Genomic DNA, 41,234 nt, shown 5'->3' on the forward strand with positions numbered 1-41,234 from the left:
TGCACACATCATTTCATTCCGTGGAAAGGCTGCAATTTATGAGATTGCCGGACGATTGCCTTCCGACTTCGGGTCGATGAAAATCACTTTGTTCATCATAACTCCACGAAACATAAAGAAACACAGATTCAAACCTGATCTTTTCGATCCGGAAGATGTGGAAAAATGCCTGGAATCCGTTGCAGCAAGCGACACAACGGTAAGTATTGCAGAAGTTGAAACAGATATTGCTGAGCTCACACTGTTGTTGGAAAAATACCGCGAACAGCATTTTGAAATTGATGATAATGCCAAGCAAGCATCAATGGACAAAAGAGCACTTTCTCCTCTGGCAGAAAAAGCTGCAATGAAATTTCTGAAAAGCGAAAACCTGCTGAACAAAATCAATCTTTTGCTTGAAACTACTGGCATCATTGGTGAAGCAAAACTTCGTATTGCACTATTCATTATTGCGTCAAGCTATAAAATACCCTACCCGCTGCATGGAATTGTGCAGGGTGACAGCGGAAGCGGAAAGTCGCACCTGATCAACGCCATCATGCATTGCATTCCTCCAGAAGATGTGATTAATGTTACCCGGATCACCAGCAAATCTCTATACTACTTTCAGGGAACAATGCTGATGAACAAGCTTTTTGTCATCCAGGATTTTGACGGATTGAACAGAGATTCAAGATTTGCGCTGCGCGAATTGCAGAGCGCCGGTTTTGTGAGTTCATCACTTACCCTGAAAAATAGTTTCGGAGAAACTGCCTCGCAATTTAGAAAAGTCAAAGCTCATTTTGCAAGTTTATCGGCAACGACATTGACGGAAATTTTCTATGACAATGAAAGCCGTTCTATTGTACTCGGGATTGATGAAAGCGCTGAACAAACCGAAGAGATAATCCGTTATCAGAACCGCAAACGAAGTGGTGAAACGGATGTGAAAAAACAGGACTGCGCCATTCATTTATTGCGAAACTGCATACGTGTTCTGAAATCTTTTGAAGTTATAAATCCATGGGCAGAGTCTGTTTCTCTTCCCTTGAATTTGCCACACAAAAGAAGACTGAACCAGCAGTTTCAGGACTTTATTGCACAAATTACAATATTGCATCAGTTTCAGCGCAGAAAGGACAAGTGTGGCCGACTTATTTCAACAGTTGAAGATTTGCGTAACGCCATTGAATTGTTTATCCCTGCAATAGTATTGAAAGCAGACGACCTTGACAGCAGCACCCGTCAGTTTTTTGAACGTCTAAAGAAGTGGGTAATAGCACAGAAAAGTGGCAATGAAACAACATTTTCTGAAAATGATATCCGCCTTTCTCTTTGCATGAGTAAAACAAATATCAACAGATATTTCAGGGTTTTAAAAAAAGTCGATTACATAAAAGCAATGAGTGGTTGTGCTAACAGAGGGTACAAATACATGATCAGCTATTGGGATAATCGTAAAAAAATGATATCTGAACTTCAAAAACATTTTTCAGCAAAAACACATCCCAAAATGGGAAAAATCAGCCATTAATGGGACGCCAGGTTCCGCATCAGGACAGGCGCTTACCGCTGGCGTTCCAAATTTAACATTATGCACACAAAAATCACATTCTTATGAACTCAAAAATCAGAAATGTATCAAACATGAGCATCTTCGAAAACTATGTCTCATTTATCAAAGCCAGAAATTACAGAAACAATCTTAATTACATCACTCCCGTCAAAGAGTTTCTAAACTGGCTGGAAAAACGCGGTTTGAGGTCTGTAAAAGAAATCACCGCGACTGACATCAACCTTTATTCAGAATGGCTCCACACCAGGCCTTGCTGGCGGGGAGAAGGCACGCTCAGCGACAACAGTATCAAAAACCATCTTCTTGCGCTGCATCTGTTTTTTGAAATGCTGCTTGACACGAAGGTTGTAAGCGCCGCATACGTTTTACCTGCTTTCAGCAAAAGGAAAACAATACCAAGAGAAATCCTGAGCATAGCAGAGATTCTTGAACTGAAACGCTGCTGCGAAAATCAGCTGGAAACCAGCATTATCAACATTGCCTATGGCTGTGGTCTGCGACGTACTGAAATGGTCATGCTTAATGTTCATGATGTTTTGTTGTCAAAAGGATACCTTGTTGTCAGATCCGGCAAAAATGACAAACGGCGTGAAATTCCGCTCACAGAAAAGATTTCTGCAGAAATTAAAAACTACATTTTTACCTTTCGTCAACAAAGGGTCGTGTTTTCTGTGCCACTCGAAAACGCTTTCTTTTTAAACTCAAATGGACAACGGATTTCCGGTGGTTCCCTTAATAATATGCTGAAAACAATCTGCAGTAGATGTGGTAACAAAAACATCACTGCGAAAAACATCACTTTGCATTGTTTGCGTCACAGCATTGCTACTCATTTGCAGGAAGCCGGAGCCGGGATGGAATTTGTCCGCGACTTTTTAGGCCATACCGAAATTGACACAACGCAATTGTACATGATTCGCAGAAGAAAACAATTTAAAACTGCATAACCATGAAAAAACAAACTCTTGAACAATACGTCCGCGCAGCGCACACAAAGCAGACTGCTGATAATTACCTGTACGTAATCATCAATTTTTTATCCATCCATCCTGATGCGCGAAAATTTCAGTACATGGATCTGGTGCAGTATTTCGATCAACTCACAATCAGATATCCAAAAGTGGCCACCCGGATAAGGATGCTTGCTGCAATAAAAAAGTACTACGATTTTTTATTGCACACAGGGCGCCGGATCGATCACCCATGCAGAAAACTAACGATCAAACGCAAGAAAACCGCCATTCAGACTCAGGATTTATTTTCAATGAACGAGCTGCAACTTCTATACACCAGACCCAATCGCTACAAAAACCTTGATGTTCGGGACAGGGTCCTGTTTTCATTTCTTCTGCAACAGGCGCTCAGCAGTCATGAACTTGCAGAACTCAACATTACCAATATCGATCTGGACAAGGGAGAAGTTCATATCAAAGCATCACCGAAAATTTCTGGGCGAATTTTGCCACTCGATGTTTCACAAATTGCCTTGCTTATCAGATATCTGAATGAAACCAGACCGGCCATGATTAAAGCGAAAACCAGCAAGCTCATCATTTCTAAGGCTGGTAGCGGAATGAGTGTTGACAACATCCATGCTGTTTTTGAGCCTCTCAGAATGTTGTTCCCGGGTAGAACTATGAACCCTGAACGAATCCGAATGTCGGTAATATCGTATTGGCTCAATGATCGGAAAATGCCGGTTGAACAGGTCATGGAGCTAAGTGGCCTGAAGTGGGCTTCGAGTGTAATGCAATACAAGAAAATAGATATTGCAGAACAATCGAAACTCATCAATCGGTTTCACCCTTTGCGATGATGGTGCTTCTGCTGGAATAAAGGTTCAGCAGAGCTGAACTCTTTAACAAAATTATCTCTATCTTAGCCATGTAAAACTTCTGCATGGCTAAGAATTCTGTTTGCAACTTATTGGCATCAGACACGGCGACATTTTCTACAAGCCGCTCCCAAAGCGGCCTGCAGAGGCGCGGGTATCACCGTTTCGGATTCAATGGCAAAGAGAATGACAATGAGGTGAAAGGAACTGGAAATCAGCAGGATTATGGAATGAGAATTTATGACCCGAGGCTGGGAAGATTCTTGAGTGCGGACCCGTTGATTGTGCAAGGACAAGAATATCCTTGGTATTCGCCATATCAGTTTGCTGGGAATAAGCCGATTTACGCATTAGATTTAGATGGGCTTGAAGAACTACCATATATTCTTCATGTTGCATCAGAAGGGCCTTCTTTAGCCCCGTTTACATATGCATTGGATTGGCTAAGTGATGTGTCCCTACCCCCTTTTTCAGACAATGCTAAAGTAGACTATTTTCTTTAATTATAGAGTCTTCAAGCTTTTTTCCCGGGGCGCGCCCCGGGAAAAAAGCTTGGGAGCCGATTTCAGCCCATTCTTTTGGGGTTTTATTTTTTAGCGATTCATGCGGACGGCGCTCATTAAATTCCTCGATCCACTCTTCAGTAAGCAATCTCACTTCATCTAAATCGAAAAACAAATAGGCGTCAAGTATATCGGTGCGATACGACCCGTTTAAACGCTCAATTAATGAGTTTTGCGTAGGCTTCCCGGGTTGGGTGTGTACTTGTTCTATTCCATTCGTTTTACACCAGATTTCAAATTCTTTTGAAATAAATTCAGGTCCGTTATCCATCCGTATTCTTTTTGGTTTTCCTCTCCAGGAAGCAATTTCATCAAGTATTCTAATCACGCGCACAGATGGCAATGATGTTGAAATTTCAACAGCCAGTACTTCTCGACTGTAATCGTCAATAACATTGAATGTTCTGAATTTTCTTCCACTTGCAAGGCTATCGCTCATAAAATCAATGCTCCAGCATTCGTTGATCCGTGTTAGTTCAGTCATGGGTTGTTTTATTCGTTGGGGTAAACGGCGCTTGCCTTTCCGGCGTTTGTTGTAGCGAAGCAATGTGTAAACCCGGTACACTTTCTTATGATTCCATGCTTTTCCGGCGCGGCGCAAATACGCGAACGTTTTTGGAAATCCATGTGTCGGATGTCGTTCAATATGGTTTTGCAATGCTTCTATCACTTCACTGTCATTGCGCCGGCTTTTATAGTAATGCCGCGCTCTTGACAGTCCCGTGGCTTTATAGGCCCTGTGAACACTCACGTGTAATCCGGAGCAAACTTCTTCAATCAACTCTTTTTGTTCGCAGGGCCTGAAGCTTTTTTTGACAGCACTTCCTTTACAATCTGGTAATCCAGGCTCAGATCAGCAAACATCTTTTTCAGTCTGGCATTCTCTGCTTCCAGCTCTTTCAGACGCTTCAGTTCCGACACTTCCATGCCGCCATATTTGCTCTTCCATTTGAAAAAAGTTGCTTTACTGATACCATATTCCCGACACAAATCGAGAACTGTTCGGCCGCTCTCATACTCTTTCAGTATTGCGGCAATCTGCGTTTCTGTGAATCTTGACTTTTTCATTTTTTGACAGTTTAAAATTAATCATTCTTTTCTTTCGAAAAGTCTACTTATAAACTGTCTGAATTTTGGGGAGACTTACAGATGGGATGGGGCTTGGGCAATTTGGAAGGTCATGCATGGAAAATGCGGATAATTATGCACGATATAATGACCCCACATATGATCCAGGTTATTATGAAAACGTCCCCGACCAGCTAAAGGATGCTCGCTTTGAAGCAATTGATTGGCAAACAAAAGCCGATGCAATAGAGGGTGTTGCTGAATTTGGCCAAACTATGATGATATTAGAAGGAGTTGCTTTAGAAGGGGCAATGTCAACATTTAGTACTGGAGCCAAGACGGTTACCTCAATAACAGAAAAGTCGATTCTTAAAACTTCAAATGCAACTTCAACAGCTGGGAAATACTCACATATTGATGATGCATATGCAAATACTAGGGGGCCAGGCAAAAATTTTTCAGCATCTCAAAAACATAAAATCCTTTCGGAAAATAAAGCATTAAACAATGGTGTGTTAAGGAGTGATCAAAGTGGTGCAATTGCTTCAGATCCAGTAAAATCAGTTCGAGGTGTTAAAGCTAATATGAATCAAGCTGAGGTTGATCATGTTATTCCCAAATCTAAAGGAGGAACAAATGAATATGGCAACGCCCAAATTCTACTTAAAAAAGAAAATTTGCAGAAAGGAAACCGATGAATAAAAAGAATTTTCAAGAGCCTCTTGACACAGCAGTAATTACAACAAAATATATAGTTTTTGGTAATTCGCCAATATTATATGTTTTTCATGACGAAGACGGTGTATGGCAATTTCATGGTCCTGAAGAAAATATTAATGAAGATGACGCTGCCATTATTCGTTTGGATGAAATGATTAAAATTGATGACTCTATACTCTCTGTTTCAGATCTTCCTGTTGGATGGCAAGCAATGAGAAAAGATATCTATTCTGATTGGCGTATAGTATCACCATACTGAGCTAAAAGAATCAAGGCAATCTTTTGTCCCACTCGCATATTTCCCAAGCTCGCCTAAGAATGTTTTATGTGTGGTTTGCTTTTCGAACTATCTCTCTTTCTCGAATTCACAAAGTATTATGCAATCGCGCGCACTCGACAATAATTTCAACAAATTTGGGTCATAAATGGGACGCCACATTCCGCACCCACACAACTCAACCCCCCTGGCGTCCCAAATTTAACATTTTGCACATTTTCGGAAAATTTTCTATCTTTACTTGACGTTGGATTTTCATGGCCGAAACATCTTTCCATACAACATATTCAAACAATCGTTATTTGTTCGCGCGAGCGGTGAATGGCTCCCAGAGCGGCCTGCAGAGGCGCGGGTATCACCGTTTCGGATTTGATGGAGGGTCATCATCAACTTTAATTCAAGATGGGAATAACGAACTTGTATCTCCATCTTGGTATAAGGATAATACCATTTCTGTTGGAGTAACATTTAGTAGCGGAGAATAAAATGAAAAAGAAAAAAATAGTTATTGGGCTTTTAATACTGCTGATAGCATCATCTAGTCTTATAAACGAAGACTTTGCGAAGTTTATGTTATCAGGACAAAGCGGGTCTTATAATGTGATTCTCGTTAGACATAGTTTTTTAACTGTGCTTTCTATATCGATAATTGCTATGGTGTTTAATCTGATTTCAGAAAGAAGAATGCTGTATAAATACTTGCTGGGAACATCTATTTTATTATTAGTCATTTCGCTTAAAACTTTTGCTATCGTAAAAAACAGTAATAATACAACTGTAGTTTCTGGATTTTCAATCTTTCCAATATATAATTGCGAGGTTATTAATACAGGTGATTGTAAGATGGGGTTTTGTTTTTTTCTAAAGGATGAAGTTAAAAAAGCTATTGAGGACTAATACTTAGGGTAGTGTTCCAAATTGCACTTGGCCTTGCATCACCCAAGAAAAATCCTAAAAGCTCATTCAATACTCAACGCCCCGCCCACCAGCGGGGTTTTGTTATAATACTCTTGGAAAGTTGGGAAATTTTTGAATTTTTGATGGTTGGGAAATTGGGAGGAAATGGGTGCTTGGTTGGTTTTCGGGGCTAACCAGTTGCGGCCGCATTCATATAGTATTATGAAAACGAATGCCCACCCGGACACAATTTCAAAACAAATAGATCATTCCGCAAACGTCACTTTCGTCAGCTCCGCAGTTTTTCCCATCCCTGAATAAAACGGTACAATGAGTTCATTCGAAGAAATTGCAGTGCAGCCGTTCAGCAGTCCGGTCACATTACAATTGGTGAAATCTGATAATACATATTTTTTAATTGAACCATCAAATCCAACTTTTACTATGGACAACTTGTTGTTTTCAGGCACCATGTTTTCTTTATTCAGGCTGACATTAAGTAATTCATTTCCCGTATAATTACTTTTATTGTCAATGAAAATAAAACAGATACTTTCATTATTTACAAAAGAGCAAAAGCCGGAGATATTCTTATCTAAGGTTGTTTTCGTCAATTTCGGGATCACATGGCTCCAAATAATTTTCCCCTGTTCATCAAATAATCCGATGATAATATTTCGTGTGGTATACACATCTTTAGGTTGGCTGTACTCACCGACATCATTTGGCGAAAAAATCCTCCTTTCTTCCGCAATGACAAGAGTCCTGTTATCACTGAGCTGAACAAGCGGATGAACATTACATTGATCAAAAACATCTGATAATTGGGGTTCCCCTTTGACTTTCTGCGACATCTTATTTTCATTTGCCAGGTCAACGCCAAACATTTCGAAATTAAATATCAGCGTACTGTTTGTTTTTGTGTCTATTTTCCAATAGAAGAATCCATGCGAGTTTTTTCCGTCGTTGGATAGTACACCAGCGACTATCATTTTACCATCATTGGTGAAATCAGCATTGAAATCAACAACATCAAATTGGGGCCCGTTTGCTGGTGCGCCTTTTGGATAGGCTCTTTCCAAAAAACCATACAGGCCTCTGTCTTCTTTAAGTTTCATTTCAACTGTTTTGCCGGTTTCGGGATTTGTCTTGCTGAAATATAAACCATATGTTCCATCAGTAACTTTTTCTACATCAAGGCCCCCACGGATGTAAAACTGATATATGTTTCCGCTGTTGTCGATATAGCAATGCTTAAATAAAATGAAACAGAACTTCCTGGATAATACTGAAACGGCACCTGAAAACAACCTGTTTAGATCCTTATCAAATATCAAAAAAGAATATCCTGCTTTATTCATATCCTTCTCTGTAATAATCAGTATTTTTGATTTATCAGGGCTTGTAGAAATATCCACATACTCTGGGAACTCTCCAAGCCGCAATGGAGGACAAAAACAAAAAGGAGAGATGTTAGGAACTGTAATCAAATCACCACTTGGTTCAAGTGAAGAATTAAATATATTAATGTAAAGGGGATTGGATTTCTTATCCTTGTTTGTGCTGAAAACCAACAATTTCCCATTAATAAAGGTTGAATAGTGATACGATCTGCCTTCAATGGTTGTTTCAGCAATTTTTTTCATTTTATTGTTGAAAAGTGTAATTCCAAAGCTATTCTTGCCATTGGAGAAAACAACAAAATTTCCGTCACTGGTGGCACAGAACCCCGATATTTTATCCTCTTTCTCAATATTGTCACCTCTTTCAATCCTGGCAAAATCGCATTGATTCTGACCAATGCCGCACAAAGAAAAGACAACAAATGCAATGACAAAAAGCTGTTTCATATATATTTCATTTAGCGCAAATTTATTAATATTTTCAACATTTTCCCGAGTGACTGTTTTTTTTAATTGTTTATACTGTTTTTTGATTTAGCCGTTGCGGTGCACCATCCACAACAAATCCTAAATGTCAATCCCAATATTGGTAAACAACAGATTTTCAATAGATCACACCAAAGCCGGCGACAGCGCCTCCACATTGTCAAAAATTATGCATTTCTGAGCACAGAATTATAGTTTTCAGCACTCATCAAATTTCTTTCACCCCTCTCCACCAAATTCCCAACCCCCGAAAATTTTGAAATCTCAAAGAGTAAACACATCATAGAGTCGTTTTGAATATTGCTAAAAATATTGTGCTAAAAGAAAAACGAGCTATCATCATTAATAAAATCATCACCATAATAATACTCATACAAATTTTCCCCACAAAAAGGACAATATGCCATATTAATAAAAACAAATTTGTTTTCAATCATATTAGTGACAAATAAATATCTATAAACTCGATTTCTGAAAGAAAGTTCGTTTACTTGAATTTTAACAATCCTTATAAATGGGAAATGTCTTATCACTGAGCCGCTTTCTGATTTAGTTGCAACCGTAGAATAATAGCTCTCGAATTTTTCGCAGCAAAATGTTTTCATTGACCAAGCATTATGTTTTTAATGTTTTGATTTGTTATTTTCAACTCAAATCCTGAAGCGTTGTTTGTTGAGTTAAGACCTTGAAATGTTTCAATAATTCCTTCATTCTTTAACAAATTGTAACCACTTCTCGACACGGTAAATGATTTAACATTGCTTGAATATGAACTGGCGTAAACTTTACTTTCAGTTAAAAACAAAGCACCATTCCCACCCTCAGTACTTTTCATCCCTCGAAACAATGTTATTGCATCGTCAGGCTTTGGAGCCATTATTTCAACCATTTCTGAAGCAGAAAATTCTCTACCTGAAATCCCTTTTGCAAAAGCTTTAGGTGCACTTGTCGCTTTTGATAGTCCCTTTCCTAAATTTTTGATTCCAGAAGTAATATAAACAACCCCTAAGGCAATTTGAGTCATTTCTGAATAATGCTGCAAACAATTTTGAACTGAAAGGCCTAAATAAGCAACATCGGCATTTTCCCAACTATTAACAGTTTCTAATACTTTCATCGGGTCATCGCTAATTGCATTAAGTGAGTGACTTTGCCAATATTCAGGAATATTATGAAAATGTCCATCAGAGCCATATACATATGAACCACCCCCAAACACTTTATTTGAATTAACTGTTATGCCAAGAGGTTTAATTGTTGCATCAATTTCATCAATAGAAACAAGTGAAAAACTTGAGGTTTTTTTGTCAAATGCTAATGCATAGTAAAAATACTCCAACCCATCCAAATCAATACCGTCAATTGGCCTGTTGCTGGCAAACTGATAAGGGGTCAACTCTGGATAATTAGATGTTATCGGGTCAACCGATAAAAATCTTCCCAGCCTCGGGTCATAAATCCTCATCCCATAATCCTGCTGGTTTCCAGTCCCTTTCACCTCATTGTCATTCTCTTTGCCATTGAATCCGAAACGGTGACACTCGCGCCTCTGCAGGCCGCTTTGGAAGCCATTCTCCGCGCGAGTCAACAAATATGGATTGTCTGAATATGTTGTATGGAAAGATATTTCGCCCATTAAAAATTAACGTTGAGTAAAGATAGAATATTTTTACAAAGTGTGTAAAATGTTAAATTTGGGTCGCCAGGGGGTTTGGCTTTTGTGGGTGCGGATTGTAGCGTCCCATTTGGTGCTGTTTATTTGTGGGACGCTATGACTTTTTTGAGATTGAATGACCAGCGTGGAGGGGTTGTTAATAATGGAAATTATTAAGGGCTTTAATGAATACTGCAGGTCAAGGAAGACTCAAATCCAGATTTTTCTATTATCAATATTTCCAATTTGTTTAACTTCAGCAATTATTTCCTCAATTTGGCCTTTAGTCCATCCATTTTTTGGATTCAGTTTGACTTTCAATCTATTATTCTGATATAACCTAATTGACTCTGATGCTCCAAAAAACAATCCGTCTTTTCTAACTCGATATGTAAACGAACCAAATTTAAAAATGATTCTCTTTTTTATTAAATAGAGAAATCTGAAAGTAATAAGTAACTCCTTGTGTTCATAATCAAATTTAAGATAGCTAACGGGTGTAGAATTCACTTGAATTTTGTAAATATAATAACCCAATATTGCTAAAATCCAAAGGAGCCAATTGCTTTTAAAACTAACGCCTCTTCCCATTAATTCATCAACTTTTAATAAATGTAAGAAGACAATAAATGATGCAAATAATGCAGCTTGTATTATTACTCTAATCCACAACGGAAGATTAAATCGTCTTTTAGGGGAATACTCTTTCATTATGAAATATTTTTCGTCTTCGAATTCGTAATTAAAAATCAATTTTACCATTTACAATATGCAAACGGTGTCAAAGTTATCCACCAGACGCCTTCCTGATCAATGCATTATAAACACTTTTTGTGACCGAATTTGCATGCTCTAACTCACCTGATAACCGAGATGGAGTACTCGATTGTGATGAGGATGAGGAAGATTCAGCCTCCATAGATTGTGTTCCTTCTATCAGATCTTCACCCACATCGAAATAGGATTTAAAAGTACTCGCCTGATTTACAATATCTACAACAGTATTAACACTGCCAACTTTTCTTCCAAGCAAAAGCCCGGTAACATCATCAGCTGTCTTTGACTCTGAAATTTCTCCAACAGGAGTGGAATACTGTGGATCTTCAGATGCATCGCCACCTTCGACCAAATTTGCAAGTTGTCTGAATCCTTGAACAGTGGTGTAGGAGCCAGTGACAAAAATAGCTCCTCCAATAACGGGTCCAGCCCCCGTTGGACATGTGACTACTCCAAAAGCAATACCTCCCAAAGCGGTAGAAATACCACTGGCGATCTTCCATACACCTCCAGCCCCTCGTTGCACATTTTCAGGGACATGAACATCTTCATATCCGCCAGATATTCCAGCTCCATAAATTGAACCTGTATATTCATCGTTTATTATTACAGAAGTCATTTCCAGCCCATCCAAATCAATTGCATCAATCGGTCTGTTACTAGCAAACTGATATGGCGACAATTCAGGATATTTTTGCTCTTGCACAATCAACGGGTCAGCACTCAAGAATCTGCCAAGTCGTGGGTCATAAATTCTCATCCCATAATCCTGCTGATTTCCAGTCCCTTTCACCTCATTGTCGTTCTCTTTGCCATTGAATCCGAAACGGTGACACCCGCGCCTCTGTAGGCCTCTTTGGGAGCCATTCTTCACGCGAGTAAACAAATATTGATTGTCTGAATATGTTGTATGAAAAGATATTTCGGCCATGGAAAATTAACGATGAGTAAAGATAGAAAATTATTCGAAAGCGTGCATAATGTTAAAAATGGGTCACAAGGGGGTTTGACCTTTGTTGGAGCGGGATGTGGCGTCCCATTTGTGACTCAAATTTATTGAAATTGGTGTTGGGTGCGCGTTTGCATAATTGTTTGTGAACGCGGACGCGGCGCGAGCAGCTCAGAAAACCAACCAAGCAAAAAAGCCACTCTTTTGAGCGGCTTTTTCAATATTGGGATTTTTATAAAAGATCTTTCTGGAATTTGAAATAGTGTTATCATTTCAATCAGTTGGAACATTCCGGAATTTCCTTGGACGATAATATGTAAAACTGACTGCCAAATTTAAACGTTTTTAAAACAGTCGGCTTTTCAGCAAACAGATTGTGCCTTACTATGAGGTATTTGAGCTTTTTCATTTTTACCAAGTTCCATGGGAGATCAGACAATTCATTCCCACTTAAATCCAATGATTCTATGGTTTGGCTACTGGTAATATCTCCAGGAATGGTTTTCATATGACATTTCCACATGTTCAAATTTCTCAAACTTTTAAATGCTGCAAAACTAAAATTGTATTTCGTGTTTTCAGGAATATTAGTAAATGAAAGATTAATTAGGTTTCTGAAATCATTGATTCCACTTTCAATAGATTCCAATTCAGAACAGCCAACAATACTTATTCTGGTAACTGATGTTATCAATTGATGTTTTTCAAATAAAGACTTGCCTGAACTTATACCAATTATTAATGTGTGTAAATTTCTGTATTTTGAAAAATCCACATCAACAGAATCTGCATTAATATTTTCCAAACAAAGACGCTCAATATTCCTTAGAGCATATAATTGACTATAATATTCTGGAACCTCCTTCATATCAATTGTTAAATTCCTTATGGCTGAAATGAATTTTGGATATTTTTTTACATCAATCATTGAGAACACACCATATGGTACAACAATTCTCTTTCTGCTCACTGTGTAAATTTCAACCTTGTTTCGTTGCCAATTTTCATAATATATTTTAGAAACAGGATTGCTTTCCTTTATATCATTCTGTTGCTTGTTGCAGGCAATTGCAACGAGAAATACTAATGCAGTAATTTTATAAATAGATTTCATGTAATATTGATTTACTTAAAACATTGGGACGTTTGCTCGTCTATTTAAAGCACGATCTCTCTTTTCAGTTTGAAGCCGTTTATCATATTCATCTTTTTTTATTACATACTGTGACCATTGTTTATCAACTGATTCTTCAAAAACTTGAGTTTTTTTCCCAACATGCTCTGGTGACGACGAACCTGGTTGATATACATTATATCCATTGTCAGTATAAGGAGCATCCACGTCGTCACTTGCATAGCTGCATGCGCCATTTATTTCAGCAGCATCTCCCTCTGCAGCAGCCGGGCCAACAGCTTTCAGGCCAACTCGAACAGCAAAAGCTTGTGCTAAACCATACTTGTTAAACGGACCTGGATCACTTGCTACATCATTACCAGTATTGCATGCTCCAATATTAACCACCGCATTCGGAGAGAATGCAGTTCGATCAAACTGTTCTGCATCAGATTCATTTAGATGAACGCCTCCTCCAAGTAGTAAATCACTTGGGCAGGCATGCGTGAGAAAAACCAAATCTGTAACTTGCTCTTTATAAGCAACATCATTACAAGTTGTCGTTGTTGTAGGTCTGCAATTAGCATATTCAACAATATCCTGCTCGTTATAATAATAGACAACCTTTACTCCCATCTTTAAAAGTTTATCAGTATATGCTTGTCCTCGTTTTAAATCATCAGCATCATTTCCATTGAGCATCACGGTCGTATTCTCACCATTCCTTTTTAATTTTCTTGCATAGAATACAGCTCTGCCATAGAAGTTGTTCTCACGAGCCATCCCAGTTCCATCAGTACTGGCAGGACCCTGAGCTCCAACTACAATAATATTCTCCCTCCCATCCGGATCAATCACCGCAATAGGATCACAATATCCAAAATGATAGGGTGAATATCCCGGATATTTCACCGCTAACGGATCGCAAGCCATCCATCTCCCAAGCCGGCTATCATACAACCGCGCACCAAAATCATAGGCACTTCCGCTGGATTCAAAAAGCTCATCAACTTTCTCTTTGCCATTGAATCCGAAACGGTAACACCCGCGCCTCTGCAGACCGCTTTGGGAGCCATTCTCCGCGCGTGCCAACAAATATGGATTGTCTGGATATGTTGTATAGAAAGATATTTCGGGCATGAAAAATTAACGTTGAGTAAAGATAGAAAATTATTTTTTGGTGCGAGATTTTCGCAGACCTGCTCTGCGCGCGCATTTGCGTAATGCTTTGTGAACGCGGGCGCGGCGGGTGTAGCTCCGAAAACCGGCCAGCCAAAAAAGCCACTCGGTTGAGCGGCTTTTTACCAATATTGGGATATGTATCAAAGATTTATCATGGATGGTGCAGTGTGACCAACAATCTTATTTTCTTATTTTAATCTCTACAATCGGATTACTGTATTTTTCCAATTCTATTAATTGGTTGGCGATTTTTTCATTCCATTCGGTCTGTTTCTCTTTGTTAAGATAGTGATTGGTTTGCTCATCATATAATTTGTGATATTCAATTAAATTTTTTCTGATATTAACACATGCTTTTTCGATTTTTTTTGAAAAATTATTTTTTGAAAAAGCACTCAATATAATTTGTTTCCTAAATTTTCTAGCAAATATTTCAGTAATATCAAAATGTCCTTGTTCATGTTTTAACCCGTCGTCATCATCATAACCTTTTCTGAACCAAGATCTTTTTGGGTAAAATACAGCATTAATTTCAATCAAAAACGGATCTGTTTTATTTATAAAATCTATTAATATTGATGTTGTGGCTCTCGCTCCCTCATTGTAAGAAGAGTTTGGTTTACTTTGAAAATCATCCCATAATAATGGGCGGTCTTTGTTCCAAACAATGTAATTTTCAGCAGTTACAAATCCCGCCGTTATTAGAAATATTGCTGCTGTCAGCAAACATTTCACAAATCTTATTTTATTCATCGTCAGTTCCCTCACTCCCCGTATTTCTTGTTGCCGAAGTAGTTGAATTTGATGGGATACTCTGCCGTATATAAAGTGTCTCCCCAGGCTGCAAATTAAAATCTGCCGATATTGAGCCAGCCCCATTTACCGTGGTAGTGCCAAGCGGTGTCTCATTTTCGGTTCCATCGGTAACACCAATTTCAACAGTTATCTCTTTCGGATTTCCTTCTTCATCAACACCAGGATCAAATGTGACGGTTAGAGTACCATCGGGAAAGGTCGGAGTAGCCTCGGTTCTATCGAACCAGTCTTGGTCTTCGCCTCTCGTATTACGATCTAACGGGTTGCTGTTGTCAGGAATACTATAATCTTCATCATTATTATCTTCGTTTTCCTTTGGAAAACTTACAGGAGGAATATATGGTGTTGAGAAATTTGAATTTGATTTAGAATCGTTTGTTGTCCTGACTGTGTTTCGATAGTATTTTCCTCTGCAATCTATGCCAAATAATCTGTCAAAAGCGGTAATACCAGAAAAATCATTTGTTAATCTTGGTTTGTTTCTTCGTTTTGCAAAATTATTCTTGTGGCTTTCTAATCCTTCCAAATCAATACACCGAATCACATCATTCTCCGCAAACGCATAAGTGCTATTCCATGGATATTCTGGTGCTAGCGGGTCAACAGAAAGGAATCGCCCAAGGCGAGAATCGTATATTCTGTATTTAAATTCGATGCTGTTTCCTGTCCCTTTTATTTCGTTATCAGCCTCCTGACCATTGAATCCGAAACGGTGACACCTGCGCCTCCGCAGGCCGCTTTGGGAGCCATTCTCCGCGCGTGTCAACAAATATGGATTGTCTGAATATGTTGTATGGAAAGATATTTCGGCCATGAAAAATTAACGTTGAGTAAAGATAGAAAATTATTTTCAAGTGCATTAAATGTTAAAAATGGGACGCCAGGGGGTTTGAGTAGTGTGGGAGCGGGATCTAGCGTCCCATGAATGAATTCAATTGGTGTGGAACGCTATATTTTTGAGAACTTTCGAAATGACTCAAAAAAGCCACTCGGTTGAGTGGCTTTTGGCAATATTGGAATATTGTTATGAAACTATCTTAGATAGTGTTAGTTTGCAATACTGTTCTTCCTTTTCTGCATTTCTTTTTCAAAATGTTTCCTTTCGTTGAACAAACCCGAGTATCTCAGTATTATCTGTAGCTTCTGTTTTTTTACATTGGGAGTTGTATTAGGCCCAGAAATAGTTAGCATTCCAAAAACACCTCTTTTTTCAAGGACGGAAATTACATTTGGTAAAGTAATAAATGCGTTGAACGATAAATAGTAATACTTCAAATCAGGCAGTAGCCCGAATTCATCAGGGATTGAATCGATGCAATTAAACGACAGATCAACATCCTTCAGCTTTTTGCATTTTCCCAGACCTTTTGGGAATTCAGTTAGAAAGCAATCACAAATAGCAACTGTATCTAATAATTCAAACCTGGAAAAATCACATTCAAAATTGACTCCGGGACAATCATTAATGTATAAATGATTCAATCTGTGAAATCCTTCAAAACCAGCGCAAAGCGTGTTTATTGAGCACCTAGAAATTGACACACTCTTAACTGAAGTATTATTGAAATAGTTGGCAAATAATGAATCGCAAAATGATACTCCAATGTAAAGACTTTGTAGCTTAAGCAGCCTGTTGAGATCAATCGAATACTTTCTGGAATTGATATAGTAAATTTCAAGATCCTTAAGGTTTTTAAAATTGTATAAAAAGTCTTCGAAAACACTATCCGTTTCATTAACAACAATTCTTTCAACCTTGCCGGCAAGTTCAGCATTTGCTGAAAGCTTGCGCGCCATTGGGATGCTCAGCTTTTGTGGGTTCCCATTGAAAAATGAACTGTCAGGTGTTGTATCATATACAACAATACAATCATCTGACAGCAATTCATTGTTTCTTTCCATGGCTATTTTGAAGCCTGAAAATTCTTCCGAACAACCACTAATTGAAATTAGTATCACTAATAATATATATCTAAGCTGTTTCATTTCGTTTAAAATGATGGTACGTGCTGGTCCTTTTTTGGTTTCTTCTCACCTTTATTTCCATAATCACGATCCTTTGCAGGTTGTGCAGGTTTAATTTTTTCCGGTTCCCATCTGAATTTATATTGTTTGTTTGGAGACATTTCGAAAGTAGAAGATGGAGTGGATGTTCCATTGGGATGAAAGGTTCTCCCATCTTCTAAATACACTCCTGTGTCTGTTTCACCTGCATAAATGCCAGATCCAATGGGTCCTATGACGTCAATGCCAAATAAATTCGCAAGTCCCCTTAATAAATCTTCTTGCGCTGTATGACATGCACCGGAATGAATTTTTGCATCACTTGTAAAGGCGTTTTTATTAACTTTTTCAAAATCTGAATAACCCATTCCGAATTTTCCTTCCTTAAGAAGAAACTTAACGAGATTTCCGTGACATAGAAACATCAGATCCGTAATCTTCTCAAATATTGTTTTATAATTCGGCTGATCACCGCGACTTCTATTCAAATAATCAATGATTTCTTGGTTACTATTGTAATAAATAATATTTGCACCCGCATCTGTAAGGCTTTTAATATATTCAGATGCTCCAACTACTTCTTCTTCGTTGGGACTTCCATAAATAAAGACGGTTAAGACTTCACCTTCAGTAGCCATTTTGTTTGCATAATGCACTGCCTTTCTGTAAAAATTATATCTTCTTTTCATCCACTTATCTGGAGGGCCCTGATATCCAATAACAATAATATTTTCCATTCCATTTGGATCCATTACAATTATAGGATCACAATATCCAAAATGATAAGGCGAATAACCCGGGTATTTTGCCGCCAACGGATCGCAGGCCATCCATCTCCCAAGCCGGCTATCATACAACCGCGCACCAAAATCATAGGCACTTCCGCTGGATTCGAAAAGCTCATCAACTTTCTCTTTGCCATTGAATCCGAAACGGTAACACCTGCGCCTCTGTAGACCGCTCTGAGAGCCATTCACCGCTCGCGCGAACAAATAACGATTGTTTGAATATGTTGTGTGAAAAGATGTTTCGGGCATGGAAAATTAACGTTAAGTAAAGATAGAAAATTATTTTCCGTCACCGTTTTTATTTTGGTTGTGGAAATTCCAGGTCGAATCTCCATTCCAGCGAATTGATCTTTTTGGTCAGCTCTTCTAAATCAGAAATAATTTCACCGAAAGCTGGCGGATTTTCTTCATAAATCATCTGTTCAATCATGCCATTGTAGTCTGCTTTCCATGCTTCCATCAACTCTACGGGAGGTATCGGATTTATTGTCTGTGGCTGATGCAAATTGTAGTTCACTTCGCCCACTCTTGTAAAATGGTATCGGTGATATACAATGGTTTCATACAAAGCCCTGTCAGCAAGCGCTTTTTCAGCAAAACTTGTTTTGGATAATTTCACCACATCGTACAAATGGCGACTGAGCCGGTTAACTCTTCTTTTTTCAGCTGGCCGGTGAAATTCTTCATGTAAAAGAAAAATTTTCTCAAGAAAAGTTCTTTCCGGATTAACGGTTGGAATAATGGCTGGTGGCTGTATGAAACCAGCATCAGGAAATACTTCGTCAAGATGAGACCGAATGCTGCGCATTGAGAAAGGTTCACGTAAAGAACGACAACTGATCTCTATCTGAACTGCAGGCTGCAGGTAGCCGGGCGCGTCAATCACATTTGGATAATAAATGGAGATTTTACGATCCAGGTCGCTTTGCTTTTCCTTTACCAGTTCCAGCCGCACGTTGTCATATCCTTTGCTGGCAAACTCATCAATCAGTTCCGGATAAAAAACATTATCAACGTACAAGCCTGTTTCTTTGCGGAGTTTGCCACGTTCATTTTTACTAAGCTCTCCATCAAAGCCGAGAAAAGCCCGATCCAGAGCCAAATCAACGTCCTCGGAAAAACGGTCAATAATTTTCCAGCCCTTGCTAAGCGAGGTGCCGCCTTTAAATACGAGGTGTGCCGACACATCAATCCCGAAAACAACAGACAATGTTTGCACCACCCACCAGTCCTTTTCCGCAGCAAACGCTGACAGGCCAATCCTTTCTGCTGTTTCAATATAAGCCCTTCTCTTTGTTTCGTCAGGGACTGTTATCCAGGGATTCATGATTTTGATTTTTTTATTGCCTTTCGCATTATTATCCGTATCCATTCAGGAGCCAACCTTATATCATGTTCAAGTCTATAGGGATCTTCTTTTTTCAAATGCTTCAGAATGACTTTAATCTCAGTTTCTGTGACATTGTCCTTCCCGATATCTTTCAGAGCCTGAATAACCACACTGCTGATTTTCCCAATTGCAGCAAGATTTCTGGGCGTTGTCTTTTTAAAAATAATTTTTCGCTTGCCAATGGAAATTCGTCTCGCTGCGCCATCAGTAAGATAAACAACATTTATTGGGACCTGCGTGGAAAGGCCCAATGCATTCAATGCAGCAGCTCCAGTAATAATGATACGGCTTTTGTCTCTGCGGCTGATGGCTTCGGCAATGGCTTCGGTGCCCGGCCTAACCGTTCCGAGAACAGAATCGCTTTCCAACCGCGCGTATATGCCACGTGCCACGCGCGAAACACTCCCCCGACTGACTAATCGCTCCAGTGCTTTGGCAACAGCTTTAGCGCTCCCGAAAGACAGAAAATCTTCGGTAAAATAAAGCGTACCCCTCTTCGCTTTTTTAAATTTTGCAAGTATCATGTCATCAGCACTTAACATGGCGTTTGATTATTAAACATGTCGCAAATATAGTAAATAATTGCGACATTATTACCGCAGTACAAAGTTGAAAGATTTCATTTTAATAATTCAGATTTTTTGCATGAACTGAATTCAAATACAACATATGAATCTCACTCTACTTTACAGCAATCTGAATTTTTTGAGAGACGCCCACCTTGAGTAAAGATAGAATATTTTCTCAAAGTGTGCATAATGTTAAAAACGGGTCGCCAGGGGGGTTGGGTAGTGGTGGTGCGGAATGTGGCGTCCCAGAAATGAGTGTTTTTGGTGCAAATTGGTGCTAAATGCGAGTTTGCATAATTCTTTGTGAATGCGGGCGCCACTGGGTAGCCATGAAAACCAATCAGGCATAAAGCCGGCGCAGTGGCCGGCTTTGCGATATAATGTTGAAAATCTGTGTTTTACCAATATTGGGATGGACATTTAGGATTTGTCATGGATGGTGCAGCGCTGTGGCCGGCTTTGATGAGATTTATTGAATTTCAGTGTTTTACCAATATTAGGATGTGTATCAAAGATTTATCTTGGATGGTGCTGGGATGACGAAAAGCGAGTGTGCCATGCGATAAATCGGATACGACTACGAATAGAATACTAGTTATTCATCCATCACAATCCAATATTTATCTGGCAGTATAGGCTTGGTTATAAATTTGTTCTTATGCAAAGTTATGAACTTTAATCTTTTCATTTTCGTGATACTATCAGGAAGATATTGTAAATTATTATTGGTCAAAATCAAATGAGTAATTGTATTATTGCTCAATAAATCCCCTGGAAAACTATCTAAATTACAACCTAATAATTCTAGATACTCCAGACTGTCTAAATCCGCAAAACTGAAATTATAGACTGTTCTGTATGGTAAATTCTTAAAGTGCAATGTAGTTAAATTACAAAAGCCATTTATGCCTTTATCGATTGATTTAAGAGTTGGACACCCGACAATATCAACAATTTTCACAGACGGAACAACAAACTCATCATCAAATAAATTTGAGCCATTTTCCATTGAATAAAACAATTCGTACAACTTATTGAATTGAGCAAAATCGATTATAATTGAATCAGTATTAATTTTTTCAATTGTAAGAGTTGTTACGTTTTTGAAATTGTAGAACCTATCATCGAATTTATTAATGCCTTGCAAATTGATGCCTAATATCTCGACAGAATCCGCAAATGAGCTGACAGCAACCTTGTCTAAAACAAAATTATATGGCAAATGCACTCTTTGCAATGATTTAAATGCAATTTCCACGGTTTTCGTTCTCCAAATTTCCCATTTATTTTCAAGAATGGTTGAAGATATTGCGATGTCAGGATTCTGATCCGTTGAGCAAGACGAAAATACAGCTAACATGCCGACAACCAAAATTATATTCATTTTTTTCAAAACATTGGGACATTAGTATCAATTGCTTTGTTTCCAGTAGTTTCATCTTTTGCAAACTTTGCCCGTTCCAATTTCCATTTTTTTATTGCTTCATCCACTGATTCTCTAAAAACAACAGAACGTTCTTCTATTGATTCAGTAGGCTTTGGATTGTTTGGAGAGTAAACATTTGTCCCATTATTGGTGTATGGCCCCTCAATATCTCCAGCATAACTGCAAGATCCACTTGGCCCAACGGCTTCAATTCCTACACTAACAGCAAATGCTTGAGCTATACCACCCTTTAGGCCAGTATAACAAGAGCCTAAGTTTACTACAGCATTTGGAGAAAAGGACTCTCTGAGAAAGTTAGCAACGTCATCACTAGCAATGGATAAACCACCTCCAAGTAATAACTCGTTGGAATTTGAATGATTTAAAAACACTAAATCAGTTACATCTTCCGTATATTCTTTTCCTGATTCATCCATTTTTGATCGATTATTAACATAGTTGAAAATGTCCTGTTCGCTTGAATAATAAACAATTTTAACTCCGCTTTCCCTCAATTTAAAGATATACCTTTCCCCTCTTATACGGTCAGCTATATCGTTTCTATTAATCAACACTGTAGTCTGTTCTCCTGAACTACTTAACTTTTTTGCGTGATGGACTGCTCTTCCATAGAAATTATTTTCCCGGGTCATGTATTCATCTGGACCTCCCTGAACACCCACAACAATCACATTTTCTCTTCCATCTGGGTCAATTACTGCGATCGGGTCGCAATATCCAAAATGATAAGGCGAGTATCCCGGATATTTCACGGCCATCGGATCGCAAGCCATCCATCTCCCAAGCCGGCTATCATACAACCGCGCACCAAAATCATAGGCACTTCCGCTGGATTCGAAAAGCTCATCAACTTTCTCTTTGCCATTGAATCCGAAACGGTAGTTGTCCGAATTCGAATTTCTTCCCGGCATGGCGGAGCCAAAGGGATAGTAATCGGTGCTTGAAATTACATCGGCAATATAGTGGTCGAGATTGCTGCCATAAGGCACTGCAATGCGGCGGTCGGAAATGGTGGTCTGAACATTGCCTAAGTGATTCGAAATCTCGTATTGTTTGTGGGCGAGAGTTTGAGAATAGGCATTCACACAATGTTCTGTGCAAGCCATTACAACCGTTGCTATACCCCATGATATACCAGTAAACAGCCCTGAGCTGCCATCAATGGTTGCCGTAAAGTTGCGTGTTTTTTCGGCGGCAGCCACATCGTTGAGCACTCCAAGTCGGCTGCTACCATAGAGGTAGGTTTCCTGCAAGTCGTAGTTGGCTCGGTAGCTGCTGCCTCCCAGCGGTGTATAGGTTTGCTCGTAGGTGGCCATGGTTTGGCCTTGTGCATCGAGGCTGTACCAAGTGTATGTCCAAGCCGGTTGCGTGCTCAAAACACCGCCCGTGCGTGGTTTCACTATTTTGCAAATACGGTTACCCATAGGATCATAAACGAACTCGAGGTCCGATTTAGTACTTCCGCTGGTACGCGTCACCTTCTTCACCTTGCCATACACGTTCCATTCAATGGAGTTTATTTGTTCAGCTTTATCCTGAATCAAATTTCCAACTTCGTCGTACATAAAGTTCCAAGTGGCATCGTCGGTCTCGTCGAAGGTGCCCTGATTTGGGTCGTCGATATCGGTGGTGTAGTTAGATGTATAAAGGGGATTGTCGTTATACCCCAGCAATATGTTGTTCATGCGCCGGTCGTTGTAGCCACTTAGCCCATTGGTAGTATATCCGTAGCTCAGATTGTCCATGTTAAAATTTCCAACCTCTCCGTTTCGGAGCAAAGATAAAATATTTCCGTTAAAATCATAGGTATATAAAGAATGATATGCCTGACTTTCTCCTGACCCGCTTCCCCATTCATTATAATCCAGAATATCCGGATCGTTATACATTGTTGCTTCTTTCAGACGATTAAGCTTGTCGTATCTAAAAACATATCCTTGCAAATCCATCATCTGCTCCTGAGTGTTGTACAAACCTGTATTCCATGCTGCAATATTACCATTATACAAGTCGTAAACAGCTGTATAATAATCGGAACCATTATCAATGGTTGGTTCAAATTCGGGATTGCGCCCACTGTAGGTGCTGTTGCAAATAACTACATCGGCTGGGTCTTGTTTATAATAGGTAAGTGCAAAACCAAAAGCATCTTCGCCAAAACAGGCATCGAGGTTATTGGTACTGCCCGATATTCGTCCGTTGCCATCGAGCCCTGGGTCGCGATTGGGTTTCAGGGTCACAGAGTTGATGGCTTTGAGCCAACCATTGATGGTATAAACATAGTCGAGTCCTTGCACATGGTATTGGCCCAACTCCAAACGGGCCATGGTGCCCATGCTGTTGTAGAGTTGTTTTGCATCCTGCGTCCACACAAAACCATCGCGACTGGTGAAAACGGCCCGCAGGCGATTATTCACATCGTAACTATAGCGGTGAATGAATTGGTCGAACTTTCCGCTCTGATATACCAGTTGTTTCACATTGCCCGAGAGCAAATCGTAGGTGTAATCGGTGCGGGTAATCTGCATCCACAAAGGATCGAGTTCGGGAATATCGCACAACACCGTTTTGGCGTTTCCATGCACGTCGTAGCTATAGTGTATGGCACTCTCGTAGGTACCGTCGTTGTTCTCATCTTTAGTGACACTACACACGCGGTTGCGAATATTTTCCTGCCCGCTGGTGCCAAACTGAACGCCAATGCCGCTGAGGCTTTCATCGTACCAGGTCCGCATCACCTGGCTCAGACTGCCTGTTGAAATGGTGCTGTACCATGTTGTATAATAATCATCGGTTGTTGCATCATTATCCTTGTACACCATGAACGATCGTGTCTCATCATACGGATCCGTTTCCTGACCGATCACAGAGGGATCGTCGTACAAGCTGGCCTCTCCGGTTTCTTTGATTCGACCAAAGTCGTCGTAAACGGTGTAAGAATATCGACGGTAATCGTTGATGCCGGTTTGCTGTTTTTTGTTTTGCGACACAATAATGCGCCCCTTATCGTCGTAAAAATATTTGGTGGTGGAGCCAAGTTCGTAGGAATTGGCTGCGAGTTTTTTCATCCCATCAGGGATGGTTTGTTCGGTCACCAGCTGATAGCTGTTATATTCGTAGCTGGTTACCATGCTGTGGTCGGGATACACAGATGGGTAAGACGTCGGATTGTTGCGGTGATTCTGAACCTGAGGAAGGTCGAGCACTGCAATCGGATGCACGCCTTCGGGCGGCACAGTGCGTACCAGATTACCGGCCTGGTCATAATAATACAGCGTGTACAAAAACTCATTGCTTTGGTAGTACACTGCAAAATGTTCACGGCCTTCAATATTGTTGAGGGCCATCTCGTTGTATGCTGCGATGGTGAGCGGAAGTTGCTGATTGAGCAACTGATTGTAGAGCAGCTGCTCCTGAAAATCGGCTTCAATCTGATTCTGATTTTCGCAATCGGTTATCAATTCTTCCAATGTGGGCTCTTCGGGATCGAAATCGATACACGATAAATACGTTGGAAAACCATAGCTCTGAAGGGTAGTCCACGACGGGTTGCTGCTGCTGCATTCGCTCACCCAGCGGCTTACATCGGCATCACTGAAAGTTGTGCCAAACAAATCGTTCAGTTCGCTGGCCACTGTGGCCGGATCGTTACCGTTGTCTTCGTAAAAGTTGGTAAATATATCGCAACTACAGGTAGCTTGGTTGCTCGAATACAAATGAACTGGAACTTCGCAACCAGCATCGTAGCAATTTGTAACCACATCTTCGAAGGTGTACCAGTCTTTTGGGTTGTTGGGCCCTACCGCATAGGTGCCTTCGTCATCGCCCCAGAAGCCATTGGCTTCGCCGCAACTGTTTTCGCAGATTTCAATCAACCAGCCTTGTACTTCTTGAGTGGTATAGCTACCACTCAGTGTGCAGTTGGAGAGTTCGAATATCCACCCAGCTGCTGCATCTTCGCAGTTGGTGTTGCACACAGTGCTTTCTGACATATACGTCGAAATATTCGACATGAATCCATACATCAATTCGCTTCCATTCTTTGCAGGACAAGCATCGCCAAGCGCTTCAAAGATGAAGTTGGTACCATAGCGAACAGACATACCTGCATATGTTGTTGGGCTTGTAACAACACCATAATTATCGGTTTCGAGTAAGCTGTTGCTACATTTTTCCTTACCGTTAAAATACAGCATGTATTCCCTAAAAAACTGATATACAGAACGAAAATAAGCAAACTTACTCATCTTACCCGTGCCAGTACCTATCAACCCATTGGCTCCGTGCAATGTTTGAAAAAAATCTTCAGTAGATTGGGCAACTCCAGTCCCACCTCCAGTAATATCGTCCGGATCTTCTATTACATACCATATACTGTAAAAAACGTCGTAATTGGGTTCATAAAAGAATTTAGTCAGATAGGTTGCCATAGTCTCCAGATATGAATGGCCTTCGCAGAAATCTTCTTTACACTCAATAAGAGGATCAATTTCTCCAGTAATTAGTGTATTATCAATACAAACATAAGCGACATTATCCGAACTCACCCCACTGGAGTTGCAATCGGGATTTATTGTTGCTGGATTAAAATATCCCTCCAAAATAGCAGTTGCATCGTCATTACAATTTACCATGTCCAAATAATACTGATCCGAAGGAGCCATTCCATTATCACCACCACTGCCACATGTGTACAAGCAATGTTGTTCGTACTGACAATACTCTGGATGAAATGGCAACAGTAATTCATCCCAGAATGCACCGTAGGTCTGGCTGTTCCAGCTTGCTTCTTCGTCGTCCCACGCCTCGCGAACTTCGTCCCAGGTGGTAAAGCTGTATCCACCGCCAGAGGCGTTGATTACATCGTCGAGTATATCGGTACTGCTTTGTGCATCGATATATTCCATCATATAGTCAATATATCTATTCTCATAGCCAGTTGTTTCATTGTAATAATACTGGCTTATCATAAGTCCACCGTTACCATCCGAAACCAAGTGTGCAGGCAAGTTATCAAAATACTGTCCGCCAGGACTCATATCGTGCTGCATCAGCCTGCGGGTAAACTCACATGGGCTCTCACTCATAATGGGTTGTTCGCCACACGACTCTTCCACACAATTTACCATAAGCAACCATGCTGCAGAAGCCGATATCACTACGCCTTCTTCATCAATATAAATGGTATCCCCTTGGGCATCCAAACCCAACACGTATTTCATGCGGCATACATTTTCACATTCGAACAAACAGGGCGATGGCATCAACTCTGGCACTTCTACACAGGTTTGAAGATTGGCAAAATTCGCTTCTATCCATTCAACTGGGCTATCGCTCAGGGTTACTCTCTTCACGATGGTGTATTCGCCTGGACCTGGAGGGGTGAAATCAAAATAAATGATACTCACATCGCTTTCGTCGTTAAATTCGTAGTGGGTGCCAGCAACGATTGGTCCATTTGCATCAACCTCGTCGCCATACTCGTCGAATGCATAAATGCTCACGTTGTATTTGGCTGTAATATTATTGGGCATGCATTCTACTGCCCCGCTTGTGCCTGTTAACGCATAGGCAAAATGAAACACCTGTGCCGACGAAGTCGCAAACACCTGATAGGTTGTTACACTCGCATTGTCCTGTACTTCGTTGAGCAGCATCAGGTCGTTGTTCACAGTGCTGCTTCCTGGCGCATTGTCTACAGACAGAAGGTCATCGGCGTTACCCCCGTCTATAGATGTGGCTATCACCCGACCATGAAGGTCGCTGATGCTGTAGCTTATCTGACCATTGCCATCGACCATTACCTGCTTATGATAGTTCTCGGCTATACCTACTTCGTTGCCAAAGAGCATATCAATCTGGTTCTGGTCGGCATTGCAACTGTAAACCATCACACCATGATTGCTGCCAGCTTTAAAATCGGAGCCAGCCAAAAAACTTCCGCGAACACGACCTGTTCCATCGCTACGATAAATCGTGCGACGATATGGATAGCCATCGGCATTGGGCAACCACGCCTCGAGTCCTTGCTGGTTGATATTCTGGTCGGAATAAAAATTGCCACTACCATCGCTGGTACTCATGACATTGGGTTGGTATAATTTCAAATCGCCATCAATGTCATCCTTGTCAAATCCACCATTGAAATCATCATAAAATATGAGTCCTACATTGGGGGTCGATGATGGCAAAATCTCAGCAGCAACTCGCCCTTGATAGTCATAAATGGCCTCGCCAACTATAGCTTTTTTCTCTTTGCCATTAATAAAGCCTATGCTTTGGCGTACATGACCCAATCCATCTACGTATTGTATCTGCTCCTGATAATTACCTTGCTCGGTATAGCTCACGCTGTATTGCCAGTTCTTTTCTTCCTCCAGTCCACTAAAATAGTATTTATGCGCCGTCGGGATGTCTTCAATGTATGCACTTCCGCCTGCATCGTAGCTCCAAAGGGTTTGCTCAAGGCTCCCTACATAGGAACTATAGTAATAATAGCCTTTCCCGCGTACACGGTAAACTATCGCTCCACTGCTATAACCCATCGGTATGCGAAACCAGTTGTTGGTCGTATTAATGCGATATGCGTTGCTGAAATCTACTTCGTACTTATCGGGTGCTATATTGGTAATATCTGGAATATCAACAAAAACCCATTCAACATCATAACTCTCGGCTCCATAAACAAATGGCCACGATATGGACAAACTTCCGGGCTGCTGAAAGGTGGTTGCACATACTCCTACTGTTGGGGTACTGAAGATGTCTATCTTATAATACCGATTGGTGCTTAGCTCTACATCCAACAACAAATCGCTCGGTGCACTGCTTATACTGCCTGTATAACTAATGTTGGTAATGGTCAATTCGGCTTTGTAGCCTCCATCGGCATAGTTCTTTACTATCTCGGTTTGGTATTCTCCACTCGGGTCATACTCAACCATCAACTGCTGGTTGGTGTAGTCGTAGTAGCTACCACTGGCAGAATATAACCGAAGGGTGTAGGTAACCGTACAACTCCACGATGTTGAATAATAGTTCAATGTATTGCTCTGATCGTAATAAAAACGCACGTTTACCTTGCTACTGTTGTTTACAAAATAATCCTGATAAGTGCTCGGATTGGCTACCATGTATTCATAGTGCTGATCTTCTACTTGTATTTTTGCACCATTTATCAATGTGGTGCCCCGCAAACCGTCTAAAAGGGTTTGGGTGGAGGAAAACGCCGAAACCGAAATGCTTGTAAACGCAATTACCATCAACAACCGAAAGCCTTTAATATTCATAAGAGTCGCTTTAATGTAATTGAACAACTTTATAGTCTGAAAAATCACCAACACCATCATAAGTTCCTTGAGATTTCTTCACATAAGATTTCAAATCGAACCACGATTTACTTATCGATTCATTAATGAGTGTTTTTGTAAACTCAACAACAACTTTTCGAAAAACCACCCCCTCATAATCGCTGTAAAAATATTCAACCCGCAAAAGTTGATTCGTCTCATTCTCAACAGACATTTCAATACGCTCAATACCAAGTCGCTTTACCGCGCCTGTTTCAATAATGCTCATTCCATCTTTCGATGACACCAATTTATAATTCATTTCTTCGTCGGAAAAAGAAGACCACGGAGTGTCAAAATCAGGAATTTGCTCCTTTTGCATTCGAATCGATTTGGCAACCTTGTCGATAAGAAGAACATATCCCGACGAGGTAAGCACCGAAATCCGATCGAAAGCATCGTGATAAAAGAGGTTTTTTTGCTTCCGCGTCGAAGCGGTTATTATTTGTGCTGGCATCTGATCGTTAGCACCAGAAAACATATTCACTCTCATCTCTATTTCGTACGACAATGCAGTAGAATACCTCTTAGCAACATTGAGGCAACGGGTCAATGCACCCGAATCCTGAGCTTCAGTATTATCAGGAATCAGAAGAATTGATGCAAGCACCAACAAAAACAGTATGTATCTACTCGAAATACTTTTCATAACTAATAGCTTTGTCTAACGTTTTTCCACATACTACCCACCGAAGTTCTGCCTTTGGCAGTCTCCCTAAGCACATTCATGATTCCACCTTCGTTGTTATAAACATAGATGGTGGCAAAATTCTGATCGTCGAGTTCGGCTTTCAGTTGCATGGTTTTTGCGTCAAATACCATGGTTTTCATAGAACTATTGAACGGATGAATCCGAATATCGTCAAAGTATGTTCGAGTTCCCGACGAAAGAATTACTTGGAAACTGGCAAAGGTTCCAGCAGGAATTTCAAATTCGCCATACATTCTTCTCCAGCCATCAATCTGGTCGCCGGTATTGGGCAATGTGATTGTTTTAATGGTGCTGCCATTGTATTTAATGGTTGCAACAGCACTATATGCATGATTTCCGGTTATATTCACCCAGGCACTGAAAACATATTTTTTGGTTCCCGTTGCAGGAGGTTCAGGCATAAAATACGGATTGTTATTTTCGGTAGGCGACGATACGGTTGTGTACGATACGTCTGCACCATACGAAATCTGAAGGCTATATCCGCCTGTATGGGCATAATCAGGATTAAGTATAGGAGCATCACCATCGCTGCCCATTTTAAAGTTCAGATGACCATGTCCTTTATTAAAAACATAGTTGCCTCCGGCATAATCTTCGAAACCATCGAAAGCCATTTCGAAATAGCTGCAATTGCTGGCAGCTGCCACAGCAATATCGCGCGCACCTTCAATATAATGGCCGTAGAGTGCTGAATTTTTGTTATTGAGAATATCCTGATTTTCGAGCGCCCAGCCAAATGGTGAGTAGCGCGACATTTCCGAATTCTTTCTCCACTCATCAGAATTGGTTCCTGAAACCCAATCGTATATCGAGAAATAGGCATATTCGCCATCGTCCGAAATATCGTTTTGTGATGACGATTCGTGTACACGATTTACTAGGAAAGTATGACTACTCTTATTGAACCAACGGCCTTTTGCACCATATCGATATGGATTCTGCACCGATCGCGAACTAAGCGGCTGCCCATTCACATCCGGATCGTTGATGTCGGCATAATTAAATGTCCAATTGTCACTAAATTCAGTAGATTGTGCATGAAGAACCCCTACCATACATTGTTCAAAGCAATGTTGTGGATCATTCCACACTCCAATTATTTCTCTAGTAGTAGTTCCGTCAATAAAGTGACCAATTAAGTGATCATCATAAAAATCAATTGCTGTGATTTTTTCAGTACTACTAAAATTGTTTGCAGCAAAAACAATGGTAGCTGAGCACTTATCTGCATCATTTATTCCAATTCTTACAATTGGAAGATTATCTGTATTAACACCATATGAAACTTCGTTACCAGAACAGTCTGTATAACTTAAAGTAACACCATTCCAACAATAACTAGGCATTTTGTTATCGCAAAAAACATACAATCCTCCATAAGAACTTAAAGCGTAATTAATTGCATCAAACAAAGGGTTTGAAATAGATTGCGATAAGGGATTTCCTAACGTAACAATACTCCCGCAGCCAAGCCCGGTCATATTTCGTTTTCCGGAACGAACTGTAGTGATATTTAGCCCTGTAGCCGATGTAGTTTGCCCAGTTTCATCAATCAGATTTATAGAGTTGGTACCAACAGAATTAACCCACAATTTTTCGTATGTGGGTGGTGTCCCATATTGTGCAAAAATTTCGTCGCCTGGAGTATAGAAAGAAAGCTGAGTACTTGATAATCCCACATCGCCTCCAGAGGCCATGCTCAACCCTCCTATCGATAATCTGTAATTATCATTAGCCGATTCCATTCCGGGATAGTAGCTATGAGCCATATAATTATAAGTAAAAACTGGCTCACCGAACTCATTAAGAGCTTGGGAAAGCACCGGATCGCCGGTTGCGGCATCGTAAACCAGATTCTGCACTTCGGATCTTTGACCCTCACCCTTTGAAACAACTTTATCCAGAATTCCGTTTCGTTGAATTACCTTCATGGTAGAAAGTATTTGCACTGTACTTTCGTCAAAGAAAACATCGGGCAATAGAAATGGGACAAAAACTGGAGGAGCAACTTCAAGGTTGATTTGAATTCCCTCTGATTCAACTACAGTGTGATTCTCGTTGTCCGAAACAAACAAGTCGCGCTCAACTCCCATTTCTTCGGTACTTAATGTACCATCGGGGAACTGAACCTGAACGATATTGTTTAGAACATTGGCTCCATTTGGATTGTACGGACTCTGAGTTTTATAGATATAACTTGTTTTTGATATAGGCTCAATTGTAGGGTCATAAGGATTGTCGTTTGTCTTATAGGTCGAAAGAGCCTCAAGCTTCCCATGCATATTATTCAGTGTAATCAGATAACCCTGCGAGAAAGCATTGTTGTTGTACTTTTTCGAACCAATAAAAGGGATAAAAACAGTTTGTTTATTTCGCAGTTTAGCAATATCGGTAAATTCTTCTGTTACAGGGAAGTCTTTTGCGGTATAAAAATCGTATCGCGTGATACCCGCACCACTTTTCTTGAATTCAATCCCTGCAGGTGTGATATTGCTCACAACGACTTGGCTATATCCAACAACAGGGGAAGGATAATAATCTTCTGTCAGTGGCTTTTCAACATTGAACATTCGATATTCCTTCTTTTTATCACCACTATAGGTTTCCAGCCGATAGCGGCAGGCGTTTTCGTCACCACCAGCCAATGGTTCATAAGATGCTACTCCCGAACTACGTCCATCGGGCAATCTGTATTCGAACGATTGTCCGTAGTCGGAGCTCTGCCCTGCAGATACATCGTTCCAGTTATCGTGGTACATTATTTTTGAAACACGGTGACCTCCACCATATTTTATTCCATCGATGGTCGGGATACGAACAAACGAAGGACGATACTTGGAATTATTTGTACTTAACAACATCTTCGAGGCATATTGATTAATATGGCATGTAGTATACAAGCCCATCAAGGTCTGAAATGTGTTTTGATATAATGCGATAAACTGAGTTATCAATTCTCCGATAAAACCATTGTGGCTCAACGAAGGGTTTAGCAATTCAGGTCTTGAGTAATACATATACTGCCATGCAGCTTTCGAGAACGGATGTGTGTTCCCGCTATTTTCGTGCACCGGAACCGCTTCAAGTGTTATAAATCCGCAATGAACTCCTCCATAATCAACAACACCCCAGGAACCAGCATCCTTAGATACTTTAGCATACCCTTCCACATAATCGTAGGCTTCATCAAGTCCGTACTCCGATCTATCCATCAAGTCCATGAAAGCTTTAAAATACAATTCATCCTGAGCCAATACATAATTAAATATGGAATCGGCAGTCGTGTTACTATTATCCAGTTCGAAATATATTCTTCGTGTATTTTTATCAACCCGGCCAAAGTCGGTTATTCCATCAACAACTCCGTTCGCATCGCCAGTTGCTATAATTCTAGCCATCTCCATTGCTGGCTTATCCTGGACATAACCATAATCGTCGGGTTCGTATGTTATTTCTATACTTGCCCCACTTGGAAGGTTAATTGTTTTCAGATTCCAGACGCCAGCATTTGTATTTCTGTCTGAATAAGATGAAAGCTGATTGGTGTACGGATTATCGACAGAGGTAACCGTATTGCCTGGATTTGTCCCAATTACTCGCTCGGGCTGATAGGTTCCCCATCGGTCGGTTTGCCCCATGGAATAATCAGGATTTTCGGTAGATTGATTGTAGTCAAAAGTATATGGGCTCTGGGCTCCCTTTTTATTCTTCTTGTATGTGTAATAAACACTTGTGAGTGTAAGTTTCCCAGTTTCATCTATTCCAGAAACTCTATTTGGAATTCCCTCACACAAACTGTAACTATAGGTGAAATGCACTGTTTTTTCCGGAATCATCAACGCCAAATTTCCATAATTATCGCATGTTTTGCTGAATAAGGCAATACTATCCAGTTTTTGCGGAATATTATTAGCATCCATTCCTGCATTATTTTCTAAATCAACTCCACGTGCATCTTCGCGGTCGCTTACGTAAAAAACAGCAATATGTGTTTTGGTTTCAATTGAATTGATATAATACAATTCTTTCTCTCCATACATGTAGGTTGCTTTATCATCGCCATCTTTCGAATAGTAACCGGGGCTGTAGTTAGCATCAGTAAATGGAATTCTCCATTTGTAATTGCTGCTTGTTTTGCTGTAATTCACTTTTACATAATTACCAAAATCGTCGGGTGTTGGCCCATCGCCTTTAATATCGATGTAATCGGACGAAACAACTGATGTTAGCAAATAGCTCGAAGCATAAGCTGGCATTGTGTTTTTCATAAAGAGATTGTCGTCTCCATTGTTATTATCAACCGAAGCATCAACGTCTAAATAATCAACTGTTTTCACTTTATCGTTTGCTTGATGGTCAACCGAAAAAACAGCGTCAACTTGCTTGTTGTTATAAACCGGAAGCCCAAATTCGTAACGGCTTCCATCTGTATTTAATATAGAATACAAACCAATTTGATTTTCAGGACGGGAATTATAATTATATGAATAGGCCGTTGATAAGGATTCACAGGGATATTGTCCTGAACTATAAAGATTATCCTGTACTCCCAAGCCATAATTATTCAACTCTGAATTGGTAAAATATTCAATATTCTGTGAAACCTGATCGCGATATTCACGATAATTGTCTTCAAGTTTACCCCCAGAGTAATTGCACAGTGCTTTTGCCCTTATTGTATAAAAAGATCCGGTTGTGAGAGCTGTATGAAAATATGGCACCAAACGCAACCCAATACATTTATCATTACCAATTCTCGCATCCTCGTTGTGTTTTCCCACACCTGTTTCTGCTGTCGAAATATAATAGCTTGATCTATATCCAGTCTTTTTAGCAACATAGTTGTTTTTCGCATAATCTTGAAGCAGGTCGTCGCCACCAAGCCAATGCCCACTGCTTCCATACATATCCATTCCAGAAAAGTTTCCACCGAAATGAGTTGAAATGCTTGTTGAAGCAGAAAACTCTATCCCCATTTGCATGTCAGAAGTTTGTGTCTTAACTTTAACAGGAGATAATACGGGGATATCAGATCGTTTTGATCTGAAATTCAAACCTAACCCAACAGCACTTGCTGAATATATATCATAAGTATGATTGGGCATTGGTACAAAAGAGAGCTCTTTTGATTGAGCATATGATCTTCCATAGCTTAAATCTCTTTGGTAATTATGCAACGGATTATGTGGCTCATCATACATGTATCCAAGAACCTTGTAACTTCTTTCCTGATCTTTTTTTGCTATTGCAAACTCAGAATAATATCCTTTGACAACCTTTGCAGTCGAAATCCCTGGAGCAGTTTCATTCCCAACCTTTACTTTAAACCCTACGCTGGTACCAGTCATTGGAGTTTCGATTGCTGGTGGATAATTTTGACGCAATGGCAATGACACACTGAACATGTTTTTTGAGTCATTCCCCGATTTGCAATAGGCAGACCCATTGAGTGCAGTAAGGCCCTCATAAGAGTTGAGAGAAATATTCATTCCCAATCCATAATTAACACCATTAATTTTCGCTAAAGGATACTGTAATCCAAAATCAGGAGAATATCCGGTATTGGGATCATAAGAAATACTAGCATCAAACCCAAGGTTCCCAACCAAAGGACCATATAAACCAGCGTCCACATTAATTCCTATTCCTGAATAACTATCATAATATATTCCGCCACCCGCATTAAAACCATCAACAGGAATACCAAAAGCTTCTGTAGGGATACCACCTGTTTTAATTCCCTGAAAATCCACTCCGATAATCCAATGTGGTTTCATGTTCGATTCGCGGGTATATTCTTCTTCTCCGCTAAAATCGTCGGGCATCCCCCTCATACTCCGATTAATTGCACCCACGTTGAGCGACCAGCCCAAACCTACCCAAGAAGCTTCCTGATCCATAGTAATACCTGCATTATAATCAAGATTAATAGGAAAGCCACCATCCATTCCAGGAATAGTGAGTAAATTCATTCCATATTTAAAATCACCTGTAAAAGGATCTACCATATCTGTCGATCCACTTGAGTATCCCGATTCATACTCACTCTGAACTGGCCCTCCAGTAAGAGCAAAAGTACGAAGTGGATAAAGCATACTGTTTAGTAGCATTACTGCCATAAATACCGCTACATATTTTAAGCTTCCGCTTTTCCTCAGTCTGCTGATAAAACCGTGTGTCATAGCACAATAATTAGTTACTTATTTGGGGTAATCTCTCTACATCTTTCTGCTTGAAAGAAAAAATAATGGGGCCAGTCCCCAATGCAAGCCCATCGTATACAAACCTGAAATCACAATTATGCGATTTTGAATCAAATAGAACAGAATAAGATTCGAAGGGCGAAATATTGAAATTGTTTTCGTACAAAACTAGGTCGCTCCGGCACGTATCGCCACCTTGAACTAGTCTAAAATTTTCTTCATTAATCAACTGAAAAGCCGCACGATCGGCCAACTCGGCAGGTCGGATAATTCTGAAAACAAAAGAAAAAGCAGAATCTCCATCAATTATTTCAGTATCTGGGCTCATGTCTCTTTTGTCCAACTTTCTTTTTATCTCTAAATAACTTGAAGGGCAATACTGAATATTGAATTCATATTCGCCCACAGTTTTAGTTTTCCGAAGACCGTTTTCCTCATCCTCAACCCATTTAACATATTCAGCAGGACTAACTCCTGAACAAGAGCACAACAGTATCAATATCATCAAAGAAAGGATGTTTTTCATCATTGCTCTCCCAAATATGCTTGATTGATAAACACTACAATCTCGTCTGTAATATCAATTTCTTCACTGCCAAACATTATCGTTCCATCTCCTTTGGCGCCAAGTATTAATGAATAATTGCGCTGTTTCCCATATTCCTCAACATATTGATTTATTTGAGTAAACACTTCCTCGTTGTATTTATTCAACATTTCCTGATTATTATTGGCAAACGCCTTATCCAAATACTGAATCCGGGAATAAAGCGAATCGCGTCTAGCTTCTATCAGTTTAAATGAAGCACTTCCGTTGCTCGACTTGTTCAGTTCAGAAATCACTGTTGATAATTCTACTGTCATTGAATCCAAAAATACTTTTTGCTTGCTAACATTAGCTTCAATGTCGGCTTGATATGTCTTGCTCAACTCGAACTCTTTAATTACTTTTGAAATATTGACATATGCAACCCGTTGCGGCGATTGGTATGTAACCAAAACAAAAATGGCAGTAACCAACGACAAAAAAGTAGAAAACAGAAGGATATAGAAATATATTTTTTTCATGACTTACAATTTAAATCTCAGATACGTCAATTCATTTTTGGAATTAGAAACTTCAATTATATAGTACTCTCCTGCTACAAATCCCGGAATACCAGTAAGATTAAGAGTGACTTTATTCTGACCTTTCATTATTACCGACAATGGTGCATTTGAAGGAGTCTGTGAACCATCGCTGGAAACACTTGCAATGATGTTCATTTCTTTATCATATATTTTATATTCAAGATACTTGTCGGGATTATCACTTACATTATATTCCTCCCAGTAATAGAATTTCACTCTTCTCCCGACAGCTATATAGTAGCCTCCATCCAGAACCTCATTTAACTTTGTATAGGCTGGTAAAACCTTCATAATTGCCGAAGCAGCAATCCCTCTATTCAGATTGAGCAAGGTATAATAAGCAGGATCGAGCGGATACTGAGAGGACCCCCGTTTTTCATACACACTGTCAATAATTCCCAGAGAATTAACACGGAAGCCAATGGATGAATCATCAATCAGAGACGTGTCTCCTTCAAATGAAATTTCATAACTTAAATATCCCTCCAATGGTACTGTGGGATACACCATAAAAGTATCGGGAACAAAAAAGGTTGTATCAATTCCCGAGCCCGTCAAAGTTGCCATAACAGTATCTTCATCCGCAAGGATGTTGTTTTTCAGAACAGGAATATTCAGAAATAAGATGGGCTCGTTGGCTCCTATTGAAGGCAGGCTTCTCCTGACACGATTATAAATATCAGCGTTTATTCCGGAAATCGCACTCCCCGCCTGTGTACAAGGCGAAAACAAATCAATATCCAGGTCATCTGTAACAGGATCAGAATACAGCGGATCAGCACTGATCGAATGTTCATCGCCGTTGCCAGTACCTGAGTAATGATCTTTTCCTTGCCATGAAGATAATGTGTTGTATTGTATTCCTCCATGGACCGCTACTTTGGCTCCATTGGGATTGTAAAAACAGTTATAATCACAACTGGCAAAAGTTCCGGAAATAAGACTCAGATTGTAATAGGAACTATTACCAGTAGAAACGAAAATATTGTCTGAGAGTGTTGTGTTAGTAGGTACATCGCTAGTGGTGCCGATGAAATTGGTCTGTGCATTCCTGAAGTTGTTGTATGCAAAAAGGTTGTCCTGAGAGGATGTCAGCGAAATGCCATTTGTGTTATTCACCAGATAATTGTTATATACTTTGGCGTACTTGAGATAAGAAGCCTTTATTCCATATCCGCCGCTGATAATGGTGTTTCCTGAAATGGTGTCAATGTAGGACGAGCTACTGCCTGAGTAATTTATAAAAACACCATAAGTACTATTTCCGGTACTGGCCAGAGAGATTTTATTATTAATGAGAACTATTTTGTCAATAATGGCAGATGCATGCCCATTAACTTTAATGCCGATTGAATCAACACTTATAATATTGTTGCATATTGTTGGATTGTTGGGCTTGGAATATATCGTTGAATACAAATAGTTTATTTGAATTGCCATCGTATTATCATGTAGACTTTGAATTGTATTGCTAGACAAATACAAATTGCTACATGCACCTGTAACTGAAATTAAAGTTTTACCAGCTGATTTCCCAACAATAAAGCAATTCTGAATTATTGCATTGTTTGCAGTGCCTGAAATCACCAAAGAATTCCCATTAATAACAATATTGCTATTCCCACTGTGTATTAAAGAATCATTTTTCACGATCATATTTTCGCTATAAGAATTGTTAATATTGAAGTATGATCCTGTTTGCGTATTATTCAGCTTCAGATTTTCAATCGTTACATAATCCGCATTGTTCAGATAAATATTGTGATTGCTTGCTGCGTTGTTGATTGTTGTGTAATTTTTTCCAGCACCGTGAACAACCAGCTGTCCTAAAGAGGAACCGCAATCGGCACTGGTGAAGGTAATGGCCTCTGTGTATGTTCCGGCATCGACAAAAATAGTGTCCTTTGGTCCTAGAATATATGTGCTGAGAATTGTGGAAACCGAAGCTTTTGGCGAATATGGACTTAGCCCGGAGTTACCGGAGTTGCCTACTGCTTTGCAAAACACGTCACCTGACGTGAAGTTGTCATTTACATAGTACTTGGTGCCAATGTAATACTTAATAACGACCTTCGGCCTTTCGGATGTTACCGCATTATCACTCGATCTGAATTGAAGCTGGGTGTAGTAATAGGACTCATTATCCAGCACCATTGTTACGCCATAATTGGTGTACGTTCCTGCAAACCAGTAGTTGACAAGATTGTTCATGTCAACTTTATAATTGGTATAATCATACGATGTACCGGGTGAAGCCGGAAGCACACTATATATTGAAGTATTGTAGGCAGGTGCATAAGTATATGTAACAGTAGATTCATCCCATGTTGCTGTATTGAGATAAACCTTTGATGCGTTTGAAATACAATTAGTTTCGCATCTGTGTCCCATTTGCGCCGGAGAATAACCATCGACACCATATAGGGACAAATCTGCATTAACAATTCTTGCGTTTGCTGGGAGTGATGGCATATCAAACTGAATCAGAGAGCGATAATTATAGGGTACACGATTTGTGGATTTTACTGCCCAGAAAAAGGTGTCAGTGCCAAAATTCAGAGTTGAATTACTTGCAATTCTGGCATCCTTGTTTGGGTATACAATGACTGAATCCTGAACTGCAAAGCTTGTTTTAACCTGATGAAACTGCCCACCATACGAGTAAATTTGAGCGTCCACAAACAGATCATAACTATTTGAAATGGTTGTACAGCTGTCAATTTTAACTCCGTTTTTCAAAAATAAAAGCTTAGTTCCGACCTTTTCAATTCTGAAGATATCGTTTAAGTCATAGGTACCTAAGGTGGTTAAAACTGTTAGTTTTTTTGTTTTCAAAACCCGGGTTGATCCAGAAAAGTCAAACAAAAAGCCAAATTTCAGCGAGTCATATACAATACTTGAGCTATATTCATATGAAAAGCCAAGCATCTTTTTCTTTGTCACCTCCTGGATTTTAAACTCTACCCAGCCATCCTGGCCCTTTGCAAGTTTATTGACTGATTCTGCGCCGGCATTCCAACCATCTGCGCCGGCGTTTTTTGTTAGCACATAGCTTTGAACTGATGTGTTGACAAATTTCTCCCATGTCACTAATTGTTGGCTGAATGTATTTATTGAAAGGAGTATTGCCAATAATAATAAAGGAGCTCGTAAAACAGAAATGCTTTTCATGGTTGTGAGACTTTAATTGACTATGATTTCTAAAATATTCTTTTCAATAATAATCTGCTGTGTATTCTTATAAACAATAAGCTTAAGCTCATATAAATCGGATGACACATTACCGAATATAATTATATGATAAGTTCCATAACTGGAAATATCGACGGGTGATTGAGACGTTGTCGAGGTATGAGCAGCTGAAAAAATGTTTACGCCATTAGGAAGATAATCATTCACTTCTCCTTTAAGAAATAGCAAAACAGAATCAGCATCTGAAATAGCACTATTCTGAATTACAATTTCGAGATTATACAGTGTGTCGAAATCACTTCTGACACCACCTGTTGGAGACAGTGACATAGTTATATCATTATTCTGACAGAAGCCAGTCGTAGATACGACAGCAAACATGAAAGCAAATATTATTCTCATATTAACCAATATTTGAGACCAAAAGTAGGAATATTAAATCTGTCACATATTATTGACAATATAGTCACAATTCGGCATGTTTTAATATTCTGATAAACTGACAGATACAAATATGGATTTAGATTTTACCTTTTATTATATATTGTGTCCAAACAAGACCTTAATATGATCACATAGAAACTTTACAATTATTCAATTCTAAAATATATGATTTGCCCCAGATGTTCATTTTCAAACGTCATCAAAGATGGATTTGTCCTTGATCGACAGAGGTATTTGTGTAAAAACTGCAAGTTCCATTTTACTGTCACCGTAAGGAAGCAGCGGTTCGAGCAATCAACTAAACGACATGCAATAATTTTATTCCTTACTGGACTTAGTATTACAAAAATCGAAAACCTAATCGGAGTAAAGCAAACAACCTTGTTCAAATGGGTTAAAGAGTTCGGGCCAAAATTCGGACTTATGAGAGCAGAACAATCGCCCACCGTTATTACAATGAGAACAAAAGCTGAGCATATGATCAGAATACTTGACGAAGAATGGATGCTGATTTACCGGGACGGGAAAATAGAAATCCGCAAAAAAGACAAGTAGCTACATTCCAGGGCCGATACTGCCGTTCATTTTAAACATGGGCAGGTACATGGAAATTAGAACGACACCCACAATCAGGCCTACAAAAATAATTATTAGCGGTTCCATAATGGTTCCCATCATTGCCGTGTTGTGTTCTGTATCCGAATCAT

The 41,234-nt window shown here is 39.7% G+C and carries 31 protein-coding genes; 9 read left to right on the forward strand and 22 right to left on the reverse strand.

The features are described 5' to 3' along the window. The 4 genes from A2W93_09575 to A2W93_09590 form a co-directional block, all read left to right on the forward strand. Window positions 1-1,513 (forward strand): hypothetical protein (locus tag A2W93_09575; GenBank protein ID OFY54556.1); only part of this gene is annotated, 1,513 nt, incomplete at its 5' end. Between the two features lie 83 nt (window positions 1,514-1,596). Next, window positions 1,597-2,502 carry a hypothetical protein gene (locus A2W93_09580; protein OFY54557.1) on the forward strand — a complete coding sequence of 302 codons (906 nt, stop codon included), beginning with the start codon at window positions 1,597-1,599 and terminating at the stop codon, window positions 2,500-2,502. A gap of 2 nt (window positions 2,503-2,504) precedes the next feature. Next, window positions 2,505-3,371, forward strand: coding sequence for a hypothetical protein (locus A2W93_09585; protein OFY54558.1), 867 nt, complete (start codon window positions 2,505-2,507; stop codon window positions 3,369-3,371). Between the two features lie 110 nt (window positions 3,372-3,481). Further along, a complete protein-coding gene (locus tag A2W93_09590; protein ID OFY54559.1) occupies window positions 3,482-3,892 on the forward strand; it encodes a hypothetical protein in 411 nt (136 codons plus the stop codon). On the opposite strand, the gene A2W93_09595 is transcribed toward A2W93_09590, so the two are convergent. Together A2W93_09595 and A2W93_09600 are read right to left on the reverse strand one after the other, a co-directional pair. Then, window positions 3,870-4,703, reverse strand: a complete 834-nt coding sequence (locus tag A2W93_09595) for a transposase (protein ID OFY54560.1) — start codon at window positions 4,701-4,703, stop codon at window positions 3,870-3,872. The genes A2W93_09590 and A2W93_09595 overlap by 23 nt on opposite strands. Before the next feature lie 26 nt (window positions 4,704-4,729). After that, entirely contained in the window at window positions 4,730-5,020 is a 291-nt protein-coding gene (locus tag A2W93_09600; protein OFY54561.1) for a transposase, read from the reverse strand. 116 nt (window positions 5,021-5,136) lie between these two features. Between A2W93_09600 and A2W93_09605 the strand changes: the two genes are divergently transcribed. The 4 genes from A2W93_09605 (at window position 5,137) to A2W93_09620 (ending at window position 6,914) form a co-directional block, all read left to right on the forward strand. After that, window positions 5,137-5,718, forward strand: a complete 582-nt coding sequence (locus tag A2W93_09605; protein ID OFY54562.1) for a hypothetical protein — start codon at window positions 5,137-5,139, stop codon at window positions 5,716-5,718. Next, the gene (locus A2W93_09610) at window positions 5,715-5,999 is read left to right on the forward strand and encodes a hypothetical protein (protein ID OFY54563.1); all 285 of its coding nucleotides are present in this window, start codon (window positions 5,715-5,717) and stop codon (window positions 5,997-5,999) included. The genes A2W93_09605 and A2W93_09610 overlap by 4 nt, the downstream gene beginning before the upstream one ends. Before the next feature lie 275 nt (window positions 6,000-6,274). Continuing rightward, the gene (locus A2W93_09615) at window positions 6,275-6,502 is read left to right on the forward strand and encodes a hypothetical protein (GenBank protein ID OFY54564.1); all 228 of its coding nucleotides are present in this window, start codon (window positions 6,275-6,277) and stop codon (window positions 6,500-6,502) included. Between the two features lies 1 nt (window position 6,503). Further along, a complete protein-coding gene (locus A2W93_09620) occupies window positions 6,504-6,914 on the forward strand; it encodes a hypothetical protein (GenBank protein ID OFY54565.1) in 411 nt (136 codons plus the stop codon). Between the two features lie 266 nt (window positions 6,915-7,180). On the opposite strand, the gene A2W93_09625 is transcribed toward A2W93_09620, so the two are convergent. From A2W93_09625 to A2W93_09720, 20 genes are all read right to left on the reverse strand, one after another. Next, complete coding sequence (locus A2W93_09625) at window positions 7,181-8,764, reverse strand: hypothetical protein (GenBank protein ID OFY54566.1); 1,584 nt, start codon at window positions 8,762-8,764, stop codon at window positions 7,181-7,183. Window positions 8,765-9,404: 640 nt separating this feature from the next. Continuing rightward, the gene (locus A2W93_09630) at window positions 9,405-10,439 is read right to left on the reverse strand and encodes a hypothetical protein (protein OFY54567.1); all 1,035 of its coding nucleotides are present in this window, start codon (window positions 10,437-10,439) and stop codon (window positions 9,405-9,407) included. 228 nt (window positions 10,440-10,667) lie between these two features. Further along, entirely contained in the window at window positions 10,668-11,219 is a 552-nt protein-coding gene (locus A2W93_09635; protein ID OFY54568.1) for a hypothetical protein, read from the reverse strand. A gap of 25 nt (window positions 11,220-11,244) precedes the next feature. Next, the gene (locus A2W93_09640) at window positions 11,245-12,165 is read right to left on the reverse strand and encodes a hypothetical protein (GenBank protein ID OFY54569.1); all 921 of its coding nucleotides are present in this window, start codon (window positions 12,163-12,165) and stop codon (window positions 11,245-11,247) included. 295 nt (window positions 12,166-12,460) lie between these two features. After that, window positions 12,461-13,297, reverse strand: coding sequence for a hypothetical protein (locus A2W93_09645; GenBank protein OFY54570.1), 837 nt, complete (start codon window positions 13,295-13,297; stop codon window positions 12,461-12,463). Between the two features lie 15 nt (window positions 13,298-13,312). After that, complete coding sequence (locus A2W93_09650; GenBank protein ID OFY54571.1) at window positions 13,313-14,437, reverse strand: hypothetical protein; 1,125 nt, start codon at window positions 14,435-14,437, stop codon at window positions 13,313-13,315. A gap of 222 nt (window positions 14,438-14,659) precedes the next feature. Then, window positions 14,660-15,205, reverse strand: a complete 546-nt coding sequence (locus A2W93_09655; GenBank protein OFY54572.1) for a hypothetical protein — start codon at window positions 15,203-15,205, stop codon at window positions 14,660-14,662. Window positions 15,206-15,224: 19 nt separating this feature from the next. Next, on the reverse strand, window positions 15,225-16,109 hold the full coding sequence (locus A2W93_09660) for a hypothetical protein (GenBank protein OFY54573.1): 885 nt from the start codon (window positions 16,107-16,109) through the stop codon (window positions 15,225-15,227). 233 nt (window positions 16,110-16,342) lie between these two features. Further along, a complete protein-coding gene (locus tag A2W93_09665) occupies window positions 16,343-17,197 on the reverse strand; it encodes a hypothetical protein (protein OFY54574.1) in 855 nt (284 codons plus the stop codon). A gap of 89 nt (window positions 17,198-17,286) precedes the next feature. Beyond that, window positions 17,287-18,336, reverse strand: a complete 1,050-nt coding sequence (locus tag A2W93_09670) for a hypothetical protein (protein OFY54575.1) — start codon at window positions 18,334-18,336, stop codon at window positions 17,287-17,289. Window positions 18,337-18,385: 49 nt separating this feature from the next. Beyond that, window positions 18,386-19,414 carry a hypothetical protein gene (locus tag A2W93_09675; GenBank protein ID OFY54586.1) on the reverse strand — a complete coding sequence of 343 codons (1,029 nt, stop codon included), beginning with the start codon at window positions 19,412-19,414 and terminating at the stop codon, window positions 18,386-18,388. Next, window positions 19,411-20,019: a hypothetical protein gene (locus A2W93_09680; protein ID OFY54576.1), complete on the reverse strand. Its 609-nt coding sequence runs from the start codon at window positions 20,017-20,019 to the stop codon at window positions 19,411-19,413. The genes A2W93_09675 and A2W93_09680 overlap by 4 nt, the downstream gene beginning before the upstream one ends. 622 nt (window positions 20,020-20,641) lie before the next feature. Next, window positions 20,642-21,430, reverse strand: a complete 789-nt coding sequence (locus tag A2W93_09685; GenBank protein OFY54577.1) for a hypothetical protein — start codon at window positions 21,428-21,430, stop codon at window positions 20,642-20,644. A gap of 5 nt (window positions 21,431-21,435) precedes the next feature. Beyond that, window positions 21,436-28,842 (reverse strand): hypothetical protein, encoded by a 7,407-nt coding sequence (locus A2W93_09690; protein OFY54578.1) that lies wholly within the window; start codon window positions 28,840-28,842, stop codon window positions 21,436-21,438. Next, window positions 28,793-29,491 carry a hypothetical protein gene (locus A2W93_09695; GenBank protein ID OFY54579.1) on the reverse strand — a complete coding sequence of 233 codons (699 nt, stop codon included), beginning with the start codon at window positions 29,489-29,491 and terminating at the stop codon, window positions 28,793-28,795. The genes A2W93_09690 and A2W93_09695 overlap by 50 nt, the downstream gene beginning before the upstream one ends. A gap of 2 nt (window positions 29,492-29,493) precedes the next feature. Continuing rightward, a complete protein-coding gene (locus A2W93_09700; protein OFY54580.1) occupies window positions 29,494-35,739 on the reverse strand; it encodes a hypothetical protein in 6,246 nt (2,081 codons plus the stop codon). A gap of 10 nt (window positions 35,740-35,749) precedes the next feature. Continuing rightward, window positions 35,750-36,289, reverse strand: a complete 540-nt coding sequence (locus A2W93_09705) for a hypothetical protein (protein ID OFY54581.1) — start codon at window positions 36,287-36,289, stop codon at window positions 35,750-35,752. Beyond that, window positions 36,286-36,828, reverse strand: coding sequence for a hypothetical protein (locus A2W93_09710; GenBank protein OFY54582.1), 543 nt, complete (start codon window positions 36,826-36,828; stop codon window positions 36,286-36,288). The genes A2W93_09705 and A2W93_09710 overlap by 4 nt, the downstream gene beginning before the upstream one ends. Before the next feature lie 3 nt (window positions 36,829-36,831). Next, on the reverse strand, window positions 36,832-39,939 hold the full coding sequence (locus A2W93_09715) for a hypothetical protein (protein OFY54583.1): 3,108 nt from the start codon (window positions 39,937-39,939) through the stop codon (window positions 36,832-36,834). A 135-nt stretch (window positions 39,940-40,074) separates the two neighbouring features. Beyond that, window positions 40,075-40,464, reverse strand: coding sequence for a hypothetical protein (locus tag A2W93_09720; GenBank protein OFY54584.1), 390 nt, complete (start codon window positions 40,462-40,464; stop codon window positions 40,075-40,077). A gap of 297 nt (window positions 40,465-40,761) precedes the next feature. On the opposite strand from A2W93_09720, the gene A2W93_09725 reads away from it, so the two are divergent. Further along, window positions 40,762-41,082, forward strand: a complete 321-nt coding sequence (locus tag A2W93_09725) for a hypothetical protein (GenBank protein OFY54585.1) — start codon at window positions 40,762-40,764, stop codon at window positions 41,080-41,082. Window positions 41,083-41,234 lie beyond the last annotated feature (152 nt).

Source organism: Bacteroidetes bacterium GWF2_43_63 (assembly GCA_001769275.1).
Taxonomy (GTDB): Bacteria; Bacteroidota; Bacteroidia; order Bacteroidales; family DTU049; genus GWF2-43-63.

Coding starts and splice junctions, on each gene's coding strand:
- A2W93_09610 (OFY54563.1), top strand. CDS start 5,715: ATGAATAAAAAGAATTTTCAAGAGCCTCTTGACACAGCAGTAATTACA.
- A2W93_09615 (OFY54564.1), top strand. CDS start 6,275: ATGGCCGAAACATCTTTCCATACAACATATTCAAACAATCGTTATTTG.
- A2W93_09710 (OFY54582.1), bottom strand. CDS start 36,828: ATGAAAAAAATATATTTCTATATCCTTCTGTTTTCTACTTTTTTGTCG.
- A2W93_09685 (OFY54577.1), bottom strand. CDS start 21,430: ATGAATATAATTTTGGTTGTCGGCATGTTAGCTGTATTTTCGTCTTGC.
- A2W93_09690 (OFY54578.1), bottom strand. CDS start 28,842: ATGATGGTGTTGGTGATTTTTCAGACTATAAAGTTGTTCAATTACATT.
- A2W93_09645 (OFY54570.1), bottom strand. CDS start 13,297: ATGAAATCTATTTATAAAATTACTGCATTAGTATTTCTCGTTGCAATT.
- A2W93_09630 (OFY54567.1), bottom strand. CDS start 10,439: ATGGGCGAAATATCTTTCCATACAACATATTCAGACAATCCATATTTG.
- A2W93_09675 (OFY54586.1), bottom strand. CDS start 19,414: ATGAATCCCTGGATAACAGTCCCTGACGAAACAAAGAGAAGGGCTTAT.
- A2W93_09650 (OFY54571.1), bottom strand. CDS start 14,437: ATGCCCGAAATATCTTTCTATACAACATATCCAGACAATCCATATTTG.
- A2W93_09640 (OFY54569.1), bottom strand. CDS start 12,165: ATGGCCGAAATATCTTTTCATACAACATATTCAGACAATCAATATTTG.
- A2W93_09635 (OFY54568.1), bottom strand. CDS start 11,219: ATGGTAAAATTGATTTTTAATTACGAATTCGAAGACGAAAAATATTTC.
- A2W93_09670 (OFY54575.1), bottom strand. CDS start 18,336: ATGCCCGAAACATCTTTTCACACAACATATTCAAACAATCGTTATTTG.
- A2W93_09625 (OFY54566.1), bottom strand. CDS start 8,764: ATGAAACAGCTTTTTGTCATTGCATTTGTTGTCTTTTCTTTGTGCGGC.
- A2W93_09585 (OFY54558.1), top strand. CDS start 2,505: ATGAAAAAACAAACTCTTGAACAATACGTCCGCGCAGCGCACACAAAG.
- A2W93_09620 (OFY54565.1), top strand. CDS start 6,504: ATGAAAAAGAAAAAAATAGTTATTGGGCTTTTAATACTGCTGATAGCA.
- A2W93_09660 (OFY54573.1), bottom strand. CDS start 16,109: ATGGCCGAAATATCTTTCCATACAACATATTCAGACAATCCATATTTG.
- A2W93_09700 (OFY54580.1), bottom strand. CDS start 35,739: ATGACACACGGTTTTATCAGCAGACTGAGGAAAAGCGGAAGCTTAAAA.
- A2W93_09720 (OFY54584.1), bottom strand. CDS start 40,464: ATGTTTGCTGTCGTATCTACGACTGGCTTCTGTCAGAATAATGATATA.
- A2W93_09580 (OFY54557.1), top strand. CDS start 1,597: ATGAACTCAAAAATCAGAAATGTATCAAACATGAGCATCTTCGAAAAC.
- A2W93_09705 (OFY54581.1), bottom strand. CDS start 36,289: ATGATGAAAAACATCCTTTCTTTGATGATATTGATACTGTTGTGCTCT.
- A2W93_09665 (OFY54574.1), bottom strand. CDS start 17,197: ATGGAAAGAAACAATGAATTGCTGTCAGATGATTGTATTGTTGTATAT.
- A2W93_09695 (OFY54579.1), bottom strand. CDS start 29,491: ATGAAAAGTATTTCGAGTAGATACATACTGTTTTTGTTGGTGCTTGCA.
- A2W93_09605 (OFY54562.1), top strand. CDS start 5,137: ATGGAAAATGCGGATAATTATGCACGATATAATGACCCCACATATGAT.
- A2W93_09680 (OFY54576.1), bottom strand. CDS start 20,019: ATGTTAAGTGCTGATGACATGATACTTGCAAAATTTAAAAAAGCGAAG.
- A2W93_09600 (OFY54561.1), bottom strand. CDS start 5,020: ATGAAAAAGTCAAGATTCACAGAAACGCAGATTGCCGCAATACTGAAA.